This is a genomic window from Janthinobacterium sp. HH106, assembly GCF_001758725.1.
Taxonomy (GTDB): domain Bacteria; phylum Pseudomonadota; class Gammaproteobacteria; order Burkholderiales; family Burkholderiaceae_D; genus Janthinobacterium.
In genome coordinates, this window is record NZ_LRIC01000008.1 from 56,410 (window position 1) to 111,677 (window position 55,268).

Below are 55,268 nucleotides of genomic sequence, written 5' to 3' on the forward strand. Positions count from 1 at the left end.
GTGGGCAGTGGCACGGGTTTGGGCCTGTCGCTGTCGTACGGCATCGTCAACAAGCACGGCGGACGCATCGAGGTGGCGTCGGAAGTGGGCCAGGGCACGCGCTTTACCGTGCACCTGCCGCTGCAGCCGCCCACCGCCGCGGCCGCGAACGCCTAGGCGTCCTTCACGGGCGCGTACACGCGGATGCTGAGGCGCCCGCCATTCTTGCCTTCGAAATCGAGCAGCTGGGCGATCACGCGGGCCGTCAGCACGTGTTCGGCCGCCAGCAGCATCAGGCCGTCGCGGCTGATCAGGTCGCGCGACAGCACCATGCCCGGTTCCAGCTGGCCCGACAGCACGGTCAGGTCGCGCGCCGGCGGCTCCGTCTCCTCCATGATGCCGCGGAAAGCGGCCACCACGGCCGGGTCGTAGCGCTTGCCGATGCTGTCGTAGATCAGGGTGCGGGCTTCGTCGGCGCGCAGGCTGCGCTGCACCATGGCGCCGATCTGCAAGCCGTCGTAGTCCGAGGCCAGCGCCAGGATGCGCGCGCCCATGGGAATGGCCAGGCCCACCAGGCCATCGGGAAAGCCGCCGCCGTCGAAGCGCTCGAGCTGCGAGCGCAGGATCACGGAAACGGCGCGCAGCTCGTCGAGCGCCATCAGCAACTGTTCGGCGCGCAGCGGATGCTTGCGGAAGGCGGCCAGCTGCTCGCCCGTCCAGGCACTGGCCGGCAGTTCCAGCACGTCGTCGCTGAGGCTGAGCTTGCCGATATCCTTGAGCAAGGCCGCGATGAACACGTCGCGCGCCTCCTGCCCTTCCAGGCCCAGCGCCTGCGCCAGCTTGCGCGCCAGCTCGGCCACCCGCCGCGCATGGCCGGCCAGCTTGCCGCCGCGCATCTCGATCAGGTTGGAAAACACCTTGATCGTCGTCACGAACGTGGCTTTCAGGCGCTCGTTGGCCGCCTGCACCTCGTCGTGGGACTGCTTCAGCTGCTGCGTGCGCGTGGCCACCTTCGCTTCCAGGCTGGCGTTGAGCGCCTGCAGCTCCACGTTCTGGCTGGCTGTCAGCGCTTCCAGGCGCCGTTTTTCCTGCTCCAGCGCGCGCCGTTCCAGCGCGTGGCGCACCACCAGCACGATATCGTTCTCGTCCCACGGCTTGGTCACGTAGCGGTAGATTTCACCCTGGTTGATGGCGTCGAGGATGGACTGGATATCGGCATAGCCGGTCAGCAGCAGGCGGATGGTGCCGGGCCAGCGCTGGCGCACCTGGGCCAGGAACTGCGCGCCGTCCATGTGCGGCATGCGCATGTCGGAAATGACCAGGTCCACCGTCTCGCTCTCGAGCAGGGCCAGGCCGGCCGCGCCGCCGTCGGCCGTCAGCACGCGGTAGCCGTGCGGGCGGAACAGCCGCCGCAGCGACGACAGGATATTCGGTTCGTCGTCGACGCACAGGATGGTGGGCGGCGCGGCCGCGGTGCTGGCGCTGGCGCTGGTACTAGTGCTCGTGCTCGTGCTCATGCTGTCCTGTTCGTTCATGGTGTGACGGGCTGCGCCTGGCGCACGGGCAAGGTGATGCGGAAGGTGGTGCCGCGGCCGATGATGCTGCGCACGTCGATGCGGCCATGGTGTTTCTGCACCGTCGTGTAGGCCAGCGACAGGCCCAGTCCCGTGCCCTTGCCGACGGCCTTGGTGGTAAAGAACGGGTCGAAGATGCGCGACAGGTGTTCGGGCGCGATGCCGCCGCCCGTGTCCTCGACCTCGATCCATACTTCCGTGGCGTTGTCGCTGCCCGTGCGCAGGGTGATGCGTCCGCGCGCTTCGCCCATGGCGTGGGCCGCGTTGACGACGAGGTTCATGATCACCTGGTTCAGCTCGGAAGGCTGGCATTCGATATCGGGAATGTCGCCATATTCGCGCACCACGTCGGCCTTGTACTTGACCTCGTTGTTCACGATGTTGAGCGTGGTATCGATGCCCTGGCGCAGGTTGGCCCAGACCCACTCCTGGTGCGCATCCGTGCGCGAAAAATCCTTCAGGTCCTGCACGATGCGGCGCACGCGCGAAATGCCTTCCTTCGACTCGCCCATCAGCATGGGAATGTCGGTGCGCAGGAAATCGAGGTCGATCTGTTCGCGCAGCGCGCGCAGGCGCGCCGCCACCACGGGGTCGGCGACGGCCGGCTCGGCGTCCTCGTAGGCGTCGAGCATGCTGAACAGGTCATCCAGATAACCTTCCAGGGTGCCGACATTGGAAAACACATAGCCGATGGGATTGTTGATCTCGTGCGCCACGCCGGCGGCCAGCTGGCCGATCGACGCCAGTTTTTCCGACTGCAGCAGCTTTTGCTGGGCCAGCGACAGCTTGCTGTTCAATTCCGTCAGGGCCAGGTTGCGCTCGCGCAGTTCCAGATCGGCGATCTGGCGCTGGCGGATATCGTCGGCCAGGCGTTCGTTCATTTCCGCCAGCTGGGCCGTGCGCTTGGCCACCAGGTGTTCCAGATTGTCGTGCGCCTTGCGCAGCGCCAGTTCCGCCAGGCGCCGCTCGCTCACGTCGCGCAGGGTTTCGATGGCGCCCACCAGGCGTCCCTGGCGGTCGCGCAGGGGCGCCGCTGTGAAATGCAGCCAGTGGCCGTCGGGCCCGATATCGGCAAAGAAATCCTCGGCCTCAAAGGCGCCGGGGATCACGGGAGAACGCTTCAGCTTGCCAAGGTAGAGGTCATTTTCGCCGAGCGCGATATCGTCGGCCACCAGCAGGTCGGCCAGGCAGGCGCGCGGCTGCGGATAAAACGCCTTCCAGTGGTCGCGCGTGCCGACCATTTCGGCGGCCGTAAAGCCCAGCAACTGTTCGCAGGCGCTGTTCCAGTGCGTCACCACGTGGTTCGTATCGATGGCGAAAGTGGCCACGGGATGGCCGTCGAAAAATGCCGACAGCGCGATGGTGTCGCCCTGGCGGCGTTCCGGCATGGCGGGCAGCGCCTGTCCTGCATCTGTTTCCATGGCCTCTATCCTGTTCATGCCAGCATGATCCGCGACATTTCATCGAAGGTGTGTTCCGTTTGCGCCAGCAGCGCCAGCCAGGCCTGCTCATCCAGCGCGACGCTGCGCCAGCCCGTCGGCGACAGCGGCGGCACCAGCGCATCGTCGACGCCGGCCAGGTCGAGCGCCAGGGCGACGGCATTGGCCATGTGCACGGCCAGCGGCAGGCCGCCCGCTTCCAGCCGGTCGATGGCATGGTGGTCGGCCACCGCCTGCTGTATTGCCTCGGGAAACTTCCAGTAGGCGGCCAGAGCGCGGCCCACCTGCGCGTGATCGATGCCGATGACGGCCAGTTCCGCCTCGGCCATCTGGCAGTCGTGCGCCTGGCGGTAGCTGCGCACGAGCGCGTGCTCGGCCGGGAAGCGCGTCACCAGCACCAGGGTGCCCAGGTCGTGCAGCAGGCCGGCCGTGAATGCCGTTTCGGGATTGACGCGCAAGTGCGGCGCCAGCAGGCGCGCGGCGATGGCCGTGGCCAGCGAATGGCGCCAGAACGCCTGGAAATCGAAGCCGCCGCTCACCGGCGCGAAGCTGCCCGTCAGGGCGCAGGCCGTGACGACGGTGCGGATGCTGTGAAAGCCCAGCACGGATACGGCTTGCGGAATGCTGGTGACCTTCGATTGCATGCCGTAGAACGAGGAATTGGCGATGCGCAGGGTCTTCGCCGCCAGGCCCTGGTCCAGCTCTATCTTTTGCGCCAGCACGTGCACGTCCGTGTCGTCCTGGTCCATGCTCGACAGCAGTTCCAGCACGACCACCGGCAGCGAAGGCAGTTCCTGTATCTGGCGGATGATATGTTCAAAGCTGAGCCGTGTCATGCCGCTCCCCCTTGCCGGTAGCGCTGCACCAGCGCCAGCAGCTCGGCCCCGGCGGAATCGGGCGGCGTGGCGCGGAACAGCACGGCCAGCCGTTCCAGGCGGCGCAAGCGTTCCTGCTCGGCGTGCGCCTGCGCGGCGGGGTCGATCGCCTCATCCATGACGACGTGGCAGCGTTCCACATTGCGCCGGCGCAAAGCCGCCAGGTTCGCCGCCGTCAGGGTGGCGCCCTGGGCCAGCAGCACGGCGCCGCTGGCGTCGTTCAAGGCCTGCGCCAGCACCATGCCTTCCTGCGCCTGCTCCATGGAAATTTCGCGTCCGCTTTCACTCATGTATCCGCTCCATGACGACTCAGGGTGACCAGGCTGCCGCGCGAGCGCGAATGCAGGCCCATCGGATGGACCGCCACGGTATACGGCTGGCCATCGATGGCTGCCAGGCAAGGCGCGCCCTGCCCGTCAAACAATTGCGGCAAGACGATCGCCGCCTCGTTGCCCAGCAGGGCCGCGCCCCGTTCGAACAGGTTGGCCGCCGCCGCGTTGATGAAGGCGATCATGCCGTCCTCATCGAGGCCGATCACGGGCAGCGGCAGAAATTGCAGCAATTCGCGCGCGATGCCGAGGCTGACCTCGTCGCGGCTGATCTGATGCTGCTGCTGGCGCACCAGCGCCTGCATGGCGGCATTGGCCGCCGCCAGCGCCTGGTTGGCGTCGCGCAGCTGCGCATTGAGGCGCACATTGTCGTCGTCGATGCCCTTCAGGCGAAAGGCTTCGGCGATATGCTCGCGCAGCTGATGGTCTTCCCAGGGCTTGGTGAGAAACTTGAAGATGGCGCCCTCGTTGACGGCGTCCGTGACGGCCTGCAACTCGGTATAACCGGACAGCATGATGCGGATGGTTTGCGGACACAGCAGCTTGGCCTTGCGCAGGAAGTCGGCGCCCAGCATGCCCGGCATGCGCTGGTCCGACACGATCACGTCGACGGCATGGCTGGCCAGCACGTCCAGCCCTTCCTGGCCGCTGTTGGCCGTAATGATATGGTAGCCATCGCGCCGCAGCAGGCGCTTGAGGGAAGCGAGGATATTGGGCTCGTCATCGACCAGCAGCAAGGTGCGCGGCGCCGCCGCAGGCTGCTGCCCGGCGTCCGCCGCCAGCGCCGCCATACCCGGCATGCCATGCTCGTCGTGCACATCCATCGGACCATCCTCTCATCGCCATGGCGATATCGGAGCTTGCCTGGAGGGGAATCTGCCGCGCGAGACAGTCTTGCGAGTCTTGCGCGGCAGCCAGCTTGCGTTGAAATTATACGACTAAATATTCCTTCATTGCACTTATCCTGCACTTATCCGTGACTTATCCGCGCCGCGCCGGACAAGGCGTGTTGCGGTAGAACACAAAGCCGCCCAGGCCGATGGCTTGCGTGTCGGCCTTCACGGCGTACACCAGCGTGTTCCTGGCCGCATCGACCCTCAGCAGATTCTTGTGCAGCACCGTTTGCGCGTGCGACAGTTCCAGAGACGGCGTCGGCGCCAATGCCAGACTTAGTTCGGACGTGGCCGCGTCATACGTCCAGCGGCCCGGGTTGAAAAAGGCGAAGCCGCCGTCGAAACGCAGGCTGCCATCCTTGAACTGGGTCAGGCAAATGCTGGGAAATTCGCTGGGCGGGTTGTACCAGGTGGCGGCCACGGCGGCATCGGCCGGCGTCTTGCCCGGCATCTGCATGCCGGTGCTGTCAGTTTTGCCGCCCAGGCCGGCGCAACCGGCCAGCGCCAGCGCGCCCGCCAGCACGCCCGCGCGTATGGTGTATATCATGTGCATTGCCGTCCCCTTGCTTTATAGAAACACAATCTTAAAGCGGGATGGCTGGCCGTTCAAGCGGCCAGCGCACATAAGGCCAATTTAATTGTCCCCGGCCGCCTTCGCCGCCATGGCAGCTGCTTCGCGCAATTTGTCCTTCTTGCTCTTGCGCGCGCCCTTCACGCCGCCGTTCACCGTGTCCGTGACGGGATGCACGGGCGCAGGCAGTTCCGTCGGCTCGAAACCGGCCACCACTTCGCGCACGATGCGCAAGTCATTGCGGTTTTCGATCAGGCGGAAATGCGCTTCCGTGTCGGCCGTGACGAAACTGATGGCCGTGCCGCTTTCGCCGGCGCGGCCCGTGCGGCCGATGCGGTGCGTGTAGTCGACGGCCGAACGGGGCAAGTCGTAGTTGACGACGGCCGGCAGGCCCGCGATGTCGATGCCGCGCGCGGCCACGTCGGTGGCCACCAGCACCTGCAGCCGGCAGGCCTTGAAGTCGGCCAGCAACTGGCTGCGCGTGCCCTGGCTGAATTCGCCGTGGAAGGCGCCCACGTGCAGTCCCGCGCGCTGCAGCTTGTCGGCCACATGTTCGGCCGCGTACTTGGTGGCGACGAACACCAGCACGCGCTCCCACTGCTGCTGCAGGATCAGGTAGCGCAGCAGCTGCGTGCGACGCGGCACGTCGACCGTGATGGCGCGCTGCACGATGTCGGGCTTGTCCTGCGCTTCGGACGCTACCTCGATGCGCACGGGGTCCCGGAGCAGGCTGTCGGCCAGCGCCTGCACGCTGTCGGGGAAGGTGGCGGAAAAGAACAGGTTTTGCCGCTGTTTGGGCAGCAGCGCCAGGATGGCGTTGATCTCGTCGCTGAAACCCATGTCGAGCAGACGGTCGGCTTCATCGAGCACGCACAGCGACACGCCGCCCAGCTTCACGGCGTTCTGGCGCACCAGGTCCAGCAGGCGGCCCGGCGTGGCGACGACGATATCGGCGCCGCCGCGCAAGTCCATCATCTGCGGATTGATCGACACGCCGCCGAACAGCACGGAAATCTTCAGTTTCACGGGCAGCGGCTTGGCCAGCGCGTGCACCGTCTGCCCCACTTGCGCGGCCAGCTCGCGCGTGGGCACGAGGATCAGCGCGCGCACCTGGCGCGGGCCGGAAGCGGGCGCCATCAGCGCCTGCAGCAGCGGCAGCGCGTAGGCGGCCGTCTTGCCGGAACCCGTCTGGGCCGCGCCCAGCACGTCGCTGCCGCGCAGGATGGCGGGAATGGCGGCCGCCTGGATGGCCGTCGGCGCGGCATAGCCGGCCTTGTCGACGGCACGGACCAGGGCGGGAATCAGACCCAGGGAGGAAAATGGCATAGCGGGCCTTCTTTATTCGTAAAGTGAGACCGGCCGCAATGTGCGGCCGGTCGGAATAGCGACAGTATAAGGCAATGACCGTTAACGCCCAACCAAACCTACTGCGCGTCGGCATAGGCGGCCTGCGATGCTCACTGTACTATTCGTACAGTTCCGCTTCTCGGCCACCTCTTCCTTCCGCTCGCTACGGTTTGATTGAGCGTCGTTGCGACAGTAGATCATTGCTTGGGCATTTGCAGCGTCGGATGGCCCGCGTCATCATAGCCCGGCATGCCGCGCCGGATCGTATGCGAAAAGTCCGCATCGTCGTTGGCGGCCCGCGCGCGCGCCGTGATGTGACCGCCATCGCGCAACTGCTGGAAGGTCTGGCCAGGTACCAGGCCCTTGACGTCGAACAGATAGCGGTCGAGGTAGCCCGAGGCCATCAGCCGGTAATCGAGCGGCAGGCCCGGCACGATGCGGCGCACCATCTCGAAGACGATGGTGGTGCAGTTGGCCGTCAGGGTGTTGTAGAACTGCGGCTGGGCCTTCAGCGCCTGCGCCTCGTCCAGGTAGGCGAGGAACAGCGAGCGCATGGCCGCTTTTGGCATCATCACGCGGTACAGATGCATGTCCTCGCCGCGCGCATTCGTGCGCACGCGCAGGATGTCGCGTTCGTCGGCGGCGATCAGGCTCATCTCGAAATGCTTGAAAAAGCCGCCGATGGCGGAAAAGCTCTCGCCCTTCTCCTTGCGGATCTCGATGGAAAACGTCAAAAAGCGCCCGTCGGCGAAGCCGAACGAGATCAGCGTATGCGCGATGTACGGCCCCGTCCAGTACGACAGCGCCGTATCCACCGTGCGCAGCTCGTCGAGGTCGTAGCTGCGCTGCTCCCACTTGACCGTGTAATCGTCGTCGCTGCGCCAGTCGAAATTGCGCACATTGTCCAGGGTGACGAGGTTGCCCTTGAGCGTGCCCGTCACATTGCGCGCCACGTCGTCGGCCCACACGCGCTGCTGTTTCGGTGCGATCAGGCTCCACCACACGAGCAGCAGGATGAAACCGGCCGCATACGGCAGCAGCACGCGCGCGTCGCCGCGCGTCCACCACAGCGCGATGCTGGCCACGCCCAGCGCGCCCCACAGCAGCGCGCCGATGGCTTGCGCCGCCGTGCCGCCGGACAGCTGGTACCACAGCGCCAGCGCGCCCCACAGTGCAGTCAACAGGAGAATCAGGGAAACGGCCATTTTGCCGACGGTGGCCAGCACGGAGCGGGCACGCAGTGATAAGAAAGTCATGCACCGATTATAAGGGCAAGCGCAGGAAGAGGTGCGTCCGAGCAAGTACAGCTGCAACAGTCCCTGGCCGCAAAATCATTTCTTGCCTGCCAATTTATTTCATGAGAGCATGTTGCAAAAATAAAATGTATAGACAAGGTATCCTGTCACCGCAGCGCTGCCTTGCCGATTTCCGGAGACACCGTTGCAAGCCCCTTCCCTCTACGCCCTCGCCGGCAGCCTCAATTCCCTCTTCATCGTCGTCAGCCTGTTCGGCCTGTGGTCGCAGCTGCAAAAAATCTGGCGGCGCAAGCGCGATGCGGGCATCGGCGCCGGCAAGACGACGGACATTTTGTCGATCAACCAGTTCACCGTCAGCTTCCTCGCGTATTGCGCCTTCTTCGTCTACGGCTATTCGATCACGCCGTTCAACCACTACATCGTCTGGCCCCGTTTGGTCGCCTCGCTGATCGCGCTGGCCATCCTGTATGAAATCGACCGCGACCGCCGCAGCCTGGCGTCGCGCCATGCGCTGCTGGCCTGCGCGCTGCTGCTGTGCGCGGGCGTGACGGCGCTGGCCTTCGGCCCCACGTTCAGCGATGAAAAGCGCGTGATCTCGCAAAGCCTGATCGTCGCCGTCACCGTGCTGCTGGCGCAGGGCTATGCGCACCAGATCCGCCTCATTTACCGGTCGGGCAGGACGGGCGCCGTGTCCCTGAAAATGAGCCAGTTCATCCTGGCGATGGATGTCAGCACCATCTTCTTCGCCTGCGTCATGGGCCTGTCGACGGGCTGGCCCCTGCTGCTGCTCGCCAGCGTCAGCGCCACGACCAAGCTGATCATCATGTGGCTGTTCCGCTGGGAGAAGAGCAGCCGCGCCGCGCAGGTCAAACGGCAGGCAATGGCCTGAGGTTATTGCCCGCTCAGCGCGCGCATTTCCGCATACAAATTCGCCTTGCCCTCGAAGCCGATGCCGACCAGGTCCGGCATGGTGATATGGCCATTTTCGACGCGCACGCCGTCGGGAAAGCCGCCGAACGGCTGAAATAAATCCGGGTACGATTCATTGCCGCCCAGGCCCAGGCCCGCCGCGATATTCAAGGACATCTGGTGGCCGCCGTGCGGGATGCAGCGGCTGCGCGACCAGCCGTGCTGGTGCAGCATGTCCAGGGTGCGCAGGTATTCCACCAGGCCGTAGCTGAGGGCGCAGTCGAACTGCAGCCAGTCGCGGTCGGCGCGCATGCTGCCGTAGCGGATCAGGTTGCGCGCATCCTGCATGGAAAACAGGTTTTCGCCCGTCGCCATGGGCTTGTCGTAATAGCTGCGCAAGGTCGCTTGCAGCTCGAAGTCGAGCGGATCGCCCGCCTCCTCGTACCAGAACAAGTCATATTCACGCAGCGCCTTGGCGTAGGCGATCGAGGTGTCGAGGTTGAAGCGCCCGTTCGCATCCACGCACAGCTTCTGCCCATCCTGCAGCACCTCCATGATGGCGTCGATGCGGCGCAAATCCTCGTCCAGCGAGGCGCCGCCGATCTTTTTCTTGACCACCGTGTAGCCGCGGTCGACATAGCTGCGCATCTCGTCCTGCAGGGCGGAAAGGCTCTGGCCCGGGTAATAATAGCCGCCCGCCGCATACACGAACACCTGTTTGTCGGGCACGCCCGTGCCGTGGCGCTCGGCCAGCAGCTGGAACAGCGGTTTGTTCTCGATCTTCGCCACGGCATCCCAGATGGCCATGTCGATGGTGCCGATGGCCACCGAGCGTTCGCCGTGGCCGCCCGGCTTTTCATTGGTGTACATGCAATCCCATGCCTTGTGCGGATCGAGGTTGCTGCCGTCGTCCGTGACGAGCGAGGCGGGGTCGGCGTCGAGGATGCGGGGGATGAAGCGCTCGCGCATCAGCATGCCCTGGCCGTAGCGGCCGTTCGAATTGAAGCCGTAGCCGACGACGGGCTTGCCGTCGCGCATCACGTCGGTGACGACGGCCACCAGGCTCAAGGTCATCTTCGTGAAATCGATGTAGGCGTTGCGGATGGGGGAAGAGATGGGGATGGTCTTTTCGCGGATCTCGACAATTTTCATACGGCTCTCCTGTGGATGAAAACAATGACGCCAGCTTACCGCGATACAAAGCCATATAATCGATATCAATTTAAAGCATTATTCACTTGAAGTGAAAGATGAACCATGAAAACGGACGCCACCACGGAAATGGCCTTCTTTGTGCTGCTGGCCAAATTGGGCAGCCTGTCGGCCACGGCGCGCGAGCTGGGCATCACGCCGCCCGCCGTCAGCAAGCGATTGGTACTGATGGAGCAGCGCCTGGGCGTGCGTTTGCTCAACCGCAGCACGCGGCGCATCAGCCTGACGGGCGACGGCGAAAGCTATTTGCGGCAGGCGCGGCAGATCCTCGACGATATCCGCGCCATGGAGGAGTCGCTGGCCAGCGGCGGCGCCGAGCCGCGCGGACTGCTGCGCGTGAATGCCACCCTGGGCTTCGGGCGCACGGTGATCGCGCCCCTGCTGTCGCAATTCGCGCTGCGCCACCCGCAGCTGGAAGTGCAGCTGCAGCTGACGGACAGCCCCATCAACCTGGTCGAGCAGGCGTACGACCTGGGCATCCGCTTCGGCGACTTGCCCGACACGCGGCTGTCGGCGCGGCGCATCATGTCGAACCGGCGTTTCCTGTGCGCCTCGCCCGCCTACCTGCAGGCGCACGGCACGCCGCGGACACCGGACGACCTGGCGCAGCACCGCTGCATCGTGCACCGGCAGAACGACGACGCTTACGGCATCTGGCGTTTGAGCCGTGGCCGCGCCAGCCACACGGTGAAGGTGCGCGGCACGGTGGCCAGCAACGACGGCGACGTGGTGCTGGGCTGGGCGCTGGACGGGCACGGCATCCTGCTGCGTTCGGAATGGGACCTGGCGCGCTACCTCGACAGCGGCCGCCTGCGCGTGGTGCTGGCCGACTATACGCTGGCGCCGGCCGACCTGTACGCCTACTATCCGAGCCGCCACCAGCTGCCCGCCAAAGTGCGCGCTTTTATCAATTTTCTCATCCAGCAATTGCAGCCGGAAGCGGCCACAGCGGCAGAATCAGGTTAAACTATAATATTGCGATATAGCAATATTATGAAGGAGTAGGTTTTGCTAGTCATACTCGGATTTCTCGTCGTGCTGTTTTCCGTCTTCGGCGGCTTCGCCATGCAGGGGGGACACTTGGGCGCCCTGTTCCAGCCGCTGGAACTGCTGATGATCGGCGGCGCCGCGCTGGGCACCTTCTTTGTCGGCAATGACGCCAAGGCCATCCGCGCCACGTTCGCCGCCCTGCCCACCCTGTTCCACGGCTCGCAATACACGAAGGCGCGCTACATGGAACTGATGGGGCTGATGTATGAAATCCTCAGCAAGATCCGCAAGGAGGGCTTGATGTCGGTCGAGGACGATATCGACGACCCCTACCGCAGCGCCATCTTCGTGAAATACCCGTACACGCTTGGTGACGAGCACATCCTGGAATTCATCACCGATTATCTGCGCCTGATGGTGTCGGGCAATATGGACGCCTACCAGATCGAAAATCTGATGGATAACGAGATCGAAACGCACCATGAAGACGCGGAAATGCCGATCCAGACGATTTCGCAGCTGGCCGACGCCATGCCGGCCTTCGGCATCGTGGCCGCCGTGATGGGCGTGGTGCATACGATGGCCTCCGTCGGCTTGCCGCCGGCCGAGCTGGGCGTGCTGATCGCACAGGCGCTGGTGGGCACCTTCATCGGCATTTTGCTGGCCTACGGCTTCATCGCGCCGCTGGCCAGCTTGCTGCGCCGCAAGCACCATGAAACGGCGAAGATGTACCAGTGCGTGAAAGTGACGTTATTGGCCAGCCTGAATGGCTACGCGCCGGCGCTGGCCGTGGAATTCGGCCGCAAGGTCATTTCCGCCACGGAACGCCCTTCGTTCAGCGAACTGGAAAACCACGTGCGCCAGGTGCGCACGAAGAACTGATCCCGCCTGCCTGCTTACCCGGCGCGTCAGGCTTGCGGCGCCGTCCAGACCAGGTTCCACAGGTGGCCGTCGATATCCTCGAAGCCCTGGTCATACATGAAGCCATGGTCTTCGGGCGGATGCGGTATGCGGCCGCCCGCGGCGGCGGCCTTGGCGATCAGGCTGTCCACCTCTTCCCGGCTTTCGCAACTGAGGCAAATGACGACTTCATTGGCTTGCCGGGCATCCGCGAGCGGCTTGTCGATCAGGGACCGGAAGAACGGTTCGGTCGTCAGCATGGCCTCGATGCTGCCTTCGACGATGTTCATGAACGCCGCGTTCTCGCCGCTGAAGCGGGAATTGAAGGTGAAGCCGAGCGAGGAAAAGAAGGCCCTGGATTTATCCAGTTCCTTCACGGGCAGGTTGAGGATGATCTGTTTGTTCATGGCGATTCCTTGCTTCCTTGGTGAAGGTGGGATGGGCAAGCGGTGCGCCTTCCCTGCGACGAGTGACGGCATACCAAATTGACACGCTTACGAAAAAATCGTTCCTCCAGAATATCAATAAATACTGAAGAAAGGCGCGGACTATGCTCAGGACTTGCCCTCGATGCTGGCGGCGGCGCGGGCGCGGGCCAGGCTTGAGCGCGCGCCAGCCACCGCGCGCAGGCGTTCTTCCAGGTAGGCGCTCACGCGCGGATGCTGGCTGAAGGCGACGTTGAAGCGGATGTGCTGATCGGGCGTGTCGTTGGCCGAAAACGCGGCGCCGCGCATCAGCAGGATCTTGTTGCGGTAGGCATCCTGCACCAGCAAGTCCACGTCCAGCCCTTCGGGCATGCTGCCCCACAGGAAAATGCCTGCGTCGCCGGGCTGCTCGAACAGCACGCCGGCCGTGCTCAGCTGACGCGTGCTGGCGTTGCGCGCCACCATGATCTTGCGTTGCAGCCGCTCCAGGTGCTTGCGCAGATTGCCGGCCTTGAGCACTTCCAGCAGCACGTATTCGTTCAGCGCAGGCAAGGTCATGATGGAATGGATCTTGGTGCGCATCAAGGGCTTGAGCAGGGAAGGCGCCGCGGCCAGGTAGCCCATGCGCAGGGCCGGGCTCAGCGCCTTGCACAGGCTGGAATAGTAGATCACGCCGTCCAGTCCGGACAGCGACGCCAGCCGCGTGCTGTGGCCCGGCTGGAAATGGCCGTGCACGTCGTCTTCGGCGATCAGGAAGCCGTACTGCTGCGCCATGATCAGCACCTTGTGCAGGTTGGCGGCGCTGCTGCTCCACCCGGTGGGATTGTGCAAGGCCGTCTGCATGAACAGCAGGCGCGGACGGTGCGTGCGGCAAGCCGCTTCCAGCTCGTCCAGATCGAGGCCATCGGGCCGGCGCCGGATGGGCACCAGGCGCACGCCGTCCTGGCGCAGCCTGCCGAACATCAGGAAGTATCCGGGGTCTTCCACCAGCACCGTATCGCCGGGCTGCAGGAACGTGCGGCAGATCAGGTCGATGGCATGGGTGCCGCCGAACGTGGTGAGGATGTGGCTGGCGTCCGCCGCGATGCCGATACCGCGCAACAGCAGCGCGATCTGCTCGCGCAGCTCGGCCAGCCCTTGCGGCGGGCAGCGCGAAGCCATGCCGGCCGCGCTGCGCGCCAGACCGCGTTGCACGGCGGCCGCCGGCAGCGCGTCCTGCAGCCAGGTGGGCGGCAAGGCGCCGCTGCTGGCCAGCAGCACGCCCGGCCGCTGGTCGTTCACTTGCTGGCTCAGCCAAACCGGCTCCTGCTCCTGTCCCGCTTCCAGCGCCACCTCGTCGGGAATGGCGCGGCCGGCGTCGGCCGGTGCGCAGACGAAGAAGCCTGTCGTGCCGTGCGTATCGATGACGCCTGCAGCCACCAGCCGGTCATACGCGACCACCACGGTGTTGGTGCTGACCGCGAGCTGCGTGGCGAGCTGGCGGATCGACGGCAGCCTGGTCCCGCCAGGCAGCACGCGTTGCGCGATCTGCTGGCGCAGTGCGGCCTCGATCTGCTTGAACAGGGCGATGGGTGAGGAGCGGTCGATGGCGAACATGGCGCAAGTCTAGCGTAAAAACGTCAGGGCGAGGACCAGCAGGACGGCGCCCATCGCCAGATTGAAGATGCGCTGGTTGCGCGGCGCTTTCAGCACGCTGCGGATCGACACGCCGAACAGCGCCCACATGGCGTTGCACGGCATGCCCACCACGGTGCCGGTCACGGACACCAGCAGCGCGCCGGCGAGCATGTTGCCGTGCGCAGGCATGAAGACCGACGCCATGGTGATCGCCTTGAGCCAGCTCTTGGGATTCAGCGCCTGAAACAGCGCCGCCTGCGCAAACGACACGGCCTTCGGCGCGCTGCTTCCCGCCACCGAGGCGCCGGCCAGCTTCCACGCCAAAAACATCAGGTACAGCGCGCCCGCGATCCGCAGTAGCTGCTGCGCCATCGGGTACGCGACGAACACGCTGCCCAATCCCACGCACATGAGCATGGTCTGCACAAAGATGCCGGCCTGGATGCCGAGGATCACCGGCAGCGCCCCGCGATAGCCGAAATTGGCGCCGGTGGTGGCCAGCATGACGTTGTTGGGCCCGGGGGTGGCGGACATCACAAAGCAATAACTCATCAGGGGCAGAAGTTCGGTCATGGCAGGCAGTCGCAGCGTGGAGAAGGCCCCAGTCTAGAAGCGCGGCACGGCGGCGACAAGGCACAAGGCGGCGCGTACAGGCACATGCTGTATCAGCCGGACGACTGCTACAGCGGCGATACGAAAGTCAGGATTTTTGCGGCAACATCAGGCCGCTTTGAAACGCCAGCTTGATGTCGCTTTCGTTCGAGTAGGCAGAAGATGCCCACACCTCGCCTGCTTGAAGCCTGGTGAATGTCTGGATGATATTGCGCCGCCATGGGGATGGCCTGGAAGAAAAGTATCCAGTGAAAAAACGCTGCGCCTGTTCCTGCGTCCCGAAGCACAACAGGAATGACAAAGGGGTAGACGATGGATCGCAAATGGCGGGAAAACCGCCCCCATGCGACGCAAGATGTTCAAGCGCCCGCGGACGATCGGCGAACAAGGAGAACAGCGGCAGCGCGCGTTCGGCAAGCAAGTGGCACATCTGCTCAATCGAGGAACGCGCCGTCGAACCCGCCACCTGCCAGATCATGGCGCTGGCATCTTTTTCGGATCGAAGCAGGCCGCCGAACAGAACGGCGCCATCGTAACCAGCTCCGCCGCCCTTCTCCGCAAGCCACTTCTTGAGGGCCTTGCTGGCGATGGAAAGGTCGACCTTCATGCGGACATCGCTGCGGGAATTATAGCGCTCGGGCTCGAACGACACCTCGAAAACGGTGTCCTTATCGGCAGCCACCTTCTTCCAAACGGTTCCTGCCTTGTTGGGCTTAAAGCCATGGGGCGCGAGAAATTTCCCGACTTCCTGGCAAGCGTGAAGAAACTGGGCTTTTGGATCGCCATGACGGTTGACGGGATCGGCCGACCACGCTTGCCATTGGCTGTAGCGCTGGTCGAGGATGGGTTTCAGTTGATCGAATTTCTCCCAGGTATTCTCGACGTGATAGACGCTCGGATACTCAAAGCCGTGCGCGGCGGCGTGACGGTTGAACACGTCGCAATAGTCTTGCAGAAAACTGCCATGCTGTCGGGCAAATGCCGACTTTGCGTCGTAATAGTCAACGGCGAAAGCATTGCCCTGATCGTTGAGATCTTCTTCCCATAGTTTGCCATCGCAAGCATCAATCAGAAATTGTAGTCCGGTAATTTCCCGACTGAGCAGGCGCCTTAACTCCCCGGCGGAATCCGTGCGGTGGAAATTGCTCGCCATGTCCTGGTGAACCAGCCAGGCCAGGAACATGCCGATATGGATGCCGCCATGCTCTTCCGGCAAATCATCGGGATATTTTCCACCAGAATGCCAATCAATCCTGTCATATGCCATTGTGCAAACCTATAAGAATATCGAAATAATCACCTTGAGCGACTCCAGCATCATGACCAGCGTGCTTGCCAACGGCCTGACCTGGATGGCCATTCAGGGACCCGGCGCCGTCTCCTCCGGGCAGCTGACCTCGTCCTCTGGCGTATACAAGGTCATCGGTACGCGCTGGCCGTCGACTTCCAGCTCGCGCACTTTCGGCGGCACCAGCTGGAACTCGCCCGCCTGCAGTTTTTCGCGCAGGGGCTTGCAGCGCAGGGCGTCGGTGGGGATTTGCCCGCGCGCGGTCCAGCTGCCGTCGTCCTTCTCGGCCAGCAAGACGGATGAGGCGCGCGGGTCATTGCTGATAAGCAATACTTCCTGCTTGCCGTCGCCATCGAAATCGAGCAGGTAGGCGTCGCACTGGGGCCCTGCCCGCTTCAAACAGGCGGGCAAGCGCCAGGCCGGGCTCACTTGCGTCCAGTCCTGGCGCAGGAAACTCTGCGGCAGCTTGGCCGTGGCCGGGCGCAGGGTCAGGTTGATCGACACGTCGCTCAGCGCGCCCGTCTCGTCGAGACGGTTCTGGCGCTTGAGCATGGCCTCGGCGCGCGCCCGCACGATGGCGGCGTCCGGGCCCGTCGTGCGCGTCTTGAGTTCCTGCAAGGCCGCCTGGCCGTAGCGGGCGCCCTGGAAGCGCAGGTACTCGAAATCGAACTTGTCCACGCCAACCTTGCCGCTTTCCAGGCGCGCCATCTGGCTGGCCACGGAAATGCGCGCCGGGTCGGCCAGCGGCGAGAACAGGGCGAACAGCACCAGCAGGGTAACAAAGGCGGTCGCCACGTTGACGTTGGCGATCAGGTGCAGCCAGTCGCCGTACTTGCTGGCCGCCCAGGCATAGCCGGCGGCGTAGCAGGTGGCGATCAGCAGGCAGGCGGCGGCGATCAAGCGGTCGGAGGTCCAGCCATGCGACATCACGCGCAGGGTCAGCGCATAGACGGCGATGCCCACCACCCACGGCAGCAGCAAACATGCCAGGCGCGTGCCCAGGCGGATGCCGCGCGCCACGCCATGGCCCACTTCGCCATTCTGGAAGGCGGCATTGATCAACACCACCAGCACGCCGGCCATGCCCAGCAACACGGACGCCGCATGGCGCGTGGCCCACAGGCGCTCGAAGCCGATGAATGGCAAGGTCAGCAGGAAGCCGGAGACGAGCACGGCGGCAATCGGCACCAGCCACGACAGCAGCACCAGCAGCAAGGTGCGGATGCCGCGCACGATGGATGGGCGCACGTCCGTGATGTGGATGGCGAACGAGAACGCGAAGCAGATGACGGGAATCACGAACCAGGCCTGGCCCAGCAGCTTTTTCAGGAAACTGAGCTTGATCAGCAGAAACAGCTGCCCGCCCAGCCACAGCACCAGCCACAGGCCCAGCACGAACAGCAGGGAGAACAGCAACTGGATGCCCAGCTTCCAGGCGATTTCAAAGTAGGTTGGATAGCGGGCGATGCGCTGGCCATCCTGGGCGCTGGCCAGCACCAGCGCGTGGGCGATATACAAGCCGACGACGCAGAAACCGAACAGCTGGGCGGAAATGACGCGCAGGGGCGCGCCCGGCTTGTAATTGCCCCAGATCACGTGTTCGGCGCCGCGCGCCACGTCGTGCCAGGCCAGCACGGCCAGCACGACGGCCGCGCCCGCCATCCACAGGGCGATGCGCTTCACCGACATATGGCCCAGGCTGGACACCAGCAGAATGGGCAGCAGCAAGCTGATCAGCATCAGCGGCCCCAGCAGGTAGGCTTCCGTGGCGGGCCACACCTTGTCCTGCGCCGTGCTGTACAGCCAGTACAGCAGCAAGCCTTGCAGCAGGCCCGTCACCAGGCGCGTTAACGCGATGCGCGGCGCCACCACCGGATCGAGCAACGCCATGTTTTTTCCTGCGGCATCCTGCTGCATAGTCATTCCTTTAATAGTCGTTTATTGCTGTAAAGCACGGCCATTATTGCATTTCGTTATATTCATCTCAACAGCGATTCGTGCGCGCGCCCTTCCCGCCCGGCTGCGGGAGCGCGCAGAGGCAGGCTTTGCGCGAGGCCCCAGGCCAGTTCCGGCACGAGGAACAGCCACAACAGGGGCTGGCCCGTCTCCAGCAGCGCCCACGCCATCCAGGTGGAAAACAGGTAGCGGGCCGCCGCGTCGTAGCGGCCGAAGCGCGGCTGCGGGTCGAGCATGCGCAGCACGGACCAGACCATCACCACGCTGCCAAACAAGCTGCTGATCAGCAGATGCAAGGGCTCGAAGGGAGGCAGCGGCGCGCCGCCCAGGCCCACATTGAGGGCGGTCAAGTGCTCGCGCAGCAGCAAAAATGTCCACGGCGTGGCAAACGGGGCCGTCATGAGCACATCATAAATGGCGCTGGCGCGCACCACGCGGCGGAAGGCGGAAACGGACAACATGGGAACTCCTGTCTATGAAAAGCGCCCATGATCAAGCTTGGAGTACACTCCATGGTCAAGCATTTTATGAAAGAAAAGAACCATGCAGATCGGCGAGATGGCGCAGGCGACGGGCTTGAGCCGCGATACCCTGCGCTTCTATGAAAAACGGGGCTTGCTGCGCGCGCGGCGCGGCGCGAACGGCTACCGCGACTACCCGCCCGAGGCGGCCGACTGGCTGCGCTACCTGCGCACGGCGCAGCAGCTGGGCTTTACCCTGGCGGAAATCGAGGCCGACATGCCGCTGCTGGCGGCCGCCGGCGATCCCGCCACGGCTGATCTGCTGCGCGCGGCGCTGGCGCGCAAGCTCGGTGAAATCGATGCGCGCATCGATGGATTGACGCAGTTGCGCGGCGAACTGGTGCGGCGTATGGGGGCGGCAGCGGCGGCGTGCCCGTTGCGCGGCGATGCCGGTGCGAATCCCTGAACTGCTGCCGTGGCTGTTCCTGCTGGGCGCAGGCAGCGCGCAAGACCCCTGACGTCAAAAAACCGCCTGTGTATGGCAGCAGGCGGTTTGATGTCGGGCAACCCCGGCTTACTTGGCAGCCTTGCGGCGGCGCAGGAAACCCATCAGGCCCAGGCCGGCCAGCAGCATGGCGTAGGTTTCCGGTTCCGGCACGGCGGCCATCACGGACACGTTGTCGATGACGGCGCCCGAGTAATTGTCGAATGGCGTGCCGGCCTTGGCGGCACTGGCAAACGACAGGGTCGCCAGGCCGGTGGAAGCGGCAGTGAAGCTCAGGGTGTTGCTGTACAAGGTGTTGGACGCGGCAGCGGTCGAGTAGAAATTACCGGCCGCGCCACCGAAATTGACGCTCACGCCCTGGCCTGCGGGGCCGCCGGAATTACGCGCCATGTCAAAGCTCAGATTGTAAGTCTGGCCGGCAACGACATTGAAATTTTGCGACAGGAAACCAGGACCAGGCGTGCCCAGCATATCGATGCTGTAGCCATCGATGGCGTTATACGCATTGCGGATCAGGTCGACGGAGCTGGCGCCCACGGTCCAGCCCGTGATAGCCGACGAACCGTTGTTGACGACCTGGAAGCCACTGGAAAACGTGGAGCCGGGGGCAACCGTCTCAAAATTGCCATTCGTGATCAGGTTGACGGGGCTGGCGCTGGCGGTACCTGCGGCAAACAGGGCGACAACTGCTGCGATGGTGGCGATTTTCATGATCTGATTTCCTTGCCTTATTGATATTAAAGTTTCCTTAAGTGAAATCATATCTCAGCCTTGATGAAAATCAAAGAACTTTACAGAAATATATTTAATGTAGATAATTTGCAACGCTTTCAGGCGCGCTGCGCCGTCAATCGAGTTCCTGCCGCGCTACCAGGATGCCGTCCGCATCGGCATAGATCCAGTCGCCCGGATGCACGGCCACGCCGCTGAGCTGCACGCGCACGTCGCGCTGGCCGGCGCCCGTCTTGTTGCTCTTGCGCGGATGCGTGGCCAGGGCGCGCACGCCGATCTGGCAGACATTGATTTCCTCGCTGTCGCGGATGCAGCCATCGACAACGATGCCGGCCCAGCCATTGCTTTCGGCCAGCACGCCCAGTTGACCGCCCACCAGCGCGCGGCGCAGGCTGCCGCCCCCATCGATGACCAGCACGTGGCCTTGGCCCGGCGTTTCCAGCGTGCTGCGCACGAGGGCGTTGTCCTCGAACACTTGCAAGGTGGTGGCGGGCCCGCTGAAACGCACGCGCTGGCCGAAAGCGCGGTACACGGGCGGCAGCACGGCCAGAGTGCCGTCGTCGAGCATGGCCGCATAGTCGTCGCACAGGTCGGTGGTAGCAAAGGTCATGGGGATTCCTTTCGTAGCAGATGGCAACGATTCTATGCTTTTTGCAGCGCGGCGGCACGTGTTTTGCCGTCCACTCCCACGGCCGTGGCAATCGCCAGCGCCTGGAACAGGCCGATGAACACGAACAACAAAGCCGGATGGTCGCCATCCATCAGCGCGCCAAAGAACAGCGGACCGACGGCCAGGCCGCTGTCGAGGCCCGAATACACGACGCCATACACGCGCCCGGTGGCATTCTTCGGCGCCGCCGCGCGTATCATCAGGTCGCGCGACGGCCCCGCCACGCCCGAGGTCAAGCCGATGGCGCCCATCAGCACCACCGCGCCCCAGGCCGGCACGACGGCCATGGACAGCAGCACGGCCAGCAGCGCGGCGGCGGAAAAGGCGATCGCCACGTTGCGGTCCGGCTGCTTGCTGCGCGCGCCCACCACGCCGCCGGCCAGCATGCCCACGGCCGAGGCCAGCATATAGGCCGTGTAGGCGCTGGTGGCCAACGCCAGGCTCATGCCGTACAGCTTGACGAGGGCCACGCTGGCAAAGCTCTGGATGCCGCCCAGCGCGATGGCGGTAATGAAGAAGAAGGCAAAGCACATCCACACGGCAAGCAGGCGCAGGAAATCCAGGGTGCCTTCGCCGCCAGCCGGCTGATCCGCTGCGGCTTTCTTGACAGGCTCGGGGCGGATGGCATGACGGTTCAGGAACAGGATCAGCAGCACGCCGAACGGCAGCACGGCCGCGCATTGCAGCGCGATTCGCCAGTCATAATGGGTGGCGACATACGTCATGAACAGCGGTGCCAGGGCCCAGCCGATGTTGCCGCTGATGCCATGCACGGAAAAACCGTAGGCCACGCGGGCCGCCGAAACGCGCTGGTTGAGGATGGTATAGTCGGCCGGATGGAACACGCTGTTGCCTATGCCGGCCAGCATGGCGCCCAGCATCAGTGCGGCATAGCTGTGCGCGGTGGACAGGGCCAGCGCCGACACGCCCAGCAGAAAGACGCCGGAAAACAGCACGGCGCGGGCGCCGAAGCGATCGACGACAAAGCCGGCCAGCGCCTGCCCCACGCCCGAGATGATGAAAAACACCGTCATCAGCAGGCCCAGCTCCGCATACGACAGGTCGAATGCGGGTTTCAGCCAGACGAACAGGGCCGCGAGGATCAGATGGTAGAAGTGCGACACGCCATGCGCCAGCCCCACCAGGGCGATGACGCGCGCATCGCCGCGCAAGGTTGGAAGTTCGGATGCTGAGTTAGTTGTTATCATGTCATACCCTGTCTTATACTGGTGAAGCTCAAGTGTATGCAAAATATCATCGTCTGTTTTCCGACAGGATGACATAATTTATCGAATTAAGGCCAAGCTGATGGGTGTACCTATCCTCCACCATACCCGCATGTGTCCGCCGCGGGAAGCGCCCAGCGCGACCATCCCCGTGACGATGATCGCGCGCGACCTGCAACCCGATGAATTCTTGTTACCGCATACCCACCCCTGGGGCCAGGTCACGATGGCGCTCGAAGGCGTGCTGCGCATCACTGCCAACAACAGCAGCTGGGTGCTGCCGCCCATGCGCGCCATCTGGATCGCGCCCAACGTGGAGCATGCCGTCACGATACTGGAAAAAACCCGCTTGCGCCCCCTGTGCATCCACGCCGCACGCGCGCCGTTCGCGGGCCAGGATTGCAAGGTGCTGGAAGTGTCGAACCTGCTGCGCCAGCTGATCATGGCGCTGGAACAGCTGGATCCGGGCCAGGAACCGACGCGCGAAGCGCTGCTGGCCGAACTGATCATCGATGAATTGAAACGCTCGGCCACGCGCCCCATCCGCGTCCCCTTGCCCAGCGACAAGCGCCTGAAGACCCTGTGCGACAGCCTGATCGAGAAACCGGGTTTGAATCAGACCCTGGAACACTGGGCGCAGCTGGTCGGCGCCTCGGAACGCACCCTGGCGCGGCTGTTCGAACGCGAATTGGGCATGAGTTTTGGCCAGTGGCGCCAGCAGGTGCGCCTGGCGCACGCGGCGCCCCTGATCGCGCGCGGCGTGCCGCTGTCGCAGGTGGCCGAAGAACTGGGCTACGCCAGCCAGTCGGCCTTTTCCGCCATGTTCAAGAAAACCTTCGGCAGTTCGCCATCGGCCTTCTTTGCGCACGGCGAACGAATATAGCTAGCGCGTCGATATCGTGCTCAGGGCAAGGCGGTGCAACACCGCCATCGGCGCTTTAGCGGTGCGCCCTCAGGCCATGAAGTCGAAGAGGGAATTCTTGCCCGTATAGCCCGGCAAGGCCGAGTTCGTTCCCATCTGTTCCTGGGCCGAATAGGCTTTGATCAGCGCCTGCGCCTGGGCCGTCAGCGCCTTGGCCAGCACGGCTTTCTTGTTGGTCAGCGTGGTGATGTCCTTGCCGACCGTCTGCACTTCCTTGCGGATGATGCTCGTTTCGCCTGTCAGCTCGCCGATCTTGCTGGAAAACTGGTCGGCCACGCCCTTGCCGTTATTCGTAAACAACTTGCTGACGGCATCCGGATCGGCAGCGATGGCGGCCTTGAGTTTTTTATCGTCGAGCACCAGCTCTCCGCTTTTGCCCAAGGTCACGCCAGCGCTGCTGAGGATGGAGGCGGGCACGCCCGTGCTGGCCGTGCGCAGCACTTGCTCCATCTGCGAACGCACCTGACCCAGGGCCGTGTCGGATTTCAAGTCGCCCTGCTGCAGGCTTTGCAGCTTGCTGTTGAGTTCATTGTAGGCCGTGACGAAGCTGGCCACATTGGTCGCGATCTGGCTGCTGTCCTTGGCGATGACGAGATCGGTCGTGCCCTTTTTCTTCAATTCGATGGTGGCGCCCTCGACCGCCGTCGTCAAGGTATTCGTGGCGCTCTTGATCTCCTTGCCGTCGACGGTGAGCAGCGCATCCTGCGCGGCGGCCGTCTGCTGCAGGCCCTTGCCGGCGCCGGGTGCATAGCTGAGCAGGTTGCTGACGGCAGCGTCGCCGGACACGCTGATGCGCATGCTGCTGTCGGCGCCGCTCTTGCCATTGATGGCCAGCGAATAGCCATCGGCGCCCTTCACCACGCTGGCATCGACGCCCTGCTGCTTGAGCGCGGCGGCGATACCGTCAAGGCTATTGTTGCTGCTGTCTATCGTCAGCGAAATGACCTTGCCGCTGCCGGGCGTAAATTGCTTGCCGTCGGCCGTGCCCACTTCGATTTTGACCAGCGCCGGCGCCCCCGTGCCGATGGCCGCGCTCGACGATTTCTGCGCGCCGCTGAGCAGGGTCTGTCCCTGCGCGAGTTGCTTGACGTTCAGCTCATGGCTGCCGCTGACGGCCTTGTCGGTGGTGGTGGCGCTCAGCACATCCTTGGCGCTCGACGTGGCCGACGTGGCCAGGCCGCTGCCGGCCATGTTCTTGGCCACGGTCTGGAATTTTGCCAGCGCCGATTGCAGCTGGCCCAGGCCCGAGAATTTGGCCTGGTCGCGCGCCAGGCTGGCGTTGAGCTTGACGACGCCCGTGTTCTGCGACTGCATCTGGCGCTCCACCTTCGCATACACATCGGCCGAGATATTGCCCTGCGTCGTCTGCTGCGTGTTGTTGGTGTAAGCCCTGCTGTTGATGGTCGAATTAAACATGGTAGGCATTCCCGTCGGGTGTATGGTCATGGCGCACGGTTCAGGTCTTGACCGTGCTGCGCTGGAAACGGACGGCAGGCGCGCGTGGCGCGGCAAGGTCCCTCTTCTGGTTGATAATTATGCAGTATTACCGGAATATCAAAACAGCGAACAGAACAGGTTTTTCCTGACTGCAAACCCATATGCACCATTTTAGCGCATTTCATTTGCAGCCGATCTTGTCTTGTTTCAGCGCATGAATCTCGAAATGGCGCTGCTGACAGCCATGTCCAGCTGCGGGAAAGTGAGTCCCACCTTGAAACCTGCACTGCTGAAAATGCAGTGCGAGACGGACACGCGCGCCTCAATGATGTGCGCCGCGCCATCGTAAAACAGCTCGAACAGCACCTTGCCCTGCTTGCCTGTCGGCAGCGGTTCCGCGATGACGGCCGTCATGCCGCCCGGCCCCACGTCAAGGGTGCGCGCCGCCACGGGGTCCGCGCCGTCCATCACCAACATTGCCTTGGCACGCAATATCTTGCGTGCGCCCTGCCTTTGCTCAACTAACACTATATTCCGCTTCTCTATCAATTCATTGTCGACGCGAACTCGCTACGCGAATTCATCGGACAAATATTATAGTTCCAAACGGAAACTTTGTTTGACTTACCTCAAGCTTGGCATTTAAACCATACCAACTCTTACTCCAGGTCGCGCAATTTATTGAACGCTTCGTCGATGCGCTCGACGCCGATGACCTTGAGGCCTTCGATGACTTGCTTCGGCAGGTTGGACTTGGGCACCACGGCCAGGGTAAAGCCCAGCTTGGCCGCTTCGCGCAAGCGTTCCTGGCCCCGCGGCGCGGGGCGGATTTCGCCGGCCAGTCCCACTTCGCCAAACACCACGAGCCCCCGCGGCAGGGGCTTGTTGCGCATCGACGAGTTAATCGCCAGCAATACGGCCAGGTCGGCCGCCGGTTCCGTGATTTTGACGCCGCCGACGGCGTTGATGAACACATCCTGGTCGAAGGCGGCGATGCCCGCATGGCGGTGCGCCACGGCCAGCAGCATGGCCAGGCGGTTCTGCTCCAGGCCGACGGACAGCCGGCGCGCATTGGGTAAGTGACTCGTGTCGACGAGGGCCTGGATTTCCACCAGCAAGGGGCGCGTGCCTTCCTGCGTCACCATCACGCACGAGCCGGGCACCTGGTTGTCGTGCTGCGACAGGAACAGCGCGGACGGGTTCGACACCCCTTTCAAGCCCTTTTCCGTCATGGCGAACACCCCCAGCTCATTGACGGCGCCGAAACGGTTCTTGATGGCGCGCACGAGGCGGAAACTGGAATGGGCGTCGCCCTCGAAATACAGCACCGTGTCGACGATATGCTCGAGCACGCGGGGGCCGGCCAGCGCCCCCTCTTTCGTCACGTGGCCGACCAGAATGATGGTCACGCCCGTCTGCTTGGCCGCCCGCGTCAGCTGCGCCGCGCATTCGCGCACTTGCGCCACGGAACCGGGCGCCGAGCTGAGGGCGTCCGAATACACGGTCTGGATCGAGTCGATGACCACCACTTCCGGCTTCAGGTCGTTCAAGGTGGAGAGGATCTTTTCCAGCTGGATCTCCGCCTGCAATTTGAGTTCCTTGGCGTCGATGACGAGGCGCTTGGCGCGCAGGGCGATCTGCGCGCCCGATTCTTCGCCGCTGACGTACAGCACGCGCTTGTGGTGCGACATGTTCGCCAGCGCCTGCAGCAGCAGGGTCGACTTGCCGATGCCGGGGTCGCCGCCGATCAGCACCACGCCGCCCGCCACCATGCCGCCGCCCAGCACGCGGTCGAATTCCTCGATGCCCGTGCCGAAGCGGGGCACGTCGATGGCGTCGATATCGTCGAGCGACAGCACGGGCGCCGTCTGCGCCAGCGACATGTGCTGCGGATTCGAATAGCGGTTGTTGCCGCCCGTCTCGGGCAGGGTTTCCACCATGGTATTCCACTGGTTGCACGAGGTGCATTGCCCCATCCATTTGTTGCTGATGGCGCCGCAATCGCTGCAGGTGTAGATGGTCTTGACTTTTGCCATGGTGTACTTTGCCCGGGTAAATGAAATAACTGGTTATATATACAGTATATACAAACCGCGCTTCCGCGTCACCCTACGCTTCGATCACCGGTACGCGCGGCGCCAGTGCGCACATCAGCTCGTAGCCGATGGTGCCGGCGGCCAGCGCCACCTCGTCGATCGGCATGCCCTGCCCCCACAAGGTGACGCTGCTGCCGACCTTGGCGCCCGGCACGTGGGTCAGGTCGACCATCAGCATGTCCATCGACACCCGGCCGATCAGCCCCGTGCGCACGCCGTCGACCAGCACGGGCGTGCCTTCGGGGGCGTGGCGCGGGTAGCCGTCCGCATAGCCGCAGGCCACCACGCCCACCGTGACGTTGCCGGCCGCTTCATAGCGGCTGCCGTAGCCGACCACCTCGCCGGCGGCGATATCCTGGATGCCGATAATGCTGCTGCGCAAGGTCATCGTGGGCAGCAAGCCGAACGCCTGCGCGGACGTACCGCCCGGGGCGCCGCTGGGCGTGCCGCCATACAGCATGATGCCGGGGCGCACCCAGTCGCTGTCCAGATGGTGCATCAGCACGCCGGCCGAATTGCACAGGCTGCGGGGCAGCGGCGTACCGATGCTGGAGGCGCCCGCCTCAAAACGCAGCATCTGCTGTTCCAACGGCAAGCGCGTGGGACCCGCCTCGTCCGCATTGGCGAAATGCGTCATCAGGGTGATCGTGCCGATATGCGGCATGGCGCGCAAGCGCGCATAGGCACGCGCCACGGCAGCCGGCGTGAAACCCAGGCGGTTCATGCCCGTATTCATTTTCAGGTGCACGTCGATGGCGTGCGGCAGGCGGGCCGCTGCCAGCATGGTGATCTGTTCTTCGCAATGCACGCTGCCATTCAATCCATATTGCGCCATGACAGGCAAATCGCTGGCGTCGAAAAAACCTTCCAGCAGCAAGATGGGTTTGGTCCAGCCCAGTTCGCGCAAGCGCACGGCGTAATCGACCTCGACCAGCGCCAGGCCATCGGCGTCGGCAAAGCCCCGCATGGCCCGTTCCAGGCCGTGGCCATAGGCATTCGCCTTGACGACGGCCCACACCTTGGCGCCGCGGGCGCCGGCAAGGGCGCGCGCCAAATTGTGTTGCATGGCATCGAGATGGATGGTGGCGAGGAGGGGCCTGGGCATAAGCGTGACACACGGCAAGTGGAAAGCCGTATTTTACCGGATGGGCCGCATGCGGTCCGGCACGCGGGTCCGCCGGCGCGCGCCGCGAGCGGGAGCCATACCGGCGTACAGGACACCATGTATAAAATGCTCACATATATGTGTATTTTTCTACGGCAGAAAAATTAAGCTTCGCTTAGGCAAGACTATGCAAAGCAGCCCCTGCCAAACTTGGAGTTTGCCGTTTTTTCGTGGTATAAAGCAAGCCAGATATGATTTCAGGCAATCCAGAATGAATCGTGGTTTTTATACCATCATGGCGGCGCAGTTCTTTTCCTCGCTGGCAGATAACGCCCTCTTTTTTGTCGCCGTCGATTTATTGGTGTCCATGAAATCCCCGGCGTGGATCACGCCGCTGCTCAAATTGTCGTTCGTGCTGTTTTACGTGCTGTTGGCCGCTTTTGTCGGCGCCTTCGCGGATGCTCTGCCGAAAGGCAAGGTCATGTTCATCGCCAACATGGTCAAGATCTTCGGCTGCGCCCTCGTCTTCTTCCACGTGCACCCGCTGCTGGCCTACGCCGTCGTCGGTTTCGGCGCGGCCGTGTATTCGCCCGCCAAGTACGGCATCCTGACGGAACTGCTGCCGCCGGAAAAGCTCGTGGCGGCGAATGGCTGGATCGAAGGCTTGACCGTCACCTCCATCATCCTCGGCACCGTCATGGGCGGCGCGCTCGTCAGCGGCCACGTGTCCGACATGCTGCTGTCGATCGACATCCCCCTGGTCGACACGGGCATCACCAGCAAGACTGAAGCGGCCTTGTGCGTCGTGGTGGGCATCTATGCGCTGGCGACCCTGGCCAACCTGAAGATTCCCGACACGGGCTGCGTGTATCCGCACCAGGAACGCAATCCTATCAAACTGATTACCGATTTTGCCAATTGCTATTCCATCCTGTGGAAAGACAAGCTGGGCCAGATCACCCTGGCCGTGACGACCCTGTTCTGGGGCGCCGGCGCCACCTTGCAGCTGATCGTGCTGGAATGGGCCAAGCAGTCGCTGAACATGCCGTTCGACAAGGCGACCAGCCTGGTGGGCGTGGTCGCCATCGGCGTGGCCGCCGGCGCCGTGCTGTCGGCACGCTTCATTCCGCTGCGCAAATCGCTGACCGTCATTCCGCTCGGTATCGCCATGGGCGTGATCGTCATGATGATGACGCAAGTACACTCCGTGTGGATCGCCTACCCGCTACTGATCCTGATCGGCGCCCTGTCCGGCTTCTTCGTCGTGCCCATGAATGCCCTGCTGCAACACCGCGGCCACGTGCTGATGAGTGCAGGCCATTCCATCGCCGTGCAGAACTTCAACGAGAACCTGTCGATTCTCACCATGCTGGCCGTGTATTCGATCATGATCCGCTTGCACTTGCCGCTCAACATCATCATCACCCTGTTCGGCCTGTTTGTTGCCGGCACCATGTACGCCATCATGCGCAAGCACAAGCTGAACCAGGCTGAGCATGACAACTTGTCATTGATTGGCGAGCAGAAGCATTAACTTCCGGGGTCAGACCCGCCGGGTCTGACCCCAACATTACGCAGGTAGCGCACCCGCTATCCGTCGCGCGGCAGCCTGCTGCGTCCAGTCATGCGGCACGACAAAACCGCGCGTGCGCTCCACTTCCCAGCCTTCGATAGTATCCACGGTGGCGACCATCACCGGTTGCGCCAGATCAAACAACTGCGTGCACAGGGCTTCCACGTCGAGCACTTCCACGTCGCGGCCCTTGAACGGCGCCAGCCATTGCAGGCGCGGCAGCACGACATAGCGCTGCTCGGGTAATTGTGTTCGCGTGCACCAGAAGCCGTGACCGTGTTCGGGGGAAATGCCATCCATGGCGGGCGTCACGCCGGCCGCATAAAACAGCCAGCCCTTGACCAGCGCCTGCGCCGCGCGCACGGGGTGCGCCAGCAGGGTTTGCGCGGCCGGATGGCGGGACAAGGCCAGTTGTTTGTCGAGAATCTTGCGCATCTTCAAGCCCAGGGTGTCGGCCAGGTTCGGGCCGATCAAATGGTTGAAGTCGCCGGGATCGGGCGCCCCTTCGAGCAGGTAGAACTTGGTGGCAAATTCCCAGTGCAGCAATTCACTCTCGTCACGCAGCAGAAAATCAAACTCGCCCACCGTGTCGTTGCGGTTGACCTGCACTTGCAAGCCATGCGCGGCCAGCAAGCCGTGTTGCTCAAAATAAAAGGCCAGCAGCTTTTCAGCGTACAGGCCCAGGCGGGAATAGAATTTCAGTCCTAACGCCGCATCGAGCGGCGACGGATCGTCCTGCAGCGCGCCCAGCCACGCGGCCACGGCAGGCGTGACGAGGGGCAAGCTGGCGATGCGCCCGCCCCAGTGGGGGCTGGCAGGATCGAGCAGGTCGGGCGAGTCGAGCAGCCAGGCCAGCGCCCGCACGCGGGGGTGCGTCAGATGGCCCCAGCGGCGTTCGAAGCGGGCTTGGAAGGTAGAGACGGCCGTATCAACCACCGTGCGTGCTTTTCGCCAGGCACAGGTCGGCCCAGGCACGCGCCTTGGCCTTGCCCGTCCCGTCCTGCAACAGTTGCTCTGGGTGGAAGGTGGCCACGACGGACGCACTGCCCAGCTGGCGCACCTTGCCCCGTACGGGTTTTTCGCCGGGATTGATGCCGGCGGCGGCCATCGAACCGAGGGTGACGATGGTGCGCGGCTGCAGCAAGGCCAGTTCGCGGTCAAAATACGGACGGCAGGCGGCCGACTCGGCCTCGGTGGGCAAACGTTCCTGGCCCGTCTCGTCGAGCGGACGGCATTTCAACAAGTGCGTGATGTACACGTCGCTGGCCGCATCGACGGCGATGGCTTTCAGCATATTGTCGAGCAACTTGCCCTGCTCGCCCGGCAAGGCGCGCCCTTCGCGCTCTTCCAGCCGGGATGGACTGCTGGCCAGCATCAGCCACGTACCCTGGCGGTCGCCACGGCCCATGACGACGCCCTTGCGCGTCTTGCACAAGTCGCAGCGCGCGCACTTGGCGACGGCCGACGTCAAGCCTTCCCAGTCGAGGGCGGCGATGTCAGTATCGCTCAGCTGTCTGGCGGGCGGCGGCGGAGGCGCATCGTCGAACCAGGCCGTGTCGTCGGGCGCGGCGGCAGGCATTGGCGTAGCGGCAACGGCGACGGGCGCAGCAACCTCCACAGTGTCCACGACTGCCACCTCGGCCAGCATTTCGATCACAGGTGCCGGAACAGCGACGGTTGCGGCAACTTCGGCCACGGGTTCCGCCACGGCCACTTCTGCCTCCACGGCGGCCTCAGCGACGACGTCGACAGCCTCGGGTGCGGCGCCCTGGCGCAAGCGCCACAGGGGGCCGACGCCCATTTCATCGAGAAAAACGGCGCTGCGGCTCATAAGGTATAACGCATCACGATGGCGTCCTCACGTTGCGAGTTGCTGGCCGGATAGTATCCCTTGCGCCGGCCTATCTGTTCAAATCCATAACGCTGGTAAATATCAAGCGCGCGGACATTCGACGGACGCACTTCCAGCAGCATCGATTCCATGCCCAGCTGGCGCGCGCAGGCGCAGGACTGGTTCAGCAGGAAGCGGCCCAGCCCCTGGCCCTGGATGGCGCCCTCGACGGCCACGTTGAGCAAGTGCGCCTCATCGACGACCAGCATCAGCAAGAAATAGCCAAGCAAGGTGCCATCCACGTCGCGCAGCACCCAGGCCGGATAGCCGCTCTTGAGGGAATCGACAAAGTTGCCGTGCGTCCAGGGATGCGGGTACACGCGCTGCTCCAGCGCCAGCACCTCCAACAGGTCTGCTTCCTGCATCGGCTGATAGTCGAGGCGCAGCAAGTCCCAGCCTGCAGCATTGTCCTGGCCCGCTACGCTCATTGCGCGGACTCCGCAGCGGCCTTGGCCTGTTGCATGTCGAGGCGCTCGGCACTGGTATAAGCGATCTTGTTGCGCAAATACAAAGGCTGCGCCTCGGCCGCCGTCACGCACTGGCCGGCCGCAAAGGCGATGCGCGCCAGCTGCGCCACTTGCACGGCGTGCGGCATGATGGCGGCATCGGCCGTGGCGGCGCATGGCAGCGCGGCCAGCGCTTCAGCATAGGCACCAAAGCCGTTGCCGCAACCAACCACGTCGCCTTGCGGCGCCACGCCGGCCGGCGCACTCAGGGCCGGCGGCAGGACGGCTTGCAAGCCATCTTGATAGTCATATTGCGCCCAGTACACTTCGCCCATGCGGGCGTCGAGCACGGTCACGATGCGCTGCGCGCCATGCTGCTGGTGGCACGCGAGGGCCATGGCGTCGAGCGTGACGACGGGCACGACAGGCAAATTGGCGCCATAGGCGAGGCCTTGCGCGATGCCGCAGGCCGTGCGCACGCCCGTAAACGAGCCGGGGCCGGAGCCGTAGGCGATGGCATCGACGTCGGCCAGGGTCACCCCCGCTTCGGCCAGCAATTCCTGCACCATGGGCAAGATCGACTGGGAATGGGTGCGCACGCCCGACGAGGCGCGGGACAGGACGACATCGCCGCGCAACAAGGCGCAGGACGCGAGTTCGGACGATGTTTCAATGGCAAGCAGGGTGGGAAGTAAGGTAGACATAGCGTATTTTACCTTGCCAAGCCCGGGAGCGACATGCCGTGCAGGTCAACAACAGCCCACTTGCACAGCCCGCGCCCGAGGACGGCTATAATAAAAGGCTAAGCTGATTGCTTGACCGGCGTCATTGCGCCATGCCAGGCAATCCATACGCCACACTATCACCCCACTCTTGCCCTGGTCCGCTCCGTGAATCCACTTCTTGCTAAACTGCAACCATATCCATTCGAAAAGCTGCGCCAGCTGTTTGCCGGCGTGACCGTCAATCCCGAGTATGCGCCCATCAGCCTGGGCATGGGCGAACCCAAGCACCCGACGCCAGCCTTCATCGAGCAGGCGCTGGTCGACAATATCCACGGCCTGGCCAGCTATCCGTCCACCATCGGTTCGGAAGCCTTGCGCAGCGCGATTGCCGGCTGGCTGGAACGCCGCTACGGCATCCCCAAGCTCAATCCTGCCACGCAAATCCTGCCCGTGAACGGTTCGCGCGAAGCGCTGTTTGCGCTGGCGCAAACGGTGATCGATCCATCGGCCGGTTCGCTCGTGATCAGCCCGAATCCGTTCTACCAGATCTATGAAGGCGCCGCCTACCTGGCCGGCGCCGAACCGTATTTCGTCAATTCCGACCCGGCGCGCAATTTCGGCTGCGACTACGACAGCGTACCGGCCAGCGTGTGGGAAAAGGTCAAGCTGCTGTTCCTGTGCTCGCCCGGCAATCCGACGGGCGCCGTGCTCACCTTGACGGACTGGGAACACCTGTTCGCCCTGTCCGAGCGCTACGACTTCGTCATCGCCGCCGACGAATGCTATTCCGAGATCTACCACGGCGACACGCCTCCGCTGGGCGCGCTGCAGGCGGCGCACATGCTGGGCCTGTCCACCATCGAGCGCCCGTATGCGCGCCTGGTGGTGTTTTCCAGCCTGTCGAAGCGCTCGAACGTGCCGGGCATGCGTTCGGGCTTCGTCGCCGGCGACGCGGAAGTACTGAAAAAATTCCTGCTCTACCGAACCTACCACGGCGGCGCCATGAGCCCCGCCGTGCAGGCGGCCTCCGTCGCGGCCTGGAACGACGAAACCCATGTCGAGGAAAATCGCGCCAAGTACCGCGCCAAGTTCGACGCCATCACGCCGCTGCTGCAATCGGTGATGGACGTGCAATTGCCGGACGCCGGTTTCTACCTGTGGGCCGACGTCAGCCGCACGGGCCTGTCCGACACCGAATTCGCGCAACGCCTGTACGCCGAATATAATGTCACGGTATTGCCTGGCAGCTACCTGGCGCGCGACGCGCACGGCATCAATCCCGGCCGCAACCGCATCCGCATGGCCCTGGTGGCCGAAACGGCCGAAGGGCTGGAAGCGGCGTTGCGCATAGTAAAATTCTGCCAGCAGCTTTCCGCATCCGCATCAACCAACTAAATAAACAAGACATCATCATGAGCCAACAACTGCAAACCATCATCGACCAGGCCTGGGAAAACCGCGCCGAGATCAATCCGCGCAACGGCACGGCCGAACTGCGCGACGCCGTCTCCCACGTCATCAATGGCCTGGACAACGGCAGCATCCGCGTGGCGGAAAAAACCTCGGGCGACTGGGTTGTCAACCAGTGGGTCAAGAAAGCCGTGCTGCTGTCGTTCCGCCTGGAAGACAACGTCGTCCTGCCGTCCGACGGCACGATGCAGTTCTACGACAAGGTGCCGACAAAGTTCGCCAACTACACGGCCGAAGACTTCGCCAAGGGCGGTTTCCGCGTGGTGCCGCCAGCCGTCGCCCGCCGCGGCAGCTTCATCGCCAAGAACGTCGTGCTGATGCCGTCCTACGTCAACATCGGCGCCTACGTCGATGAAGGCGCCATGGTCGACACCTGGGCCACCGTCGGTTCCTGCGCGCAGATCGGCAAGAACGTCCACCTGTCCGGCGGCGTCGGCATCGGCGGCGTGCTGGAACCGATGCAAGCGAACCCGACCATCATCGAAGACAACTGCTTCATCGGCGCCCGTTCGGAAATCGTCGAAGGCGTGATCGTCGAAGAAAATTCCGTCATCTCGATGGGCGTGTACATCGGCCAGTCGACCAAGATCTACGACCGCGCCACGGGCGAAGTGACCTACGGCCGCGTGCCGGCCGGTTCCGTCGTGGTCTCGGGCAACCTGCCTTCGGAAGATGGCAAGTACTCGCTGTACTGCGCCGTGATCGTCAAGCGCGTGGATGCAAAAACCCGCGCCAAGACCGGCATCAACGAACTCCTGCGCGGCATCTGATGACACCTCTGTAAACCTGCTGCGCGTCGCGGGGCGCGACCGGCGATGCTCACCGTACGCATGTACGGTTGCGCTTCTCGGCCACGCCGCGCATCCGCTCGCTACGGTTTGCAGAGGCGTCGAGACGCACGTAAAAAATCATGTCCTGCCATCCGGCGGGACATTTTCATTTCCGACTAGCAACTTCAATCGTCCCGCTGTCCTCTCCCATCCTGTCCTATACTGGATGGCATGAATACTCCTCCCGTATTGATCGTCGGCGCCGGTCCTACCGGCCTCATGCTTGCCTTGCGCCTCGCGCGCCATGGCGTCGATTGCCGCATCATCGATAAAAACAGCGGCCCCGGGCAGGCGTCGCGGGCCATGGCCGTGCATGCGCGCACCCTGGAGTTTTACCAGCAGCTGGGCTTTGCCGACGAGCTGGTCAGCCTGGGCATCAAGATCAATGCGATGCACATCCACGAGGGCGGCGAAGAACTGGTAAAACTGGCGCTGGGCGAGATCGGCGAAGGGCTGAGTCCCTACCCTTTCGTGCTGAGCCTGCCCCAGGACGAGCATGAACGCTTTCTGATCAGCAAGCTGGCGGCGGCCGGCGTGCACGTGGAATGGAATGTCACGCTGGACTTGTGGACGCAGGACGATAGCGAAGTGCAAGCCATCCTGCTCAACAATGGCGAACGACAATATTGTACGTTTGACTATATCTGCGGCTGCGACGGCGCCCGCAGCAAGGTCCGCGAGATCGCCGGCTTTGACTTTTCCGGCGGCACCTACGACCACTTGTACTACGTGGCGGACGCGCAAGTAGCCGGCAAGAATACGGATTTGCACGCCCACCTGGGCGCGAACTCTTTCGCGCTGATGTTGCCCGTGCGCACCAGCGGCATGCAGCGCCTGATCGGCATCCTGCCCGACCGTCCCGACGGCGCGCCCGCGCCCGTCTTCGACGACGTGCGTAGCGACGTGGAAAAACTGCTGGGCATCCGGGTCGAACACGTGAACTGGTTTTCCACCTATAAAGTCCATCACCGCGTGGCGGCGCAATTTCGCGCGCGGCGCTGCTTCATCCTCGGCGACGCGGCCCATTTGCACAGCCCCGTGGGCGGCCAGGGCATGAACACGGGCCTGGGCGATGCCGTCAACCTGGCCTGGAAGCTGGCGCAAAAGCTGCATGGCCAAAGCAATGATGCCCTGCTCGACACCTATGAAAGCGAGCGCATCGTGTTTGCCCGCAAGCTCGTCGCCACCACCGACCGCGCCTTCCAGGCCATCGTCGCGCAGGGCATCGCCGGACAGTTCCTGCGGCGCTGGCTGGTGCCGCACGCGCTGCCCTTCCTGTCCGGCTTCGCGCGGGCGCGCCGCTTGCTGTTCAAGACCGTGTCGCAAATCGAGATCAGCTATGAAGACAGCGCCCTCTCCGCCGGCCATGCGGAATACCTGCGCGGCGGCGACCGCCTGCCCTGGTTCTCGGACGGCACGCAAGACAATTTTATCGCCCTGCGCAGCATGGATTGGCAATTGCACATCTATGGCGAGCCGGCGCCCGAACTGCTCGACGAGGCACGCGTGCTGAAACTGCCCGTGCATTGCTATACCTATAACGTAGCCGCCAAGCTGGCCGGCCTGGGCCGCGACGCGGCCTACCTCGTGCGCCCCGACGGCCACATCGCGCTGGCCCTGCACCTGCAGGAAAGCGGCGCCCTGCGCGCCCTGGCCTTGCGGCTGGGCCTGCATTTCGGTCCCGTCGAACCGGGCAAGGCGGCGCCCCGGCCGGTGTAAGAGACAACGCCGCAGGTTTGTGCTGCATCAAGGCAGATAGAGTTAATCTCCTTGCTTTGTTTGCTTTGTTTGACTTGCTATCCTATGCTGAGACTTGCCTTTCAAGGATACGGCCATGTCGAACACACATCGCAACCACTCAACAAATGACCAGCCCGCCTGCGAAGCCGAAGATGCTGAATCGGCATCCCCGCTGGCTGAGCAGCTGGCCGCCACACTGGCTGCCAGCGCCACAGGCTTGCGCTTCAACATTGCGCAAGACACTTTCCAGGAAGCCTATGCATCGCTGCTGGACGCCGTGCCGCGCGACGACCGGCCCGCGCTGCTGGCGCAAATGCGGCACGATCTCGATATCGTGGCCGAGCGGGAGCTGAGCATGGCTTCCGGCAACGATACGCAGACAGACCACGTCAGCACCCGGCAATTCATGCGCGGCCTGGAAGAACAGGAACGGCATCAGCGTGAAAAAGACGTGGCCTCGCACAGCTTGCTGTCCGGCCCCGAATTGCGCGCCCGGCTGGCAGTCACGCCGCAGGCACTCAGTGCGGCACTGAAAGCCAGACGCCTGTTCGCCTTGCGCGGCGCCTCCGGCGAATATGTTTATCCGGCATTTTTCGCCGATCCCCGCCATGACCGCCACACCCTGGAAAAAATCAGCAAAATTCTCGGTGACTTGCCCGGCGCCGCCAAATGGGACTTTTTTACCGTCCCGCGCCTGTCGCTGGGCGGCAAGTCGCCGCTGCAAGCCTTGGCAAAAGGAAAACTCGACGCCGTGATGGCGGCCGCCCGCGCCTACGCCGACGAATAGCGGCGCCCCCGTGGCAACCTTGCGCCGCGCCCAAGCTGGCGATGGCGTCCGCCACGCCGCTATCCGCGCACCGCGACTTCGGCCAGGTGGCCACGCAACTGGGCATTCGCAGCGCCTGGCCCTGAACCTGCCCGTAACATGCAACCGTGTTGCACTGCCGCATCGACTGCGCATCGACTGTATAATGGCGGCTACCATCGCATTTTGACCTGGCGCAAGCGCCGCGATCAAGCGAACCGCATTCATTCCCCTTAGCCCTACCCATGACGACCATTACACTCTACGGTATCCCCAACTGCGATACCGTCAAAAAGGCCCGCACCTGGCTGGCCGCGCAGCAACTCGATTTCACCTTCCACGACTTCAAGAAGCAGGGCCTGGAACGCGCCACAGTGGAAGCGTGGCTCGGGCAATTGCCGTGGGATGTGCTGGTCAACAAGAAAGGCACGACCTGGCGCGCCCTGTCCGACGAGCGCAAAGCGTCGATCACGGACGCGGCCAGCGCATTGGACCTGATGCTGGAAAACCCGTCCATCATCAAGCGCCCCGTGCTGGACAAGGATGGCCAGTTCAGCGTGGCGTTTTCCGATGCCCAGTACAAGAGCATTTTTTCAGTTTAAACCCGACACCTGCAAGGCTGGGGTCGTACGGGGACGCCGAGTCCCAAGGGTACGCTCCCGCTCCACACCATGACCACCTCCAAAACCCTCGCCCTGACCGAAAAACTGATCGCCCTGTCCTCGGTCACGCCCGACGACAAGGGCTGCCAGCAGCACCTGATCGATATCCTCACGCCGCTGGGCTTCGTCTGCGAAACGATCCAGTCGAACGACGTCACCAATCTGTGGGCGCGCCGTGGCACGACGTCCCCCGTGTTCGTCTTTGCCGGCCATACGGACGTGGTGCCGACCGGCCCCGTCGAGCAATGGCGCTCGGAACCGTTCATTCCCACGCACCGCGACGGCAAGCTGTACGGCCGTGGCGCGGCCGACATGAAGACGTCGATCGCCGCCATGGTGGTGGCTTGTGAGGAATTCATTGCCGCCACGCCCGGGCATACTGGCTCGATCGCCTTCCTGATCACCAGCGACGAGGAAGGCCCGGCCACGGACGGCACCGTCATCGTCTGCGAGCAACTGAAGGCGCGCGGCGAGCAGATCGACTATTGCCTCGTGGGTGAGCCGACCTCGAGCGCGCAGCTGGGCGACATGATCAAGAACGGCCGCCGTGGTTCGCTGTCGGGCCGCTTGACCATCAAGGGCGTGCAAGGCCACATCGCCTATCCGCACCTGGCGAAAAACCCGATCCACGAAGCGGCGCAGGCGCTGGCCGACCTGGTCGAGGAAAAATGGGACGCGGGCAACGAGTATTACCTGCCGACCTCGTGGCAAATGTCCAACATCAACGCGGGCACGGGCGCCAATAACGTCATTCCAGGCGACATGGTGATCGACTTTAACTTCCGCTTTTCCACGGCCAGCACGGCGGAAAACTTGCAGGAAAGAGTCCACGCCATCCTCGACAAGCATGATTTGCAATACGATTTGCAGTGGACCCTGAGCGGCCTGCCCTTCCTCACGCCGCGCGGCACCTTGAGCGATGCGCTGTCGTCGGCCATCCTGGAAGAAACGGGCCTCACGACGGAGCTGTCGACCACGGGCGGCACCTCGGATGGCCGGTTTATCGCGCAAATCTGCCCCCAAGTGATAGAATTCGGGCCGCCCAATGCCAGTATTCACAAGATTGACGAGCACATCGAACTGCGCCACATCGATCCCCTGAAGAATATTTACCGGCGCACGCTGGAGCATTTGCTGCCCGTCTGAACCAGAATACCGAGGCCCGTCACGGCGGGCCAGAACACCGTCTTTTCGAGAATGCCATGACCCCGAACCCGTTTTCCACGCCACGCGACCTGCTGCGCTACGCCGTTACCCGTTTTAATACCGCCAAGCTGTTTTTCGGCCACGGCAGCGCCGAAGCGTTCGACGAAGCCGCCTATCTGATCCTGCACACCTTGAAGTTGCCGCTCGACAAACTCGAACCGTTTCTCGACGCCAAATTGCTGCCGTCGGAAGTGGCCAGCGTCATGACGGTCATCGACCGCCGCAGCATCGACCGCGTGCCGGCCGCCTACATCACCAAGGAAGGCTGGCTCGGCACGTATAACTTCTACGTGGACGAGCGCGTGATCGTGCCCCGCTCCTTCATCGCCGAGCTGATCCCTGAATACTTCTCGCCATGGGTGGCGGAACCGGAAGCCGTGGAAAACATCCTGGAACTGTGCACCGGCTCGGGCTGCCTGTCGATCATGATGGCCGACGCCTTCCCGAACGCCAGCGTCGACGCCGTGGACATTTCCGCCGACGCCCTGGCCGTGGCCAAGCGCAACGTCGACACCTATAAACTGCAGGACCGCGTGAACCTGATCGAATCGGACCTGTACACGAACGTGCCGGCCAAGAAATACGATTTGATCATCAGCAACCCGCCGTACGTGAATTCCGCGTCGATGGGCGCCCTGCCCCAGGAATACCTGGCCGAGCCGCAGATCGCCCTCGACGGCGGCAGCGACGGCATGGACCTGGTGCGCAAGATCATCGCCGGCGCGGCCGAGCGCCTGACGGACGACGGCATCCTGATGATTGAAATCGGCAACGAACGCGCCTACGCGGAAGCGGCCTTCGGCGAGCTGGGCCTGACCTGGCTGACGACGAGCGCCGGCGACGACATGGTATTCCTGCTGACGGCCGAGCAGCTCAAGCTGGTTTGATCGACTTGGCAGGTCGGATTAGCGTAGCGTAATCCGACATGCCTGTGCGGCACCCGTCGGATTACGCCCTTCGGGCTAATCCGACCTACACGATGTTTTTACGGCGAGGGGTAAAGCCCTGCCTTCACAAAGAAAAAAATGATACGTTTCCTACAAGTAAGCCTGATGCGCGGCATCAAACCGTTGCTCGAACAAGTCGATGTCACCCTCAATCCGGGCGACAAGATCGGCCTGATCGGTGCCAATGGCGCGGGCAAATCGAGCCTGTTCGCCATGATGCGCGGCGAATTGCACCCTGACCAGGGCGAGATCGATTTCCCGGCCAAATGGCGCGTGGCTTACGTGGCGCAGGAAACGCCGCCGCTGGACCGTGCCGCGCTCGATTACGCCATCGACGGCGACGTGACCTTGCGCAAGCTGGAAGCGGAACTGGCGCGCCTGGAATCGGAACCGGCCACGTCGGAAAACGGCATCGCCATCGGCGAAATCTACAGCGCCATGGCCGATGCCGACGCGTATACCGTGCAGTCGCGCGGCGAGCAGTTGCTGCTGGGCCTGGGCTTTACCCTGGACCAGATGCAGCAGCCTGTCGCCAGTTTCTCCGGCGGCTGGCGCATGCGTCTGAACCTGGCGCAAGCGCTGATGTGCCCGTCCGACCTGCTGCTGCTCGATGAACCGACCAACCACTTGGACCTGGACGCCATCATCTGGCTGGAAGACTGGCTCAAGCGCTACGCCGGCACCTTGCTGATCATTTCCCATGACCGCGACTTCCTCGATGAAGTGGTCAACGTCGTCGTGCATATCGACGAGCGCAAGCTGAAACGCTATTCGGGCAACTACTCGAGCTTCGAGCGCCAACGCGCAGCGCAGATGATCCTGGCCGCCGGCGCGCTGGAAAAGCAGCAGCGCAAGCGTGCCCATCTGGAATCGTTCGTGAACCGCTTCAAGGCGCAAGCCTCGAAGGCGCGCCAGGCGCAAAGCCGCATGAAGGCGCTGGCGAAGATGGAAGAACTGGCGCCGCTGCGCGCCGCCGCCGAATTCTCGTTCGAATTCCGCGAGCCTTTGAGCGCCCCGAACCCGCTGCTGGTGATGGAAGACGTCGATGCGGGCTACAAGATTGAAAACGAAGCGACGGGCGAGATCACGCACAAGACCATCGTCAACGGCATCAAGTTTTCGCTGCAGATCGGCCAGCGTATCGGCCTCCTGGGCCAGAACGGCGCCGGCAAATCGACGCTGATCAAGACCATCGCCGGCGAACTGATGCCATTGACGGGCGACGCCACCATGGGCAAGGGCCTCAACATCGGCTACTTCGCCCAGCACCAGGTGGAAATGCTGCGCCACGACGAATCGCCGCTGTGGCATCTGGCGAAGATCGCCCCGACCGTGCGCGAGCAAGAACTGCGCAACTTCCTGGGCGGCTTCAACTTCCCCGGCAACATGGTCACCGCGTCGATCGCGCCGTTCTCGGGCGGCGAAAAAGCCCGCCTGGCGCTGGCCCTGATCGTCTGGCAGCGGCCGAACCTGCTGCTGCTCGATGAACCGACCAACCACCTGGATCTGGAAACGCGCGAAGCGCTGACGGAAGCGTTGGCCCAGTTCGAAGGCACCTTGGTCGTCGTGTCCCATGATCGCCATTTGCTGCGCGCCACCACGGACGAATTCATCATCGTGGCCGACGGCAAGCTGCAGCCGTTCGACGGCGACCTGGACGACTACAAGGATTGGCTGTTCAAGACCAAGCTGGGCAAGGGTACCGATGTGCTGCCGGCCGCCGGCAAGGCCAACAAGACCGACTTCCCGGTAACGTCGTCCGTCCCTGCGCCGGCCGCCGCCCCTGCCGCGCCCGTGCGCGACAAGCGCCAGGAAGCGGAAGACCGCCAGAAGGCGGCCGCCCTGCGCAAGCCGATCGAAAACAAGATCAAGCGCCAGGAAGAGCAGATTGCCAAGCGCAACGCGCAAAAGGCGGAAACGGAAGAAAAGCTGGGCGAGCCGACCATCTACGACGCGGCCAACAAGGCCAAGCTGAAACAGTTGCTGGCCGACCAGACCTTCTTCACCAAGGACCTGGCGCAGCTGGAAGCGGAATGGCTGGACTTGCAGGATCAGCTGGAAAAACTCGGTTAATCAAGCAGCGACAAAAGACGACCTTCAGGTCGTCTTTTTTTTTAGGCCACCTGCATGGGACCGGGGCTGCGGATTGCCATCAGGCGGTCGATGTCGACGAGGATCAAGCGGCGTCCCGCCACCGTGGCCAGGCCCAGCAGGTAATCGGCCTCCGCCTCGCCCAGGCCGGGCACGGCGGCGATGTCGGCGGGCGCCAGGCTGACGATATCGGTGACGCCGTCGACCACCATGCCCATCACGCCATTACTCAGCTGCAGAATGATCACGTCGGTGGCCGGGTCTGGCGCGCCGTGGGCGCTGCCGAACGCGGCACGCATATCGACGATGGGGATGATCACGCCGCGCGAGACGGCCACGCTGTGCAGCACTTCCCCTTCCGAAGAAAAACGGTCGAGCTCCTTGAGGGCACGCAATTCCCGCACGCAGCGGTAATCGAGGCCGTATTCCAGGCCGCCCAGCCGAAAGCTCAAGTACTGCGTCAGGGATTGCGCGGTGCCGCGTTCCGCCGTCGCTGCGGCGCCAGGCTTGGTCGTGGGCTGCATGGTGTTCCTTTCATCCGGTAAGCGCTGCCAGGATGCGCAGTGGCGCAACGTTGGCCCATGCTAACCAGCATCCCCGCCTCCAGCGTTGAGAAACATCAACTTTCCCGGAAGACATCATCGACTGGCCGCCCGCCCTTGCGCCGGCGCAGCCATCTTCCCTTACAATACCCACATCACTCCCTACAGGCAGGCCATGCAACACCTCGTCAACCCCGCTGAAGTTGAATTTTCCGCCATCCGCGCCCAGGGCCCGGGCGGGCAGAACGTCAACAAGGTGTCCAGCGCCATCCATCTGCGCTTCCCCATCGCCGCCTCGTCGCTGCCGGAAGCATACAAGGAGCGTCTGCTGGCCCTGCGCGACAGCCGCATCAGCAAGGATGGCGTACTGGTGCTCAAGGCGCAGCAGTCGCGCAGCCAGGAGCAGAACAAGGAAGAAGCCTTGCGCCGGCTGCAGGAAATCATCGACAGCGTCACGTTCCTGCCCGCCGTGCGGCGCGCCACCAAGCCCACGCGCAGCTCGCAGCGGCGCCGCCTCGACAGCAAGAGCACGCACAGCGTGCTCAAGCAGTCGCGCGGCAAGGTCACGGATTAAACGCTAGGGCGGCGGCGCATACGTCCAGTCCAGGCTGCCCGTGCTGTCCGCGAACACGGCTTGCGTGGCCGGCGTGGCGCTGCGCAGCAAGGCCTTGATTTCTTTCGGCGGCCGGTCGTAGACCTTGGCCGGCCCGGGCGGCACGACCAGGGCGCGCACCGTCGTTTCTCCATCGACCAGGCCCAGGCTGCAGCGCGACTGGCCGGCCGTCGCCTGCCGCTCCTGGCGCAGCTGCGCCACCAGGGCCAGCATCTGCGCCTGCAGGATTTCCGACTGCTTGACTTCCACGCGCAGCCGCGCCACTTCCTTCAGGACGGGAGCGATGCGCGCGGCCAGCTTGTCGTATTGCAGCTGTTGCGCCGGCTGCAGCTGCAATTCGCCGCGCCGCAGCTGGCCCGCCAGGGTCAGGTAGTTGCGCACTTCCGGCAACTGCGCGATGGCATCGATTTCCTGCTGGCGCTTGTGCTGCACCTGCTGGTACTGCGCGGCCTTGGCCAGACTCTCGGCGATCTGTTGCTCCAGGGCGCTCAAATCGGGCACGAGGGGAAATAGCAGCATTTCCACCTGCTTGCGCGGGCCGGCGCTGCCGATGCGGATGGTGCGCGCCGCCACGGCGCAGCCTTCGGCCAGTTCGATGACGACCTCGTCGGCGATGATCTCGCAATTGCTGGCGCTGTCGATCACCACGCGCGTGCCGGCGATGACACAGCTTTCGGCGCGCTTCACATGCACTTCGCCGCTGAGTGCCTGCAGCACGGAACCGGAAGCGACGCCCTCGACGCGCACATCGCCGTGTTCATTGAACGCCGTGCCGCCCACCAGGTTGCGCTGCAACAAGATCAGTCCGCCATGCGAGTGCAAATGGCCATACACGTCGCCATGGATGGTGATATCGCTGCCGTCGAGCTGACGCTGCTCCTGCACGTCGCCATATTCCTCGTAGGCGGCGCGCAGCTTCAGATTGCCCGTGGTGCGGCTGCTGACGCCTTCGCGGCTGACGATCTTGTTCTCGATGGAGATCTTGCCGCCCTCATCGACATTCACGTAACCAGCCTGGGTGGCCACGACGAAATCGCCATCGCTGAAATGTTCGACCGCCGTGCCCGGCCCCGCCACTGTGGCCAGGTCCAGCGCCAGCGGCGCGGGCGGCGGCAGGGCCTTGCCGGCCAGGTCATAGCCGGGCAAGCCGGGCGCACCTGGCAGCAGACGCAGCAGGCGCGCGTGTTTTTTGACTTGCGGAAAGCGGTTCTTGAAGCTGAGCAAATCGAGGCGGCCATCGGAGCGTTCGCGCGGTGCATCGTCGCGGTGGATGCCTTGCGACACCTCCACCAGTTGGGCGTCGCGCCCCGGCTGCGGCGGTAGCACCCGCGCCACCGTGATGCGCTCGGCCTTGCCGCTGGCGAGAACGGCGCGCACGGCCACACTATCGATGCCGTAGTGCACACCCTTGCACCACAGGTCAGCCACCAGCTCGTCAAACTCGCGGCGCACAGGCACCTGGCCATCGGCGTCAGGAAGCAATGCTTCAAAGTAAAACTCGGCGCTGTCGCCGTGGATCTTGACCTGTTTATACAGGGCGCGGCGCTGGGGTGAAAATGGCGCCACGCGCACGGCGATGCGCAGCAAGGCGTCACCCTTGGGCGCGGCGCGGGGCGTGGGGGCATGGAACAGCGTCAGCAGGAACAAACCGTAATCGAGGCCAGCCAGCAACTGCCCCGACTGGAACAGCTGGTCGACGGCGGCGCGCAGCTGCGCCGGCGCCAGCGACAGGTCCAGGAACACGCCCCCGTCGCGCTGGACCAGGCCGTACGGCAGGCCGCCTGCGGGGGCCGCATCAGGAACGGGTGTGTCGTCGTCGCTCACCACTTGCCTCCCCCTGCAACACATTCAGAGAATTGTCTCAGTGCACTAGAACAATATCACGGGGCGTGGCGGTATGCCGGATTAGCATAATCCTGGCGCAACAAACAGGGGAATGAAAAATGGAGATGGATGTTTCAGGTAAAGTCACGACATCTGGCAAGACCGTAGCGAGCGGAAGTGAATTGTGGCCGAGAAGCGGAACTGTACTTTAGTACAGTGAGCATCGCAGGCCACAAGTCGCGACGCGCAGTAGGTATTGCCGGATGTCATCAACGACGCGGCGGATTCGAGTAAATATCCTGGCCCACTTCGTTGATCTGGCGGCGCAGGTCGCGGCGCTCGTCGGGCGTCATGCGGCCCGTGCGGCGTGAGGCGTCCGCGCCCTCGTTGGCGCGGCGCTGCTCTTCGGCGCGGGTGTCGAAACTGCGTGCGTCACGCTGTTCGCGCAGTCGCGTATCATTGCTATTGCTGCGCTGTACCTGTTCATACCGCTGGGCCTGCATTTGCTGCTGGTCGTCACGGCGTGGCGGCGGCTGGTTTTGCGCCAGCGCCAGGCTGGCGGCAAACACGGAACAAACGGCAAATGCGGACAGCACAGTCGTACGTGCGGCAATAGCTGCGCTGGGAGCGGCGTGAATTTTTTTAGTAAAGATATTCATTGAGTTCCTCTTCCGCGATGCCGTATAAACTAAAGCTGATTTCCACTGTGGCCCCAGTGTATGATGCTTTACACGGTGCAGTAAGAGTAATTGGGTAAAGTTTGTAACACTTTGTAATGGGTCGCCACAGCCCCTTGCCGACGCCGCGCGAGGCGTTACTATAGCAACTAATATAAGATAACACGACACCCTAAATGACCACAACCTCCACTACCGGCAGCAATACAACAACGCAATCGATCCATGGCCACCAGGCAAAAATCATGGTGGTCGATGACGATGTGCGCCTGCGCGACCTGCTGCGGCGCTACCTGACCGAACAGGGCTTCAATGTCTTCACGGCAGAGAGCGCGACGGCCATGAACAAGCTGTGGCTGCGCGAACGCTACGACTTGCTGGTGCTCGACCTGATGCTGCCGGGCGAAGACGGCCTGTCGATCTGCCGCCGCCTGCGCGGCGCGGGCGACCAGACGCCGATCATCATGCTGACGGCCAAGGGCGAGGACGTGGACCGCATCGTGGGCCTGGAAATGGGTGCCGACGACTACCTGCCGAAACCGTTCAATCCGCGCGAGCTGGTGGCCCGCATCGGCGCCGTGCTGCGCCGCAAGGGGCCCGATGAAATCCCGGGCGCGCCGTCGGAAACGCCGCAAACCTTCGAGTTCGGCGACTTCGTGCTGGACCTGGGCACGCGCACCTTGAAAAAGAACGGCGAAACGGTGCCGCTGACCACGGGCGAATTTTCCGTATTGAAAGTGTTTGCCCGCCATGCGCGCCAGCCGCTGTCGCGCGAAAAACTGATGGAACTGGCGCGCGGACGCGAATACGAAGTGTTCGACCGCAGCCTGGACGTGCAGATTTCGCGCCTGCGCAAACTGATCGAACCCGATCCGTCGAGCCCGCTCTTCATCCAGACCGTGTGGGGCCTCGGCTACGTCTTCATCCCGGACGGACAGCCGCGCTGATCGCTGGCGAGGCATGATGAAGCTTGTTCCCGATATCAGCCTGGCGCGGCTGAAAAGCGGCCTGTTCTGGCGCACCTTTTTGCTGCTCGGCACCTTGACCACGGTTAGCATGATCACCTGGATCGGCATGATTTCCGTCATCCAGCGCGAGCCACAGGCGCAGCAGATTTCCGCCCAGATCATTTCCGTCGTCACCATCACGCATGCGGCACTGACGCACTCGGCGCCCGAGCTGCGCCGCGAGCTGCTGTTCGACCTCGTCAGCAACGAAGGCATCCGCATCTTCTCGCTGGAAGAGGACGACCGCATCGAGCCGCCGCCCGACAATTACCTGATGCCCGAGATCGAGGCGCTGGTGAAGGCCAAACTGGGCAAGGACACGCGCTTTTCCGCGCGCGTCAACGGCGTGGCCGGCTTCTGGGTCAGCTTCAAGATCGACGACGACGAATACTGGCTGATGCTGGACCGCGAGCGCCTGCGCGGCCTCACGGGCTTCCAGTGGCTGGGCTGGGCCAGCCTGGTATCGTTGCTGTCGCTGTTGGGCGCGGCCATCATTTCCAGCCTGATCAATCTGCCGCTGTCGCGTCTGACGGCGGCCGCGCGCGACATCGCCAAGGGCAAGCAGCCGGCGCCGTTGCCGGAAAAAGGGCCGATCGAAATCATCGAGGCGAACCGCAGCTTCAACCAGATGGTCGATGATCTGAAACAAGTGGAATCGGACCGCGCCGTGATTCTGGCCGGCATTTCGCACGACTTGCGCACGCCGCTGGCGCGCATGCAGCTGGAAGTGGAAATGGCCAACCTGTCGGACGAGGCGCGCGAAGGCATCCAGTCCGATATCGGGCAGATGGACGCCATCATCGGCCAGTTCCTCGACTACGCCAAGCCGACGGAAGCGTCGAGCTTTACCGATGTCGACCTCAGCGGTTTGCTCAACGATATGACGCGCGAAGCGATGCGCCTGCCGGATGTGAAGCTCAACGCCACCATCGCCGATGGCGCGCATGCGATGGGCAACCCCACCGACTTGCGCCGCGTGCTGAACAACCTGATCGAGAATGCGCGCCGCTATGGCAAGACGCCGGGCAGCGACGTGACGGAAATCGACATCGCCTGCCAGGTGCGCACCAGCCACGGCGCGAAAAAGGTGATCATCGAGGTACAAGACCACGGCACGGGCGTGCCGGCGGAAAAGATCGAGCAGCTGATGAAGCCGTTCACCCGCCTCGACACGGCGCGCGGACAAGCCAACGGCGCCGGCCTGGGCCTGGCCATCGTCGACCGCGTGCTGCTGCGCCACGGCGCCGAACTGCAGGTGCGCAACCGCGAAGGCGGCGGCCTGGCGTTTCAGATCAGCTTGCCGGCGGCATAAGCGGCGTAGGTCGGATTAGCGAGGCCTTGCCTCGCGTAATCCGACAACATTGTTGACCTGGGCTGCTGGTGGTGTCGGCTTACGCGCTTTGCGCTAAGCCGACCTACGGTCCGATGCAGGTTCCGGCACCAACGCCGCCCGGCAGCCATCACGCCGAGGCCTGCTCCTGCGTCAGCAATTTACTCATCAGCAATTCCGTCGCCCCGTAGCCGTACAGGGAATCGCTTTCCATGCCCGGCGTGTCGAAGGGGATCGATTCCTCGCGGTTCAGCTTGGCAGGATCGGCGTCCGCATAGCTGGCGCGCCAGGCGCGCTGCAAGGATTCATTGCGGCGGATAAAGGCCGGCATGGGCCAGGCATCGCGCTCCCAGTGGAGGCTGTCGCCCAGCAGGGGCCAGCGTTCGTTGAGCAGGGCCATGTCGCCCGTGCGCAGGCGGCGCACGGCCTGTTCCGGCCGCAAGCCTTCCAGCTCTTCCAGTGTGGGCAAAGTGTCGCGCTTCGGCCCGAACATATACGCCAGCATGATGCGACCGGCAGGCGCCCTGCGCGCCACCACGCCGACGGCATAACCGCCGCCCGGCAGGGGCACGGCAAACCAGCTGCCTTCTCGGTATGGTAATGATTTCATTTCTGCAGACTCCCCCAAAATCGTGTTCGGGGCACAGTCTACGCGAAGCAAAGGTTAAATGGCGCATGGTACGCCACAACAACAAACCAATAGTTACAATATTTTCTCGTCATAGTGATACTGGGCAACAATTGGCCCCGCCTTGAACAGCGCTTCCTTCATGGCCGTATCGAGGCGCGCGTCGCGGCGGCGCATCCATTCGAGCAGCATGGCCGCTTCCTTGCGGCTCGTGTCGCCCGCATGCGCCAGCACGCGGCGCAGTTCGGGGTCCGTGCACGCCTCGAAGCGCTGGCTGTTCAAGTCCAGCGCCTGCAGCGCGGCGATGGCGGCGCCGATGGCGCGGTGCATGTCGAGCGCGGTGGCCGGCAAGCCGGATTCTTCCAGTGGGACGGTGGTCATGCGCATTCCTTTTCGCGTGGTGGTGACATCGGCTGCATTCTCCACCGCGCGGACGAAAAGCTCAAGCGTCCACGACACGATTTCACCCGTTCGGCCATAATCATGCCTCAGCAACAGCCTATACCTCGGCAGCGGGAGCCCCATGTTCAATTTCGACTTTTACAATCCGACGCAAATCCTCTTCGGCCAGGGCCAGATCGCCGCCATCGCCGGCCTGATCCCGCCCCAGGCGCGGGTCCTGATGACCTACGGCGGCGGCAGCATCAAGCAGAACGGCGTCTACGATGAAGTCAGGGCGGCGCTGGCCGGCCACACGGTGCTGGAATTTGCCGGCATCGAACCCAATCCCAGCTATGAAACCCTGATGCAGGCCGTGGCCATGGTGAAAAGCGAGCGCATCGATTTCCTGCTGGCCGTCGGCGGCGGCTCCGTGGTCGATGGCACCAAGTTCATCGCCGCCGCCGCCCTGCACGAGGGCGTAGCGTGGGACATCCTGGCCAAAGGCGGCAAGATCGTCGAAGCCGCCCTGCCCTTCGGCACCGTTTTGACGTTACCGGCCACGGGTTCCGAAATGAATGGCTCGGCCGTGATCACGCGCAAGGCCACCCAGGAAAAGCGCTCGTTCATGAGCCGCAAGGTGTATCCGAAATTCTCCGTGCTGGACCCGTCGAAGACGTTCACCTTGCCGCTGCGCCAGGTGGGCAACGGCGTCGTCGATGCGTTCGCGCATGTGATGGAACAGTATTTGACCTACCCCGTGAACGCGTCCGTGCAGGACCGCTTCGCGGAAGGGATTTTATTGACCCTGATCGAGGAAGGCCCGAAAGCCCTGTCGCACCCGGACGACTATGACGTGCGCGCCAACGTGATGTGGAGCGCCACCCTGGCCTTGAACGGCCTGATCGGCGTGGGCGTGCCGCAGGACTGGTCCACGCACGCCATCGGCCACGAATTGACGGCCCTGTACGAGCTCGACCATGCGCAGACGCTGGCCATCATCCTGCCCAGCATGCTGCGCGTGCGCAAGCAGGCCAAGCGCGCCAAGCTGCTGCAATACGCGGCCCGCGTGTGGGGCCTCGATGGCGGCGACGAGGACGGCCGCATCGAGGCGGCCATCGCGCGCACGGAATTCTTCTTCCGCCACATGGGCGTCAAGACGCGCCTGGCCGACTATGGCCTGAACCACGCGAGCGTGGACGCCGTCGTGTCCGCCCTGGAAGCGCACGGCATGACGGCGCTGGGCGAACAGCGCGAAGTGACGCCCGCCGTCAGCCGCAAGGTGCTGGAACTCAGTTTATAGATTCCAGCACACTGTTGTAAAACGGTCGGCCAGGGGGACAGCCGGCCGTGGTTCATGCTAAGCTGTCATTTCGCTAGGGGTCCTGGAGCAGTCATCCGGGTGAGAGATACCCTTCGTACCTGATCTGGATAATGCCAGCGAAGGAAAGCGCAAAGTACCTCCCTCCTTTGATAGCTCCTGCGTTGGCGCCAGCCGAACAAGCAGCCTGCCGTGCTCGTTACCGAGTCGGCTTGAACCACGAGCAATCTATGTCCACACCGAATTTATCTGCGCATTTTTCCCGTCCTGTATTGACCCTGGCGATCCTGCACGCGTTTGCCGCGCCCGCCCTGGCTTCCGACGCATCCGACCCGCAGGCACAAAGCATGGCCGAAGTCGTCGTCACGGCCAGCAAGGCGCCGGCCGCCAAGCGCGCCTCCGTCGGCGGCTTTGCTGACGCGCCGCTGCTGCAGACGCCGGCATCCGTCACCGTCATTTCGCAAAAAGACATGCAGGATTTACAGATCCGCAACCTCAGCGACGCCGTCAAGCTCGACACCAGCATCAACGATGCCTACAACGCCGTCGGCTACGCGGAACAGTTTTCCATCCGTGGCTTCAAGCTCGACAACAATTCCAGCTACCGCAAGGATGGCGTGGCCATTCCTGGCGACACGCAAATCCCGCTGGAAAACAAGGAACGCATCGAAGTGCTGAAGGGCCTGGCAGGCTTGCAGGCAGGCGTGGCCGCGCCGGGCGGCGTGATCGACTTCATCGTCAAGCGCCCCACCGCCGCGCCGCTGCGCACGGTCACCGTGGAAGCGCGCGAGCGGGGCACCCTGTACGGCGCCGTCGACCTGGGCGGCCGCCTGGAAGACACGCGCTTCGGCTACCGGGTCAACGTGGCGGCCGAGCGCCTGCGCTCCTACATCAAGGGCGCGGACGGCAACCGTAAATTCATTTCCGGCGCCTTCGACTGGCAGATTTCGCCGCAGGCCCTGCTGCAAATCGATGCCGATTACCAGGACAAGGCGCAGGCGACGGCGCCCGGCTTCCAGCTGCTGAACAACAAAACCTTGCCGACCGGCATCAGCGCCGACGCCATGCTCAACCTGCAGCCGTGGACGCGCCCCGTGGAAACCGTCACCAGCAATATCGGCCTGCGCTTCCAGTACGCCTTCAATGACGACTGGCACGCCACCGTGTCGGCCAACCAGCACTCGTTCAAGCGCGACGACTACACAGCCTTCCCGTATGGCTGCAGCGGACAGGACCTGTACCCCGGCTTCTGCGGCAATGGCGATTACGACGTGTATGACTACCGCAGCCTGGGCGAGACGAAAAAGCCGCTGAGCGCGCAAGCCATGATCCAGGGCAAGTTCGCCACCGGCTCCCTGCGCCACGACTTCACGGCCGGCGTCTCGACCTTCCGCCGCAAGGACCGCGCCGGCCTGTACGTGTACGACTGGGTCGGCGTGAGCAACATCTACCAGCCGCAGATCGTCGGCACGTCGCCCGGCGTCACGGGCCCCGTGCGCCTGGTGCGCAAGGATACGGAAAACTCCGTCTTCGTGCAGGATATCGTCAGCCTGGCGCCGAACTGGAAACTGCATGGCGGCTTGCGCCATATCAATGTCGATGGCTACCAGTACGTGCTGAAGGCCGACACGGAAATCCGCGCCAAGCACGATTTCCTGCTGCCGAATGTATCGCTCGTCTACACCCCGCTCGACAATGTGTCCGTGTATGCGGCCTATTCGCAGGGCATGGAACATGGCGGCACGGCCGACCGCAAGGCGATGAATGCCAATGAAGAACTGTCACCGAGCCGCTCAAAGCAGATCGAACTCGGCGCCAAGATGGATGTGACGCCGGACTTCATGCTGGCGGCCAGCCTGTTCCAGATCCGCAAAGGCCTGGAATTCCAGAACACGGCCGGCTACTTCGTGCGCGAAGGCCAGGCCCAGCACCGCGGCCTGGAATTGTCGGCCCAGGGCAAGGCAAGCGCCAACCTGAGCCTGGGCGCTTCCGTGACGGCCCTGAACAGCCAGCAGTCGGGCACGGGCAATGCGGACCTCGACGGCAAGCGCGTACCCAACGTGCCCGCCTTCAAGGCGGCCGTGCATGCGGACTACGCCGTGCAACAAGTGGCGGGCTTGAGCGTGAATGGCAGCTGGGAATATGCGGGCAAGAAAGCGTTTGAGTACAACAACACGACCTTCGTGCCGTCGTACCACGTGTTCAACCTGGGCGCCGCTTACGCCACGCGCATCGCCGGCACGCGCGCCGTGCTGCGCGCCGCCGTCAACAACGTGGCCGACAAGTTCTACTGGCGCGACGTGACGCCGGAATCGGACGGCTATCTGTATCCGGGCGCCAGCCGCACGTTCAAGGTGTCGGCGCAGTTCGATTTTTAATTGAGGGAAATGGCAGGCGCTGCAGCAAGCGCCTGTTGCAGCAAGGGCGCCGCCTGTTCCAGGCGCGCGTCCAGGCTGTCGTGCAGCACGTGATAGGCGATGCCGCGCGCGTCGAGCTCGTCGAGCAGGTAGCGGTAGATCAGCTGGCGCACGGCTTCGGACTCGCGCTGCAAGCCGTCCGCCACCCACGGGCTGTCGGGCGCCGTCACCAGGGTCAGGTCGTACCGCGTGGCATCGGCCAGCGCCGCCAGCGGCGCATCGGCGCCATTGAAATAATGGCGGCTGTAGACCGCCGTCATCAAGGGCGTCGTGTCGCAGAACAGGAAGTGACGGGCTTGCGCAGCGGCCGCGTCTTCGCGTTCAACTTGCGTACGCGCAATCCCATACTGGTCTTCCGCCACAGGCACCCTGCCCTGCGTGGCGACGAATTCACGTAAATACTCAGGCACCCAGACGGTGCCGTAGCGCTCGGCCAGGGCCGCCGCCAGGGTCGACTTGCCCGACGATTCCGCGCCCAAGATGGCCACGCGCACGCAGCGGCCCATCACTTGAGGACCATTGCATCGGGCGCGGCTGGCGCCGCTTTTTTCCACGCCAGCAAGCCGATCGTGGCCATGACGACAAACACGGCATACAGGATGGCCGTCAGGGTCAGGTCCTTGTGCAGGTACAGCCACACGTACAGCACGTCGACGACGATCCAGACGATCCAGTTTTCCAGCTTCTTGCGCGACAGCAGGAATTGCCCCACCAGGCTGCCTGCCGTGAGGAAACCATCCGCGTGAGGCACGTCCGTGTCGGTCGAAGTCAGCAGCCAGGCCAGCAGCACAAAGCCCGCCAGCCACGCCAGGGCGCTGCCCAGCCAGCCGCGCATGCCCAGCCGCGTGACGGGCAGGGTCTTGCCGCCGCTGGCCGGATGCAGCCACTGGTACCAGCCCCAGAACGAGACGCTGATGAACAGCAGTTGCAAGGCCATGTCGCCATACAGGCGCGATTCGAAAAACACGAAACCGTAGGCGGCCGAGGAAATGATGGCGAACAGCCACGCCCAGTGATTCTGGCGGATGTTCAGCGCAACGGTTGTCAGTGCCAGGACAAAGGAAATCAGTTCAAGCGGCGTGGTGGCAAAACCCAGCAGGAGAAGCGTATCGTTCATGGGAATCGTGATGAGGCTGGTGGTGCAGTATGCAATACCGGCCATGAATAAGCAAGATTGCCCTTGCCGTCCGCCCCTCCCCGCCTCAGGAGAAGCCCGCCCTGGCGGCGCGCGCCAGCGAATGCCGCACGATCAGCTTGTGAAACGGCCGGATCAGCATGATATAGGCACGCCCCACCCGGTTATGGCAATGCACGACGCTGGAGACGGTCACGTTGCCATGGCGGCCCGCGTCGCGGTTGCGCAGCACCGACAGGCGGAAATCGAGGTGGCTGTCATCCTCGCCCAGGATGATCTCGTCGTCGCTGACGGCATAGATGCGGAAGATGCCGATGCGCTTGCCGGGCCGCGCTTCCATCTGTTTTGCCGTCCGGATGCCGAAACGCGCCACGATGGCATCGCGCAGCACCATCAGCTTGCGCGCCCAGCCCGGCTGCTTGCCCAGCAGCTGGCGCGCCAGGCTCTGCATGTCCATCTGGCGCGCCTGCGCGGTGGGCAAATCGACGGCGTACGCGTCGGCCAGGTTGCTGCCGGGATACAGCGGGGCGATGCTGGCGCCTGACGGCAAGTCCACGGTGCGGACGGCAATGTTCATCTCATGCATGTGCTCTCCATGTTTTCAGTGATAACATGCCCATCATACACGACAATGTGAACAGCGATAACATCGAATGACAACAACGAGCACCTACCATCACGGCAACTTGCGCGACACCCTGGTCGCCACCGTCATCGCGCAACTGGCGCAGCAGCATGACGCCGCCCTCTCGCTGCGCGAACTGGCGCGCACGGTGGGCGTATCGGTCGCCGCCGTGTACCGCCACTTCCCCAGCAAGGAAGCCTTGCTGGCCGAGGTGGCGGCGGCCGGCTTCGCCAGCCTGATACAGAAATGGGAAACGCAGCTGCCGCCGCCGGGCAGCTTGCCGGCCGAACAGCGTTTTCAATTGCTGGGCCAGCAATACATCGAATTCGCCCTGGCCGCGCCGGCCCACTACCGGCTGATGTTCGAGCACCAGGACGTGCGCCAGTTCCCCGCCCTGCAGGAAGCGGCGCAGGCGTGCTTCCAGTACGTGCTGCAGACGGCAGGCGCCGCCGTGCGCGAAGCGGGCCTCGATCCCCGCTGGGACAAGGCCGCCGCCAGCGCCGGCTGGTCCTTGGGCCATGGCTACGTGATGCTGCTGCTCAGTGGCCGCCTGGCCATGGCGGACGGCGGCGACGCGCTGTCGCCGGCCATGGTGCCGCGCTTTTTTCAATTGCCGGTCGAGGCGCTGCGGCAGGCGCCGTCAGGAGCTTTTGACTCATGCACAACATCTCGATAGACACGCTCTCCGTAATCGCCAGGCAATGCCTTGCCGTCACGTGCCTGCAACGCTTTTGCCGGCGCTTTGATGTGGATCATCCTGCCCTGTCCGCGTTCGCCGCTCACGTGTGGAAAGTGGCGCAGCTCGCGCCAGAGGATTTTGCCGCCTGGGAACGGGGCTTCGCTTCCCTGGCTGTGACGGGCATGGGCGATCCCTGGCCGGAAGACGTGCGTGCGCCACTGCCCGGGCACCTGCTGGGCACGCTGGAAGCACTGGTGCAACATGTGCTGGAAACGAGCGCCTGTACCTGGCATGGCGATGACCTTGCGGCCAGCAGGCGCCAGCTGGAAGCCGTCTTTGACATCTGCGTCCGGCATGACGTCGCCGTGCCGCAGCTTGGG

General features: G+C 63.7%; 56 protein-coding genes and 1 riboswitch (2 of these 57 only partly in view). Of the genes, 22 read left to right on the forward strand and 34 right to left on the reverse strand.

Annotated features, from left to right (window positions below; all coding sequences use genetic code 11):
• Positions 1-156 carry the 3' portion of an ATP-binding protein gene (locus JAB8_RS04570; protein WP_070288679.1) on the forward strand. 1,176 nt of this gene lie to the left of the window's left edge, so only the last 156 of its 1,332 coding nucleotides appear in the window; its start codon lies beyond the left edge, outside the window; its stop codon occupies positions 154-156.
• Here the strand turns inward: JAB8_RS04570 and JAB8_RS04575 are convergent.
• From JAB8_RS04575 to JAB8_RS04610, 8 genes are all read right to left on the reverse strand, one after another.
• On the reverse strand, positions 153-1,514 hold the full coding sequence (locus tag JAB8_RS04575) for an HD domain-containing phosphohydrolase (RefSeq protein ID WP_254679448.1): 1,362 nt from the start codon (positions 1,512-1,514) through the stop codon (positions 153-155). The genes JAB8_RS04570 and JAB8_RS04575 overlap by 4 nt on opposite strands.
• On the reverse strand, positions 1,511-2,974 hold the full coding sequence (locus JAB8_RS04580; protein WP_070288680.1) for an ATP-binding protein: 1,464 nt from the start codon (positions 2,972-2,974) through the stop codon (positions 1,511-1,513). The genes JAB8_RS04575 and JAB8_RS04580 overlap by 4 nt, the downstream gene beginning before the upstream one ends.
• A 14-nt stretch (positions 2,975-2,988) precedes the next feature.
• Positions 2,989-3,828 (reverse strand): HDOD domain-containing protein, encoded by an 840-nt coding sequence (locus tag JAB8_RS04585; protein WP_070288681.1) that lies wholly within the window; start codon positions 3,826-3,828, stop codon positions 2,989-2,991.
• Entirely contained in the window at positions 3,825-4,157 is a 333-nt protein-coding gene (locus JAB8_RS04590; protein ID WP_070288682.1) for a hypothetical protein, read from the reverse strand. Before JAB8_RS04590 ends, JAB8_RS04585 begins: the two co-directional genes overlap by 4 nt.
• Positions 4,154-5,020, reverse strand: coding sequence for a response regulator (locus tag JAB8_RS04595; protein WP_083287572.1), 867 nt, complete (start codon positions 5,018-5,020; stop codon positions 4,154-4,156). The genes JAB8_RS04590 and JAB8_RS04595 overlap by 4 nt, the downstream gene beginning before the upstream one ends.
• Positions 5,021-5,177: 157 nt before the next feature.
• Positions 5,178-5,636, reverse strand: a complete 459-nt coding sequence (locus JAB8_RS04600) for a hypothetical protein (protein WP_070288683.1) — start codon at positions 5,634-5,636, stop codon at positions 5,178-5,180.
• Between the two features lie 87 nt (positions 5,637-5,723).
• A complete protein-coding gene (locus JAB8_RS04605) occupies positions 5,724-6,986 on the reverse strand; it encodes a DEAD/DEAH box helicase (RefSeq protein ID WP_070288684.1) in 1,263 nt (420 codons plus the stop codon).
• A 218-nt stretch (positions 6,987-7,204) separates the two neighbouring features.
• Positions 7,205-8,263, reverse strand: a complete 1,059-nt coding sequence (locus JAB8_RS04610) for a DUF4105 domain-containing protein (RefSeq protein ID WP_070311426.1) — start codon at positions 8,261-8,263, stop codon at positions 7,205-7,207.
• Between the two features lie 184 nt (positions 8,264-8,447).
• On the opposite strand from JAB8_RS04610, the gene JAB8_RS04615 reads away from it, so the two are divergent.
• Positions 8,448-9,152 (forward strand): hypothetical protein, encoded by a 705-nt coding sequence (locus JAB8_RS04615; protein ID WP_070288685.1) that lies wholly within the window; start codon positions 8,448-8,450, stop codon positions 9,150-9,152.
• A gap of 2 nt (positions 9,153-9,154) precedes the next feature.
• On the opposite strand, the gene JAB8_RS04620 is transcribed toward JAB8_RS04615, so the two are convergent.
• The gene (locus tag JAB8_RS04620; RefSeq protein ID WP_070288686.1) at positions 9,155-10,324 is read right to left on the reverse strand and encodes a mandelate racemase/muconate lactonizing enzyme family protein; all 1,170 of its coding nucleotides are present in this window, start codon (positions 10,322-10,324) and stop codon (positions 9,155-9,157) included.
• 105 nt (positions 10,325-10,429) lie between these two features.
• Between JAB8_RS04620 and JAB8_RS04625 the strand changes: the two genes are divergently transcribed.
• Positions 10,430-11,350, forward strand: coding sequence for a LysR family transcriptional regulator (locus tag JAB8_RS04625; RefSeq protein ID WP_070288687.1), 921 nt, complete (start codon positions 10,430-10,432; stop codon positions 11,348-11,350).
• Between the two features lie 42 nt (positions 11,351-11,392).
• A complete protein-coding gene (gene motA, locus JAB8_RS04630) occupies positions 11,393-12,256 on the forward strand; it encodes a flagellar motor stator protein MotA (RefSeq protein WP_035820336.1) in 864 nt (287 codons plus the stop codon).
• Between the two features lie 26 nt (positions 12,257-12,282).
• Here the strand turns inward: motA and JAB8_RS04635 are convergent, their stop codons facing one another.
• The 6 genes from JAB8_RS04635 to JAB8_RS04660 all read right to left on the reverse strand — a co-directional run bounded on the left by JAB8_RS04635 (position 12,283) and on the right by JAB8_RS04660 (position 18,633).
• The gene (locus tag JAB8_RS04635) at positions 12,283-12,681 is read right to left on the reverse strand and encodes a VOC family protein (protein WP_070288688.1); all 399 of its coding nucleotides are present in this window, start codon (positions 12,679-12,681) and stop codon (positions 12,283-12,285) included.
• Between the two features lie 147 nt (positions 12,682-12,828).
• The gene (locus JAB8_RS04640; protein ID WP_070288689.1) at positions 12,829-14,295 is read right to left on the reverse strand and encodes a PLP-dependent aminotransferase family protein; all 1,467 of its coding nucleotides are present in this window, start codon (positions 14,293-14,295) and stop codon (positions 12,829-12,831) included.
• A 9-nt stretch (positions 14,296-14,304) separates the two neighbouring features.
• Positions 14,305-14,889 carry a LysE family translocator gene (locus tag JAB8_RS04645; protein WP_070288690.1) on the reverse strand — a complete coding sequence of 195 codons (585 nt, stop codon included), beginning with the start codon at positions 14,887-14,889 and terminating at the stop codon, positions 14,305-14,307.
• 127 nt (positions 14,890-15,016) lie between these two features.
• The gene (locus tag JAB8_RS04650; RefSeq protein ID WP_070288691.1) at positions 15,017-16,195 is read right to left on the reverse strand and encodes a hypothetical protein; all 1,179 of its coding nucleotides are present in this window, start codon (positions 16,193-16,195) and stop codon (positions 15,017-15,019) included.
• A gap of 93 nt (positions 16,196-16,288) precedes the next feature.
• Positions 16,289-18,106, reverse strand: a complete 1,818-nt coding sequence (locus JAB8_RS04655; RefSeq protein ID WP_139142945.1) for a DUF4153 domain-containing protein — start codon at positions 18,104-18,106, stop codon at positions 16,289-16,291.
• A gap of 89 nt (positions 18,107-18,195) precedes the next feature.
• Positions 18,196-18,633, reverse strand: coding sequence for a hypothetical protein (locus JAB8_RS04660; protein WP_070288693.1), 438 nt, complete (start codon positions 18,631-18,633; stop codon positions 18,196-18,198).
• A gap of 82 nt (positions 18,634-18,715) precedes the next feature.
• Between JAB8_RS04660 and JAB8_RS04665 the strand changes: the two genes are divergently transcribed.
• A complete protein-coding gene (locus JAB8_RS04665) occupies positions 18,716-19,099 on the forward strand; it encodes a MerR family transcriptional regulator (RefSeq protein ID WP_070224176.1) in 384 nt (127 codons plus the stop codon).
• 108 nt (positions 19,100-19,207) lie between these two features.
• Here the strand turns inward: JAB8_RS04665 and JAB8_RS04670 are convergent, their stop codons facing one another.
• From JAB8_RS04670 to JAB8_RS04680, 3 genes are all read right to left on the reverse strand, one after another.
• Positions 19,208-19,849: a choice-of-anchor C family protein gene (locus tag JAB8_RS04670; RefSeq protein ID WP_070288694.1), complete on the reverse strand. Its 642-nt coding sequence runs from the start codon at positions 19,847-19,849 to the stop codon at positions 19,208-19,210.
• 136 nt (positions 19,850-19,985) lie between these two features.
• Positions 19,986-20,480 carry a ribonuclease E activity regulator RraA gene (rraA, locus tag JAB8_RS04675; protein WP_070223974.1) on the reverse strand — a complete coding sequence of 165 codons (495 nt, stop codon included), beginning with the start codon at positions 20,478-20,480 and terminating at the stop codon, positions 19,986-19,988.
• Between the two features lie 32 nt (positions 20,481-20,512).
• On the reverse strand, positions 20,513-21,748 hold the full coding sequence (locus JAB8_RS04680; protein WP_070288695.1) for an MFS transporter: 1,236 nt from the start codon (positions 21,746-21,748) through the stop codon (positions 20,513-20,515).
• A gap of 100 nt (positions 21,749-21,848) precedes the next feature.
• Here JAB8_RS04680 and JAB8_RS04685 point away from each other — a divergent pair, with 100 nt between their 5' ends.
• Positions 21,849-22,649 carry a helix-turn-helix transcriptional regulator gene (locus JAB8_RS04685; protein ID WP_070288696.1) on the forward strand — a complete coding sequence of 267 codons (801 nt, stop codon included), beginning with the start codon at positions 21,849-21,851 and terminating at the stop codon, positions 22,647-22,649.
• 69 nt (positions 22,650-22,718) lie between these two features.
• Here JAB8_RS04685 and fliD read toward each other — a convergent pair whose 3' ends face one another.
• From fliD to alr, 4 genes are all read right to left on the reverse strand, one after another.
• The gene (gene fliD / locus JAB8_RS04690; protein ID WP_070288697.1) at positions 22,719-24,104 is read right to left on the reverse strand and encodes a flagellar filament capping protein FliD; all 1,386 of its coding nucleotides are present in this window, start codon (positions 24,102-24,104) and stop codon (positions 22,719-22,721) included.
• A 228-nt stretch (positions 24,105-24,332) separates the two neighbouring features.
• A complete protein-coding gene (locus JAB8_RS04695) occupies positions 24,333-24,653 on the reverse strand; it encodes a PilZ domain-containing protein (RefSeq protein WP_071650264.1) in 321 nt (106 codons plus the stop codon).
• A gap of 131 nt (positions 24,654-24,784) precedes the next feature.
• Positions 24,785-26,161 (reverse strand): DNA repair protein RadA, encoded by a 1,377-nt coding sequence (gene radA, locus JAB8_RS04700; RefSeq protein ID WP_046683923.1) that lies wholly within the window; start codon positions 26,159-26,161, stop codon positions 24,785-24,787.
• A gap of 73 nt (positions 26,162-26,234) precedes the next feature.
• Positions 26,235-27,326 (reverse strand): alanine racemase, encoded by a 1,092-nt coding sequence (gene alr, locus JAB8_RS04705; RefSeq protein WP_070288698.1) that lies wholly within the window; start codon positions 27,324-27,326, stop codon positions 26,235-26,237.
• A 271-nt stretch (positions 27,327-27,597) separates the two neighbouring features.
• Here alr and lplT point away from each other — a divergent pair, with 271 nt between their 5' ends.
• Complete coding sequence (lplT, locus tag JAB8_RS04710) at positions 27,598-28,860, forward strand: lysophospholipid transporter LplT (protein ID WP_070288699.1); 1,263 nt, start codon at positions 27,598-27,600, stop codon at positions 28,858-28,860.
• A gap of 36 nt (positions 28,861-28,896) precedes the next feature.
• Here lplT and JAB8_RS04715 read toward each other — a convergent pair whose 3' ends face one another.
• The 4 genes from JAB8_RS04715 to tsaB are packed head-to-tail and all read right to left on the reverse strand — an operon-like array spanning position 28,897 to position 31,940.
• A complete protein-coding gene (locus tag JAB8_RS04715) occupies positions 28,897-29,835 on the reverse strand; it encodes a DUF1853 family protein (RefSeq protein ID WP_070288700.1) in 939 nt (312 codons plus the stop codon).
• Positions 29,828-30,730: a uracil-DNA glycosylase gene (locus tag JAB8_RS04720; RefSeq protein ID WP_070288701.1), complete on the reverse strand. Its 903-nt coding sequence runs from the start codon at positions 30,728-30,730 to the stop codon at positions 29,828-29,830. The genes JAB8_RS04715 and JAB8_RS04720 overlap by 8 nt, the downstream gene beginning before the upstream one ends.
• Positions 30,727-31,218: a ribosomal protein S18-alanine N-acetyltransferase gene (gene rimI / locus JAB8_RS04725; protein WP_070288702.1), complete on the reverse strand. Its 492-nt coding sequence runs from the start codon at positions 31,216-31,218 to the stop codon at positions 30,727-30,729. The genes JAB8_RS04720 and rimI overlap by 4 nt, the downstream gene beginning before the upstream one ends.
• Positions 31,215-31,940 carry a tRNA (adenosine(37)-N6)-threonylcarbamoyltransferase complex dimerization subunit type 1 TsaB gene (gene tsaB / locus JAB8_RS04730; RefSeq protein WP_070288703.1) on the reverse strand — a complete coding sequence of 242 codons (726 nt, stop codon included), beginning with the start codon at positions 31,938-31,940 and terminating at the stop codon, positions 31,215-31,217. Before tsaB ends, rimI begins: the two co-directional genes overlap by 4 nt.
• A 186-nt stretch (positions 31,941-32,126) precedes the next feature.
• Here tsaB and dapC point away from each other — a divergent pair, with 186 nt between their 5' ends.
• From dapC to JAB8_RS04770, 8 genes are all read left to right on the forward strand, one after another.
• Entirely contained in the window at positions 32,127-33,356 is a 1,230-nt protein-coding gene (dapC, locus tag JAB8_RS04735; protein WP_070288704.1) for a succinyldiaminopimelate transaminase, read from the forward strand.
• A 17-nt stretch (positions 33,357-33,373) separates the two neighbouring features.
• Positions 33,374-34,201, forward strand: coding sequence for a 2,3,4,5-tetrahydropyridine-2,6-dicarboxylate N-succinyltransferase (gene dapD / locus JAB8_RS04740; protein WP_070223998.1), 828 nt, complete (start codon positions 33,374-33,376; stop codon positions 34,199-34,201).
• Positions 34,202-34,432: 231 nt separating this feature from the next.
• Positions 34,433-35,980: an FAD-dependent oxidoreductase gene (locus JAB8_RS04745; RefSeq protein WP_071654381.1), complete on the forward strand. Its 1,548-nt coding sequence runs from the start codon at positions 34,433-34,435 to the stop codon at positions 35,978-35,980.
• Positions 35,981-36,095: 115 nt separating this feature from the next.
• Positions 36,096-36,788, forward strand: coding sequence for a hypothetical protein (locus JAB8_RS04750; RefSeq protein ID WP_139142946.1), 693 nt, complete (start codon positions 36,096-36,098; stop codon positions 36,786-36,788).
• 263 nt (positions 36,789-37,051) lie between these two features.
• Positions 37,052-37,408 carry an ArsC family reductase gene (locus JAB8_RS04755; RefSeq protein ID WP_070288706.1) on the forward strand — a complete coding sequence of 119 codons (357 nt, stop codon included), beginning with the start codon at positions 37,052-37,054 and terminating at the stop codon, positions 37,406-37,408.
• Between the two features lie 69 nt (positions 37,409-37,477).
• A complete protein-coding gene (dapE, locus tag JAB8_RS04760; protein WP_070288707.1) occupies positions 37,478-38,614 on the forward strand; it encodes a succinyl-diaminopimelate desuccinylase in 1,137 nt (378 codons plus the stop codon).
• 56 nt (positions 38,615-38,670) lie between these two features.
• Positions 38,671-39,561, forward strand: coding sequence for a 50S ribosomal protein L3 N(5)-glutamine methyltransferase (gene prmB, locus JAB8_RS04765; protein WP_070288708.1), 891 nt, complete (start codon positions 38,671-38,673; stop codon positions 39,559-39,561).
• 138 nt (positions 39,562-39,699) lie between these two features.
• Positions 39,700-41,694 (forward strand): ATP-binding cassette domain-containing protein, encoded by a 1,995-nt coding sequence (locus JAB8_RS04770; protein ID WP_070224008.1) that lies wholly within the window; start codon positions 39,700-39,702, stop codon positions 41,692-41,694.
• Positions 41,695-41,735: 41 nt separating this feature from the next.
• Here JAB8_RS04770 and JAB8_RS04775 read toward each other — a convergent pair whose 3' ends face one another.
• A complete protein-coding gene (locus JAB8_RS04775; protein WP_070224010.1) occupies positions 41,736-42,236 on the reverse strand; it encodes a chemotaxis protein CheW in 501 nt (166 codons plus the stop codon).
• A 193-nt stretch (positions 42,237-42,429) separates the two neighbouring features.
• Between JAB8_RS04775 and arfB the strand changes: the two genes are divergently transcribed.
• The gene (gene arfB / locus JAB8_RS04780; protein WP_034749850.1) at positions 42,430-42,828 is read left to right on the forward strand and encodes an alternative ribosome rescue aminoacyl-tRNA hydrolase ArfB; all 399 of its coding nucleotides are present in this window, start codon (positions 42,430-42,432) and stop codon (positions 42,826-42,828) included.
• A 3-nt stretch (positions 42,829-42,831) separates the two neighbouring features.
• Here arfB and JAB8_RS04785 read toward each other — a convergent pair whose 3' ends face one another.
• Together JAB8_RS04785 and JAB8_RS04790 are read right to left on the reverse strand one after the other, a co-directional pair.
• Entirely contained in the window at positions 42,832-44,691 is a 1,860-nt protein-coding gene (locus JAB8_RS04785) for a flagellar assembly protein A (RefSeq protein WP_254679449.1), read from the reverse strand.
• A 269-nt stretch (positions 44,692-44,960) separates the two neighbouring features.
• Positions 44,961-45,350 carry a hypothetical protein gene (locus JAB8_RS04790; protein WP_070224012.1) on the reverse strand — a complete coding sequence of 130 codons (390 nt, stop codon included), beginning with the start codon at positions 45,348-45,350 and terminating at the stop codon, positions 44,961-44,963.
• A gap of 263 nt (positions 45,351-45,613) precedes the next feature.
• Between JAB8_RS04790 and ompR the strand changes: the two genes are divergently transcribed.
• Positions 45,614-46,315, forward strand: coding sequence for a two-component system response regulator OmpR (gene ompR, locus JAB8_RS04795; RefSeq protein WP_223278807.1), 702 nt, complete (start codon positions 45,614-45,616; stop codon positions 46,313-46,315).
• A 13-nt stretch (positions 46,316-46,328) separates the two neighbouring features.
• Complete coding sequence (locus JAB8_RS04800) at positions 46,329-47,687, forward strand: sensor histidine kinase (RefSeq protein WP_070288709.1); 1,359 nt, start codon at positions 46,329-46,331, stop codon at positions 47,685-47,687.
• A 148-nt stretch (positions 47,688-47,835) separates the two neighbouring features.
• Here the strand turns inward: JAB8_RS04800 and JAB8_RS04805 are convergent, their stop codons facing one another.
• Together JAB8_RS04805 and JAB8_RS04810 are read right to left on the reverse strand one after the other, a co-directional pair.
• Positions 47,836-48,315, reverse strand: coding sequence for an Imm26 family immunity protein (locus tag JAB8_RS04805; RefSeq protein WP_070288710.1), 480 nt, complete (start codon positions 48,313-48,315; stop codon positions 47,836-47,838).
• A 93-nt stretch (positions 48,316-48,408) separates the two neighbouring features.
• Complete coding sequence (locus tag JAB8_RS04810) at positions 48,409-48,714, reverse strand: hypothetical protein (protein ID WP_070288812.1); 306 nt, start codon at positions 48,712-48,714, stop codon at positions 48,409-48,411.
• A gap of 142 nt (positions 48,715-48,856) precedes the next feature.
• Here JAB8_RS04810 and JAB8_RS04815 point away from each other — a divergent pair, with 142 nt between their 5' ends.
• Positions 48,857-50,014, forward strand: a complete 1,158-nt coding sequence (locus JAB8_RS04815) for an iron-containing alcohol dehydrogenase (protein WP_070288711.1) — start codon at positions 48,857-48,859, stop codon at positions 50,012-50,014.
• A 65-nt stretch (positions 50,015-50,079) separates the two neighbouring features.
• Positions 50,080-50,177: riboswitch (TPP riboswitch) on the forward strand.
• 85 nt (positions 50,178-50,262) lie between these two features.
• Positions 50,263-52,410, forward strand: a complete 2,148-nt coding sequence (locus tag JAB8_RS04820; RefSeq protein WP_070288712.1) for a TonB-dependent siderophore receptor — start codon at positions 50,263-50,265, stop codon at positions 52,408-52,410.
• On the opposite strand, the gene JAB8_RS04825 is transcribed toward JAB8_RS04820, so the two are convergent.
• The 3 genes from JAB8_RS04825 to JAB8_RS04835 form a co-directional block, all read right to left on the reverse strand.
• On the reverse strand, positions 52,407-52,955 hold the full coding sequence (locus tag JAB8_RS04825) for an ATP-binding protein (RefSeq protein ID WP_070288713.1): 549 nt from the start codon (positions 52,953-52,955) through the stop codon (positions 52,407-52,409). The two genes, JAB8_RS04820 and JAB8_RS04825, sit on opposite strands and share 4 nt — an antisense overlap.
• Positions 52,955-53,566, reverse strand: a complete 612-nt coding sequence (pnuC, locus tag JAB8_RS04830) for a nicotinamide riboside transporter PnuC (RefSeq protein WP_070224181.1) — start codon at positions 53,564-53,566, stop codon at positions 52,955-52,957. Before pnuC ends, JAB8_RS04825 begins: the two co-directional genes overlap by 1 nt.
• Positions 53,567-53,651: 85 nt before the next feature.
• On the reverse strand, positions 53,652-54,170 hold the full coding sequence (locus JAB8_RS04835) for a DUF2867 domain-containing protein (RefSeq protein WP_070288714.1): 519 nt from the start codon (positions 54,168-54,170) through the stop codon (positions 53,652-53,654).
• A gap of 67 nt (positions 54,171-54,237) precedes the next feature.
• Between JAB8_RS04835 and JAB8_RS04840 the strand changes: the two genes are divergently transcribed.
• Both JAB8_RS04840 and JAB8_RS04845 read left to right on the forward strand, forming a co-directional pair.
• Positions 54,238-54,885, forward strand: a complete 648-nt coding sequence (locus tag JAB8_RS04840; RefSeq protein WP_083287578.1) for a TetR/AcrR family transcriptional regulator — start codon at positions 54,238-54,240, stop codon at positions 54,883-54,885.
• A 71-nt stretch (positions 54,886-54,956) separates the two neighbouring features.
• Positions 54,957-55,268, forward strand: partial view of a hypothetical protein gene (locus JAB8_RS04845; protein ID WP_070288716.1) — the 5' portion only. The gene runs 90 nt beyond the window's last position; the window shows 312 of its 402 coding nt (coding positions 1-312); it begins with the start codon at positions 54,957-54,959; its stop codon lies beyond the right edge, outside the window.

What these genes read in the sequence shown, in the direction of transcription:
- JAB8_RS04590 (WP_070288682.1), bottom strand. Translation starts at nt 4,157, where the DNA reads ATGAGTGAAAGCGGACGCGAAATTTCCATGGAGCAGGCGCAGGAAGGC.
- pnuC (WP_070224181.1), bottom strand. Translation starts at nt 53,566, where the DNA reads ATGAACGATACGCTTCTCCTGCTGGGTTTTGCCACCACGCCGCTTGAA.
- JAB8_RS04685 (WP_070288696.1), top strand. Translation starts at nt 21,849, where the DNA reads ATGGGTGTACCTATCCTCCACCATACCCGCATGTGTCCGCCGCGGGAA.
- rimI (WP_070288702.1), bottom strand. Translation starts at nt 31,218, where the DNA reads ATGAGCGTAGCGGGCCAGGACAATGCTGCAGGCTGGGACTTGCTGCGC.
- JAB8_RS04790 (WP_070224012.1), bottom strand. Translation starts at nt 45,350, where the DNA reads ATGAATATCTTTACTAAAAAAATTCACGCCGCTCCCAGCGCAGCTATT.
- dapE (WP_070288707.1), top strand. Translation starts at nt 37,478, where the DNA reads ATGACCACCTCCAAAACCCTCGCCCTGACCGAAAAACTGATCGCCCTG.
- JAB8_RS04635 (WP_070288688.1), bottom strand. Translation starts at nt 12,681, where the DNA reads ATGAACAAACAGATCATCCTCAACCTGCCCGTGAAGGAACTGGATAAA.
- JAB8_RS04585 (WP_070288681.1), bottom strand. Translation starts at nt 3,828, where the DNA reads ATGACACGGCTCAGCTTTGAACATATCATCCGCCAGATACAGGAACTG.
- JAB8_RS04605 (WP_070288684.1), bottom strand. Translation starts at nt 6,986, where the DNA reads ATGCCATTTTCCTCCCTGGGTCTGATTCCCGCCCTGGTCCGTGCCGTC.
- prmB (WP_070288708.1), top strand. Translation starts at nt 38,671, where the DNA reads ATGACCCCGAACCCGTTTTCCACGCCACGCGACCTGCTGCGCTACGCC.
- JAB8_RS04660 (WP_070288693.1), bottom strand. Translation starts at nt 18,633, where the DNA reads ATGTTGTCCGTTTCCGCCTTCCGCCGCGTGGTGCGCGCCAGCGCCATT.
- JAB8_RS04620 (WP_070288686.1), bottom strand. Translation starts at nt 10,324, where the DNA reads ATGAAAATTGTCGAGATCCGCGAAAAGACCATCCCCATCTCTTCCCCC.
- JAB8_RS04595 (WP_083287572.1), bottom strand. Translation starts at nt 5,020, where the DNA reads ATGGATGTGCACGACGAGCATGGCATGCCGGGTATGGCGGCGCTGGCG.
- JAB8_RS04820 (WP_070288712.1), top strand. Translation starts at nt 50,263, where the DNA reads ATGTCCACACCGAATTTATCTGCGCATTTTTCCCGTCCTGTATTGACC.
- JAB8_RS04655 (WP_139142945.1), bottom strand. Translation starts at nt 18,106, where the DNA reads ATGGCGTTGCTCGATCCGGTGGTGGCGCCGCGCATCGCGTTAACGCGC.
- rraA (WP_070223974.1), bottom strand. Translation starts at nt 20,480, where the DNA reads ATGACCTTTGCTACCACCGACCTGTGCGACGACTATGCGGCCATGCTC.
- JAB8_RS04640 (WP_070288689.1), bottom strand. Translation starts at nt 14,295, where the DNA reads ATGTTCGCCATCGACCGCTCCTCACCCATCGCCCTGTTCAAGCAGATC.
- JAB8_RS04600 (WP_070288683.1), bottom strand. Translation starts at nt 5,636, where the DNA reads ATGATATACACCATACGCGCGGGCGTGCTGGCGGGCGCGCTGGCGCTG.
- alr (WP_070288698.1), bottom strand. Translation starts at nt 27,326, where the DNA reads ATGCCCAGGCCCCTCCTCGCCACCATCCATCTCGATGCCATGCAACAC.
- JAB8_RS04810 (WP_070288812.1), bottom strand. Translation starts at nt 48,714, where the DNA reads ATGACCACCGTCCCACTGGAAGAATCCGGCTTGCCGGCCACCGCGCTC.
- JAB8_RS04575 (WP_254679448.1), bottom strand. Translation starts at nt 1,514, where the DNA reads ATGAACGAACAGGACAGCATGAGCACGAGCACGAGCACTAGTACCAGC.
- JAB8_RS04680 (WP_070288695.1), bottom strand. Translation starts at nt 21,748, where the DNA reads ATGATAACAACTAACTCAGCATCCGAACTTCCAACCTTGCGCGGCGAT.
- tsaB (WP_070288703.1), bottom strand. Translation starts at nt 31,940, where the DNA reads ATGTCTACCTTACTTCCCACCCTGCTTGCCATTGAAACATCGTCCGAA.
- JAB8_RS04755 (WP_070288706.1), top strand. Translation starts at nt 37,052, where the DNA reads ATGACGACCATTACACTCTACGGTATCCCCAACTGCGATACCGTCAAA.
- JAB8_RS04770 (WP_070224008.1), top strand. Translation starts at nt 39,700, where the DNA reads ATGATACGTTTCCTACAAGTAAGCCTGATGCGCGGCATCAAACCGTTG.
- JAB8_RS04840 (WP_083287578.1), top strand. Translation starts at nt 54,238, where the DNA reads ATGACAACAACGAGCACCTACCATCACGGCAACTTGCGCGACACCCTG.
- dapD (WP_070223998.1), top strand. Translation starts at nt 33,374, where the DNA reads ATGAGCCAACAACTGCAAACCATCATCGACCAGGCCTGGGAAAACCGC.
- JAB8_RS04580 (WP_070288680.1), bottom strand. Translation starts at nt 2,974, where the DNA reads ATGGAAACAGATGCAGGACAGGCGCTGCCCGCCATGCCGGAACGCCGC.
- JAB8_RS04625 (WP_070288687.1), top strand. Translation starts at nt 10,430, where the DNA reads ATGAAAACGGACGCCACCACGGAAATGGCCTTCTTTGTGCTGCTGGCC.
- JAB8_RS04610 (WP_070311426.1), bottom strand. Translation starts at nt 8,263, where the DNA reads ATGACTTTCTTATCACTGCGTGCCCGCTCCGTGCTGGCCACCGTCGGC.
- JAB8_RS04650 (WP_070288691.1), bottom strand. Translation starts at nt 16,195, where the DNA reads ATGGCATATGACAGGATTGATTGGCATTCTGGTGGAAAATATCCCGAT.
- JAB8_RS04750 (WP_139142946.1), top strand. Translation starts at nt 36,096, where the DNA reads ATGTCGAACACACATCGCAACCACTCAACAAATGACCAGCCCGCCTGC.
- arfB (WP_034749850.1), top strand. Translation starts at nt 42,430, where the DNA reads ATGCAACACCTCGTCAACCCCGCTGAAGTTGAATTTTCCGCCATCCGC.
- JAB8_RS04805 (WP_070288710.1), bottom strand. Translation starts at nt 48,315, where the DNA reads ATGAAATCATTACCATACCGAGAAGGCAGCTGGTTTGCCGTGCCCCTG.
- JAB8_RS04670 (WP_070288694.1), bottom strand. Translation starts at nt 19,849, where the DNA reads ATGAAAATCGCCACCATCGCAGCAGTTGTCGCCCTGTTTGCCGCAGGT.
- JAB8_RS04775 (WP_070224010.1), bottom strand. Translation starts at nt 42,236, where the DNA reads ATGCAGCCCACGACCAAGCCTGGCGCCGCAGCGACGGCGGAACGCGGC.
- JAB8_RS04645 (WP_070288690.1), bottom strand. Translation starts at nt 14,889, where the DNA reads ATGACCGAACTTCTGCCCCTGATGAGTTATTGCTTTGTGATGTCCGCC.
- lplT (WP_070288699.1), top strand. Translation starts at nt 27,598, where the DNA reads ATGAATCGTGGTTTTTATACCATCATGGCGGCGCAGTTCTTTTCCTCG.
- JAB8_RS04800 (WP_070288709.1), top strand. Translation starts at nt 46,329, where the DNA reads ATGATGAAGCTTGTTCCCGATATCAGCCTGGCGCGGCTGAAAAGCGGC.
- JAB8_RS04815 (WP_070288711.1), top strand. Translation starts at nt 48,857, where the DNA reads ATGTTCAATTTCGACTTTTACAATCCGACGCAAATCCTCTTCGGCCAG.
- JAB8_RS04665 (WP_070224176.1), top strand. Translation starts at nt 18,716, where the DNA reads ATGCAGATCGGCGAGATGGCGCAGGCGACGGGCTTGAGCCGCGATACC.
- JAB8_RS04745 (WP_071654381.1), top strand. Translation starts at nt 34,433, where the DNA reads ATGAATACTCCTCCCGTATTGATCGTCGGCGCCGGTCCTACCGGCCTC.
- fliD (WP_070288697.1), bottom strand. Translation starts at nt 24,104, where the DNA reads ATGTTTAATTCGACCATCAACAGCAGGGCTTACACCAACAACACGCAG.
- JAB8_RS04835 (WP_070288714.1), bottom strand. Translation starts at nt 54,170, where the DNA reads ATGCATGAGATGAACATTGCCGTCCGCACCGTGGACTTGCCGTCAGGC.
- JAB8_RS04720 (WP_070288701.1), bottom strand. Translation starts at nt 30,730, where the DNA reads ATGAGCCGCAGCGCCGTTTTTCTCGATGAAATGGGCGTCGGCCCCCTG.
- ompR (WP_223278807.1), top strand. Translation starts at nt 45,614, where the DNA reads ATGGTGGTCGATGACGATGTGCGCCTGCGCGACCTGCTGCGGCGCTAC.
- JAB8_RS04825 (WP_070288713.1), bottom strand. Translation starts at nt 52,955, where the DNA reads ATGGGCCGCTGCGTGCGCGTGGCCATCTTGGGCGCGGAATCGTCGGGC.
- radA (WP_046683923.1), bottom strand. Translation starts at nt 26,161, where the DNA reads ATGGCAAAAGTCAAGACCATCTACACCTGCAGCGATTGCGGCGCCATC.